The following is a 48,954-nucleotide window of genomic DNA, read 5'->3' as shown; positions in this document are numbered from 1 at the left end:
ACTGCGTTTTGTGCCCGAATCCATTGCACCCTCCTGATAAGAAGCCAGAAGGTGTAAACCTTATTCAGGACGAGACACATTAAACAAAAAGGCCGCATGAAAACCCGAAGGTTGTCATGCGGCCTTTTGTGTTGAAGATGCCCAGTCAGGGCACCTTCAGATCAGCACTTCCTCAAGCCTTGGCTTTTGCCGGACGCTTGTCTTCGACCGTCCATTTTCCACCGTCAAAGAACGCTTTCCAGCCAGTCGGCTTGCCGTCGACTTCGGTCTGAACGTATTGCTCTTTGGTCTTGCGGCTGTAGCGGATCACGGCTGGCAGGCCATCCGGATCCTTCTGCGGCGCTTCGCACAGGAAGTGGTACTTCGGATCGATCTCGTCCTTGTGCGGCAGAATCTCGATCACCAGCGGAGCACGGGTCTCGCGGTTTTTCGGGAACTGACTGGCCGCCAGGAACAGACCGGACGCACCGTCACGCAGGATGTAGGTGTCGTTGACCTTTTCGCATTTCAGCTCAGGCATCTTCACCGGATCCATCTTCGGCGGCGCCGCGTCACCGCTCTTCAGCAGCTTGCGGGTGTTCTTGCACGTCGGGTTGGTGCAACCGAAGAACTTGCCGAAACGGCCGGTCTTGAGCTGCATTTCGCTGCCGCACTTGTCGCACTCCAGGCTCGGACCTTCGTAGCCCTTGATGCGGTAGCTGCCCTCTTCGATCTCGTAGCCGGCGCAATCCGGGTTGTTACCGCAGATGTGCAGCTTGCGCTTCTCGTCGAGCAGGTAGGCGTCCATCGCTGTGCTGCAGATCGGGCAGCGATGCTTGCCGCGCAGTACCAGGGATTCCGACTCGCCCTCGTCGTCCGCCGCGATTTCGTCGCCCGGCACCAGGTTGACGGTCGCCTTGCAGCGTTCTTTCGGCGGCAGGCTGTAGCCCGAGCAGCCGAGGAATACGCCGGTCGATGCAGTACGAATCTGCATCGGACGACCGCAAGTGGTGCACGGAATATCGGTCATTACCGGCTGGTTGGCACGCATGCCGGCTTCCGGATTCTCCGCCACTTCGAGCTTTTTCTTGAAGTCGCCGTAGAACTCGTCAAGCACATTTTTCCAGTCGCGTTCGCCCTGGGCCACGTCATCGAGATTCTCTTCCATGCCGGCGGTGAAGCCGTAGTCCATGAGGTTCGAGAAGCTTTCCGACAGACGCTCGGTGACGATGTCGCCCATCTTTTCTGAATAGAAACGACGGTTGTGCAGGGTCACGTAGCCGCGATCCTGAATGGTCGAGATGATCGCCGCATAGGTCGAAGGACGGCCGATGCCGCGTTTTTCCATTTCCTTCACCAGGCTGGCTTCCGAATAACGGGCCGGCGGCTTGGTGAAGTGCTGGGACGGATCGAGCTTGATCAGCTTCATCACGTCGCCCTGCGCCATGTCTGGCAAAACATCATCGTCGCCAGGCTTGGTGATTTGCGGCAGCACGCGGGTGTAACCGTCGAACTTCAGGATGCGGCCCTTGGCGCGCAGCTCGAAGTCGCCGGCAGCGACGCTGACAGTGGTCGACAGGTATTGCGCCGGCAGCATCTGGCAAGCCAGGAACTGGCGCCAGATCAGCTCATAGAGGCGCTCAGCGTCGCGCTCCATGCCGGCCAGCTTGGCGGGCGTGGTGTTGGCGTCGGAAGGACGAATCGCTTCGTGAGCCTCTTGTGCGCCTTCTTTGCTGCTGTAGACGTTCGGCGACTCCGGCAGGTACTTCTTGCCGAATTCGGTTTCGATGTAATCGCGCGCCATCGCCACGGCATCAGCCGAGAGGTTGGTCGAGTCGGTACGCATATAAGTGATGTAGCCGGCTTCGTACAGACGCTGGGCCATCATCATGGTTTTCTTCACACCGAAGCCCAGGCGGTTGCTCGCGGCCTGTTGCAGTGTGGAGGTGATGAACGGTGCCGACGGCTTGCTGCTGGTCGGTTTGTCTTCACGCTTGACGATGCTGTAGCTGGAGGACTTGAGCTTTTCCAGGGCAGCGGTGGCCTGGGCTTCGTTCAGCGGCTTGAAGGCTTCGCCTTTCTCGCGAGCCACTTCGAAACGCACGGTCGAGCCTTTGGCGGTGCCGAGATCGGCATGCACTTCCCAGTACTCTTCCGGGTTGAACGCACGAATCTCACGCTCACGTTCTACCACCAGTTTCACGGCAACCGATTGCACGCGACCGGCGGACAGGCCACGGGCGATCTTGGCCCACAGCAGCGGCGAGACCATGTAACCCACGACGCGGTCGAGGAAACGACGGGCCTGCTGCGCGTTCACTCGATCGATGTCGAGTTCGCCCGGCTCCGAGAAGGCTTCCTGAATCGCCTTCTTGGTGATTTCGTTGAACACCACGCGCTTGTAGCGGCTGTCGTCACCACCGATGGCTTCGCGCAGGTGCCAGGCAATGGCTTCCCCCTCGCGATCCAAGTCGGTTGCGAGATAGATGGTGTCAGCATCCTTGGCGAGCCGGCGCAGCTCTTCGATGACCTTTTCCTTGCCCGGGAGGATCTCGTACTTGGCTTTCCAGCCATGCTCGGGATCGACACCCATGCGCGAGACCAGCTGCTTGCGCGCCTTCTCTTTCGGCGACAGCGCTGGCGCTTCGCCCGCAGCAGCCTTGCCGCGCTTGGCGGCAGGCTCCTTGCTGGCGCTAGCCGAACCGCTGGTGGGCAGGTCTCGGATATGGCCGATACTCGACTTCACCACGTATTGGTTGCCCAGATACTTGTTGATGGTCTTGGCCTTAGCCGGGGATTCCACAATGACCAGCGATTTGCCCATGGATCAGAAAATTCCTGAATTCTAGAAGTGAAAGGCGGTTGGCGCCTGACGCGGCACCGCTATATATAGTGGCTACAAGGTGAGGTCAAGCGCAGGGTTTTGCGCGCACTCGCCTTACGGCTTCGAAAAAAGGCTCGGTTCGGCTTGCACCAAAGCAAAGCGTGGGACCTGCTCCCCGTCAACCTCGACAGACTCCAGGAACATGCTCAAGGGACGTACCCAGAAGCCGTAATCGCCATACAGGGCTTGGTAAAAGACCACTTCTTCTTCGGTCTCGGAATGCCGCGCGACACTGAATACGCGGTACTGCGGACCTTTGTAATGTTGGTAGAGCCCAGGTTGTATCGGCATGCTTCGGCCCTCACTCAAATTTTTTCAAAATAAAAACAAAAATAAATCCGCAAAAACAAAAACCGGGGCACTTGGCCCCGGCTTCCATCGACGAGACGCTTAAACGCGTTCGAAGACGGTGGAGATGCCTTGGCCGAGGCCAATGCACATGGTGGCCACCCCGAAGGTGCCGCCATTCTGCTTCATCACGTTCAGCAAAGTGCCGGAAATACGGGCACCAGAGCAACCGAACGGGTGACCCAGGGCGATCGCGCCGCCGTGCAGGTTAACCTTCTCATTCATCTTGTCGAGCACTTTCAGGTCTTTCAGCACTGGCAGGGCCTGTGCGGCGAACGCTTCGTTGAGCTCGAAGAAGTCGATATCGTTGATACCCAGGCCGGCACGTTTCAGTGCTTTCTGAGTAGCCGGTACCGGACCATAGCCCATGATGGCCGGGTCCACACCCGCTACCGCCATCGAGCGAATCACCGCCAGAGGCTGGATGCCCAGGTCCTGCGCACGCTGTGCCGACATCACGATCATGCACGAAGCACCATCGGTGATCTGCGACGAAGTACCGGCCGTCACGGTGCCGCCCTTTGGATTGAATGCCGGCTTCAGAGCCGCCAGACTTTCCAGGGTGGTTTCCGGACGAATGGTTTCGTCGTAGTCGAAGGTTTTCAGGAAACCGTTCTCGTCGTAACCCTGCATCGGGATGATTTCGTCCTTGAACTTGCCTTCCACAGTCGCCTTGTGGGCCAACTGGTGGGAACGCACGCCAAAGGCGTCCTGTTGTTCGCGAGTGATGCCGTGCATTTTGCCCAGCATTTCAGCGGTCAGGCCCATCATGCCCGAGGCTTTCGCCGCGTACAGAGACATGTGCGGGTTCGGATCGACACCGTGCATCATGCTCACGTGACCCATATGCTCGACGCCGCCAACCACGAACACGTCACCGTTACCGGTCATAATCGCTTGCGCAGCAGTGTGCAGCGCGCTCATCGACGAGCCGCACAGACGGCTGACGGTCTGGCCGGCCGAGGTGTGAGGGATCTGGGTCATCAGCGACGCCATGCGCGCGATGTTCCAGCCTTGCTCCAGGGTCTGGTTGACGCAGCCCCAGATCACGTCCTCGACTTCAGCAGGATCGACCTTGGTGTTGCGTTCCAGCAGTTTGCTGATCAGGTGCGCCGACATGTCTTCGGCGCGGGTGTTGCGGTGCATGCCGCCCTTGGAGCGGCCCATCGGAGTACGACCGAAGTCGACAATCACGACGTCTCTAGGATTCAAGCTCATAAGTTCACTCTCACTCTAGTTGGGGGCGCTTAACCGAAGAAGCTCTGGCCGTTCTTGGCCATTTCGCGCAGCTTCGCGGTCGGGTGGTACAGCGCGCCCAAATCAGCGTACTGGTCGGCCAGGGCAACGAACTCGGCAACACCGATCGAGTCGATGTAGCGCAGCGCACCGCCACGGAATGGAGGGAAACCAATACCGTAGACCAGACCCATGTCGGCTTCGGCGGCGGTTTCGACGATGCCGTCTTCCAGGCAACGAACGGTTTCCAGGCACAGCGGGATCATCATCCAGTTAATGATGTCTTCGTCAGTGACTTCACGCTGCTCGTAGACGATCGGCTTGAGCACTTCCAGTACCGACGGATCGGCGACTTTCTTCTGCTTGCCTTTCTTGTCGGCCTCGTAGGCATAGAAGCCCTTGCCGTTCTTCTGACCCAGACGCTTGGCTTCGTAAAGCACGTCGATGGCCGAACGACGGTCGTCCTTCATGCGGTCCGGGAAGCCTTCAGCCATCACGTCACGACCGTGGTGACCGGTGTCGATGCCGACCACGTCCATCAGGTACGCCGGGCCCATTGGCCAGCCGAATTTTTCCATGATCTTGTCGATACGGACGAAGTCCACACCGGCGCTGACCAGTTTGGCGAAACCGCCGAAGTACGGGAACAGTACGCGGTTGACCAGGAAGCCCGGGCAGTCGTTGACGACGATCGGGTTCTTGCCCATTTTCTTGGCGTAGGCAACGGTGGTGGCGATGGCCAACTCGCTGGACTTCTCGCCTCGGATCACTTCCACCAGCGGCATCATGTGCACCGGGTTGAAGAAGTGCATGCCGACGAAGTTTTCCGGACGCTTGAGGGCCTTGGCCAGCAGGCTGATGGAAATGGTCGAGGTGTTGGACGCGAGGATGGTGTCCTCTTTGACCTTGTCTTCGACTTCCGCCAGAACGGCTTGCTTGACCTTCGGGTTCTCGACCACGGCTTCAACGACCAGGTCGACGTGACCGAAATCGCCGTAGGACAGGGTCGGACGAATGCCGTTGAGCACTTCAGCCATTTTCGCGGCGGTCATGCGACCTTTATCAACGCGACCGACCAGCAGCTTGGCGGCTTCAGCCAGACCTTGCTCGATGCCGTGCTCGTTGATGTCCTTCATCAGGATCGGCGTACCTTTGGAAGCCGACTGATAGGCGATACCGCCACCCATGATGCCGGCGCCCAGTACGGCAGCCTGCTTCACGTCCTTGGCGATTTCGTCGTAGGCCTTGGCCTTTTTCTTCAGTTCCTGATCGTTCAGGAACAGACCGATCAAGCTCTGCGCGGCAGAGGTCTTGGCCAGCTTCACGAAACCTGCTGCTTCGACTTCCAGCGCCTTGTCACGACCGAAGTTCGCGGCTTTCTGGATGGTCTTGATCGCTTCGACCGGGGCCGGGTAGTTCGGGCCGGCCTGGCCAGCCACGAAACCTTTGGCGGTTTCGAAAGCCATCATTTGTTCAATGGCGTTCAGCTTGAGCTTTTCCAGCTTCGGCTGGCGCTTGGCCTTGTAGTCGAACTCGCCGGAGACGGCGCGCTTGATCAGCTCAAGGGCGGCATCCTGCAGTTTTTCAGGGGCAACCACGGCATCGACGGCGCCGACTTTCAGCGCATCTTCAGGACGGTTTTCCTTGCCGGCGGCAATCCACTCGATGGCGTTGTCGGCCCCGATCAGGCGCGGCAGACGCACGGTACCGCCGAAGCCCGGGTAGATGCCCAGCTTGACTTCCGGCAGACCGATCTTGGCCTTGGTCGACATGACGCGGTAGTCCGCTGCCAGGCACATTTCCAGGCCGCCACCCAGGGCGATGCCGTTGATCGCGGCGACGGTCGGAACGTTGAGGTCTTCGAAATCGCTGAAGATCTTGTTGGCTTCGAGATTGCCAGCAACCAGCTCGGCATCCGGCAGCTTGAAGTTGTCGACAAATTCGGTGATGTCGGCGCCGACGATGAACACGTCCTTGCCACTGCTGACGATCACGCCCTTGATCGAAGCATCTGCCTTGATGGTGTCTACGGCCTGACGCAGTTCGTTCAGGGTAAGACGGTTGAACTTGTTGACGGACTCACCCTTGAGGTCGAATTTCAATTCGACGATGCCACTTTCAAGAGCTTTAACCGTGATGGCTTTACCTTCGTAAATCATCAACTGATCTCCACGATATGGAAGCTGAACAGTACACGTCGGACGCAGGCAAATGGCTCGGCAGGACGTTTTTTCGTCGATGCTGACACTCATCCACCCGGCACACCCGCCAACGCGATAGTCGGGATTCTGTAGGAGCAGTCTGCAATACAAACGCTCAATTCATACGCCCGTTTGATTTGGGTACGCCACCTTCACGGAATTTCCGACAATTGTCAATCGCCCTAAATACGGGTTGAAATGCGACTTTGCGGTCATTTCTGTAGGACGCAGCCCGGCCACACACGCTTGCATGTGAGGGCATTCATAAGATTAATAGTTAGAAAAGTCGCCCTAATTCACCGCAAGCCTTGTTTAACAGGCTACGCTGGCTGGACTACGAAGGAAAACAGGCGCAGATTTGCTGACCGGATGACTCCGGTTCAACGCTAAAAAGAATTTCCGGCCTGCCTGGCCAACCCCGCCCGATGAATCATGTCGGGCTTTTTATTGCGCGTCTGCCAGACGTTTCGCACCGTTGCAGCGCGAAAAGTCCGCAAGTCATGCCAGCGCTTTCAGCGTGGCATCAATCTCCAGCAAAACCGACGCATCGCCCTTCTCGCCCCAATAGAGAGCGATCATCTGCTTGTCCGCCTCGACTTTGAAAACGTTGCCCGGCAATTTCTCGAAATGATTCAGCAGCAATGAATCCTCACAGACTTCCTGCCACTGATTCACCCAAACCCCCGGGGATTTCTGCCAATACGTCCAGCACGCCGACTGCTTGCCACGGCGTGGCCGATGGTATTGCGCGCACGGGTTTGGCGGCTCCTGGCTCAGCCAGTGCGGCCACTCCTGAGGCGCCAGCTGCATCGCCAGCCCGATGCGCCGGGCCTCCGTGCGCAAGGCTATCCGGCCACTCTGTGCACGTGACGGACGCAACCACGCCAGCGGACTCAATACCACCAGCAGGATTGACACCACCAGCCAGACCGTCATATCTCTACTCCCGAATTTGAACGAGCCCATTGCGTCACTTTGGAACCAATGCGCTTGAAACCAGCCATACTTAACAATATTGATCCCTCACGAGGAGCACCTCATGCCCTACCACCATATCCTGGTCGCCGTAGATCTGACCGAAGAGTGCGACCCTGTGATCCACCGCGCCCGAGAGCTGTCGGTGAGCAATGGCGCCAAGCTGTCGCTGGTGCATATCGTCGAACCGATGGCCATGGCCTTCGGCGGTGACGTGCCGATGGATCTGTCACAACTGCAACAACAGCAGTTCGATCAGGCCAAGGAACGCCTCGAACGCCTGAAGCACAAGTACACCGAGCTCGAAGGCGCCAACTGCCACCTGACCTACGGCCAGCCGCGTCAGGAAATCCACCATTTCGCCAAGGAACAGGAATGCGACCTGATCGTGGTCGGCAGCCATGGCCGGCATGGTCTGGCGCTGTTGCTGGGCTCGACTGCCAACGACGTGCTGCACGGCGCACCTTGCGATGTGCTGGCGGTGCATCTGGTCAAGCGCTGATCCCAGACACTTGTGAAAAGCTAAAAAAGCCCGACGCCCATCACTGGACGCCGGGCTTTTTCATGCTTTGAAACAATCAGGCGTCCAGCTCGGCCCAACGCTCCACCAGTGCATCCAGCTCGGCCTGCAACTGCTCCAGAGAAGCAATCACCTTGGCCGTCTCGGCCGGCGGGCGCTGATAGAAGCCGGCCTCAGCCATTTCAGCCTCGACAGCAGCAATCTGCTGCTCTTTAGCGTCGATGTCGCCCGGCAATGCTTCCAGCTCGCGCTGAAGCTTGTAGCTCAGCTTCTTCTTCGCAGCCGGGGCCGCAGCAACTGGCGCGGCAACCGGAGCCGGTTCGGCAGTGACCACCGCCGAGTTCAGGTCGGCCTTGCCGGATTTGCTTTCAGTCACGCCCAACAGGCGCGGCGAGCCGCCCTGTCGGATCCAGTCCTGATAACCACCAACATATTCGCGAACCTTGCCTTCACCTTCGAAGACCAGGGTGCTGGTGACCACGTTGTCGAGGAATGCCCGGTCGTGGCTGACCATCAGCACAGTGCCGTTGAAGGTCAGCAGCACCTCTTCGAGCAACTCGAGAGTTTCCACGTCGAGGTCGTTGGTCGGTTCGTCGAGTACCAGCAGGTTCGCCGGCTTGCTGAACAATTTGGCCAGCAACAGACGCGCACGCTCGCCACCGGACAACGCCTTCACCGGCGTGCGGGCACGCTGCGGGCTGAACAGGAAGTCGCCGAGGTAGCTCAGCACGTGGCGGCTCTGGCCGTCGATATCGATGAAGTCGCGACCTTCGGCGACGTTGTCGATCACGGTCTTTTCCAGATCCAGCTGATGACGCAACTGGTCGAAGTAGGCCACGTCGATCTTGGTGCCCTCTTCCACTTTGCCGCTGGTCGGTTGCAGACCGCTGAGCATCAGCTTCAGCAGGGTGGTCTTGCCGGTACCGTTGGCGCCGAGCAGGCCGATCCGGTCGCCGCGCTGCAGCACCATGGAGAAATCGCGGATCAGGAACGGACCGCCCGGATGCGCGAAGCTCACGTTATCCAGCACCATCACCTGCTTGCCGGACTTCTCCGCTGTTTCGAGCTGGATGTTGGCCTTGCCGGTGCGCTCACGACGCTCGCTGCGCTCCACACGCAATGCTTTCAGGGCACGTACGCGGCCTTCGTTACGGGTGCGGCGGGCCTTGATGCCCTGGCGGATCCACACTTCTTCCTGAGCCAGACGCTTGTCGAACAGCGCGTTGGCAGTTTCTTCGGCGGCCAGTGCGGCTTCTTTATGGACGAGGAAACTGGCGTAGTCGCCGTTCCAGTCGATCAGGCCACCGCGATCCAGTTCGAGGATGCGGGTGGCGAGGTTTTGCAGGAAAGAACGGTCGTGCGTGATGAACAGCACGGCGCCCTGGAAATCCTTCAGCGCTTCTTCAAGCCAGGCAATCGCACCGATGTCCAGGTGGTTGGTAGGCTCGTCGAGCAGCAGCAGATCCGGCTCGGACACCAGCGCCTGCGCCAGCAGCACACGACGACGCCAGCCGCCGGACAGTTCGGCGAGGGTCTTGTCGGCCGGCAGTTGCAGGCGGCTCAGAGTGCTGTCGACCAGGGTCTGCAAGCGCCAGCCATCGCGCGCTTCGAGGTCGTGCTGAACGTGCATCAGCTTGTCCAGATCGGCATCGGTGACGATGTTCTGACTCAGGTGATGGTATTCGGCGAGCAAGGCGCCGACACCGTCGAGACCTTCGGCAACCACGTCGAACACAGTCCGCTCGTCGGCCACCGGCAATTCCTGTGGCAATTCACCGATTTTCAGACCGGGGGCACGCCACACCGAGCCGTCATCAGGCTTCTGGTCGCCCTTGACCAGTTTCATCATGCTGGATTTGCCAGTGCCGTTGCGGCCGATGATGCACACCCGCTCACCACGGGCGATCTGCCAGGACACCTTGTCCAACAACGGCATCGCGCCGAATGCAAGGGACACATCGCTGAATTTGAGCAGGGTCATGAGCTTCTCCAAAAACCGGGCGCGCATTCTACCTGAATCGGGGCCCGAGCAGGCCGGCAATTTCGCCGCTGACGCACTCTGCACAACAATTGTTGCGAACTTGTGCTGCAAGGCCGGCAAAGCTTTCGCCGCCTGCTGGCAAAAGGCTAAGCTACAGACAATTCAGTGCGGGTTTTGGGCCGGCACTTGTCATGATTTCTCTGCCCGGATGTCTCATGCGCAGTCGCCTCTTCAGTGTTTTGTCATGTTTGCTGCTCTCCGCCGCTGCCGTTCAATCCGCCCAGGCGGTGGACCTGTCCACCCAACGCCAGTATTACGATGAAGCCAAGCGCGCCCTGGCGAAGGGCGACACCGGCCCGTATTTCCGTTACAGCCAGGCCCTCGCCGATTATCCGCTAGAGCCGTACCTGGCTTACGACGAGCTGACCGCCCGGCTGAAAACCGCCAGCAACGCGGAGATCGAAAAATTCCTCGCCGAACACGGTGACCTGCCCCAGGCCAACTGGATGAAGTTGCGCTGGCTGCGCTGGCTGGCCGATCGCGGCGACTGGGCGACGTTCGTCAAGTATTACGACCCCAAACTGAATTTCACCGAGCTGGACTGCCTGAACGCGCAGTACCAGATCAGCCACAACAAGAAGGCCGAGGGCTACGCCAACGCCGAGAAGCTGTGGCTGACCGGCAAATCCCAGCCCGCTGCCTGCGATGCGCTGTTCGGCATGTGGGCCGCCGAAGGTCAGTTGACCGAACAGAAACGCTGGGAGCGCGCCAAACTCGCCGCCCAGCACCGCAACTACCCATTGGCCAACAGCCTGGTCAACGGCCTGACCACCCTTGCCCCGCGCGGCCGCCTGCTGGTGGACGTGGCGCAGAAACCGGAACTGCTCAACCAGCCGTCGCGTTTCACGCCGGCCGATGAACCGATGTCCGACGTGGTCAGCCTCGGCCTGCGCCGCCTCGCGCGTCAGGACCCGGACAAGGCCATGGCCCTGCTCGACGGTTATGCCAGCAGCATGCATTTCTCCCGGGATGAAAAAGTCGCGATCGCCCGGGAAATCGGCCTGACCCTCGCCCGCCGCTTCGACAGCCGCGCGCTGGACGTGATGACCAAGTACGACCCGGAACTGCGCGACAACACCGTGTCCGAATGGCGCCTGCGACTGCTGCTGCGCCTGGCGCGCTGGGACGACGCCTACCAGTTGACCCGCCGCCTGCCGCAGGATCTGGCTACCACCAACCGCTGGCGCTACTGGCAGGCCCGCAGTCTGGAACTGGCGCAACCGCAAAACCCGGAAGCGCAGACGCTGTACAAGAACCTGTCGCGGGAACGTGATTTCTACGGTTTCCTCGCCGCCGACCGCTCGCAATCGCCGTACTCGCTGAACAACAAGCCGCTGGTGCTCAGTCAGGCGCTGATCAACAAGGTGCGCAACACCCCTGGCGTGCGCCGTGCGCTGGAGTTCCACGCCCGTGGGCAGATCGTCGACGGTCGCCGTGAGTGGTATCACGTCAGCCGGCACTTCAGCCGCGACGAAATGGTCGCCCAGGCCAAACTGGCCTACGACCTGAAATGGTACTTCCCGGCCATCCGCACCATCAGTCAGGCGCAGTACTGGGATGATCTGGACATCCGTTTCCCGATGGCCCACCGTGACACCCTCGTGCGCGAAGCCAAGGTGCGCGGCCTGCATTCGAGCTGGGTGTTCGCCATCACCCGTCAGGAAAGTGCGTTCATGGACGACGCCCGTTCCAGCGTCGGCGCCAGCGGCCTGATGCAACTGATGCCCGGCACCGCCAAGGAAACCGCGCGCAAATTCAGCATTCCATTGGCCTCGCCACAGCAGGTGCTCGATCCGGATAAAAACATCCAGCTCGGCGCCGCTTACCTGAGCCAGGTGCACAGCCAGTTCAACGGCAACCGCGTGCTCGCCTCCGCCGCGTACAACGCCGGCCCCGGCCGCGTGCGCCAGTGGCTGCGTGGCGCCGATCACCTGAGCTTCGACGTCTGGGTGGAAAGCATCCCGTTCGACGAAACCCGCCAGTACGTGCAGAACGTGCTGTCCTACTCGGTGATCTACGGCCAGAAACTCAACTCGCCGCAACCACTGGTGGATTGGCATGAGCGGTATTTCGACGATCAGTGATCGGGGCGTGTTTCGCCGATAGATCGACGTAAACAAAAATGCCCGCATCGAGAGATGCGGGCATTTTTTATGGCGTTCTACCAGGTCGGTTACTTAGTCGGTTACTTGGTCGGTCGAAGCCTGATGACCATCACTGAACTGCAACGCCGCCAACCGCGCATACAACGGATTACTCGCAATCAACTCCTTATGCGTGCCGATCGCAACCAGTTTGCCCTGATCCATCACCGCGATCCGGTCGGCGTTTTTCACCGTGGCCAACCGGTGGGCGATGACCAGTGTGGTGCGGTTTTGCATCAGGCTCGGCAGCGCTTGCTGGATCAGATGTTCGCTTTGGGCGTCGAGGGCGCTGGTGGCTTCGTCGAGCAGCAGGATCGGCGCGTCGACCAGCAGCGCCCGGGCGATCGCCAGTCGCTGGCGTTGTCCGCCTGACAGGCCAAGGCCGCCGTCGCCCAGGTGGGTCTGGTAGCCCTCGGGCATCTGTTCGATGAAGTCGTGGGCATAAGCGATTTTCGCAGCTTCTTGCACCTGCTCCAGCGTGGCGGTCGGGCAGCCATAGCGGATGTTCTCTTCGACACTACCGAAAAACAGCGCCGGAGTTTGCGAGACCAGCGCGAAGCAGCGACGCAGATCCAGAGGATCGAGGCTCGTCAGTGGCACGCCATCGATCAGGATCCGTCCTTCCCGGGGATCGTAGAAACGCAGCAGCAAGTCATACACCGTGGATTTGCCCGCGCCGGACGGCCCCACGAGCGCGAGGGTTTCGCCGGCGTTGATCGTCAGACTCAAGCCATCGACGGCGAGACTTTCGGGACGCGAAGGGTAGGAAAAACGCACATCCTGCAATTCCAGCTCGCCTTTGACTCGCTCCGGCAGCGTCACCAATCCAGTGGTCGGTGGCTGGATGATGTTCTCCGAACGCAGCAATTCGGCGATGCGTTCGGCGGCGCCGGCCGCTCGCTGCAACTCGCCTATCACTTCGCTCAACGTACCAAACGCACTGCCGACGATCAGGCTGTAGAACACGAACGCCGCCAGTTCACCGGCGGAAATCCGCCCGGCAATCACGTCCATGCCGCCGACCCACAACATCACCGCGACGGCGCCGAGCACCAGAACGATCACCAGCGTAATCAGCCAGGCCCGTTGGAAAATCCGCTTACGCGCAGTCTCGAACGCCTGCTCGACGGTGCTGGCGAAACGCTGTTCGTCCTGCACCTGATGGTTGTAGGCCTGTACGGTCTTGATCTGGCCGAGGGTTTCCGAGACGTAGCTGCCAATATCGGCGATCCGGTCCTGACTCAGCCGGGAAAGGTTACGCACGCGGCGGCCGAAAATCAGGATCGGCGCAATCACCAGCGGCAGTGCGATCACCACGATGCTGGTGAGTTTGGGGTTGGTAATGAACAGCAACACCACACCGCCGATGACCATCAGCAAATTGCGCAGGAACAGCGACAGCGACGAGCCGATCACCGATTGCAGCAGCGTGGTGTCAGCGGTCAGCCGCGACTGGATTTCCGAACTGCGGTTGTCCTCGTAGAACCCGGGATGCAGGTACACCAGATGGTTGAATACCTGTCGACGGATGTCCGCCACCACGCGCTCACCGATCCACGACACCAGATAAAACCGCGCAAACGTGCCGACCGCCAAACCGAATACCAACAGCATGAACAGGCCTATGGATTGATTGAGCAGGTGCGGCGATTGAGTCATGAACCCTTGATCGACCAGCAGCTTGATGCCCTGCCCCATCGACAGGGTGATGCCGGCCGTGACGATCAGCGCGAGCAGTGCACCGAAGGCCGGCCAGCGATAGGGAGCAAGGAAATGACTGGTCAGGCGCAAGGCCCGGCGGTGGCGCGAGGAAAGCATCGGGATCATTCAGATTCACGTCGTGTGCTGATGGATAGGGCCAGCCTACAGACTCAAATGGGGTGGAACTCTGTAAATCACAATGAGTCAGGTTAACTATGACCGGCGCGACTACCCTCTAGATGCTATTGGTCTAAGGTCCGGGTTGAGACAGACGGTCATTTCTGTTTGAGTGGAGATGCCGTTCCGGACCGACCGCAGGGAGTTGTCACAGCCTGGTCACCTGACGGTTTTAATCTAGGCACACAACCTGATGAGGAGACAGGCCATGTCCTTGCAAAACAGCAGCGAAGACAAGATTGAAGTGATCCGCACCAAGCCCGGCCAACCTCTGGGTTGCTCGATCATCGACGAAAACGGGCGTGAAATTGAGATCACTGAAGACATGATCCAGGAAGCTTGCAGCGAACTGGAGAAGCGATTGGTCAAGCCTGCCGAACAAAAGTGATATCGCCACCGTCTTCCTGACCCGGCCCCTGCAGGCCGGGTTTTTTCTGCCCGCTGTTTATACGGCCACAGCGCCCAGCGCGGTCACGATCTGGCGCAGGGCCGGCGAATCACCGTCGATCCGCACCTTCAAACCTTCGATTTCTCGTCGCGACGGATACTGTTTGCGCAGTAGATCAAACGCGGCACGTTGCTCACCGACACTGCCCAGCAACGTGCGACGGAAATCCGCATCGTCCCGGCGCGGGTCGTACACGCCACGGCACAACATCGCCAGCGCCCAGGCCGGATCGCTGTCGGCATGCAGGGAAACTTCCGACAACCACGGCGCCGGCAGCAGATCACCGAGCTGAATGCTGGCGGGCTCACCGATAAATTCGCAGTACGCCTGATAGATCTGCGCGGTGCCGCGCTGTTTGCCATCGAGGCTGTAACCGGCGATATGCGGCGTTGCCAGTACGCAGAGTTCGGCCAGCGCTACATCGACTTGCGGTTCGGCTTCCCAGACATCGAGCACCGCTTGCAGGTCTTCACGCTCCAGCAGCACTTCGCGCAACGCGGTGTTATCCACCACCGGACCGCGAGCCGCGTTGATCAGCCACGCGCCGGGCTTGAGCTGCTGCAAACGCTGCTCGTCGAACAAATGCCAGGTTGCGCCGTCGCCGCTGCGGGTCAGCGGGGTGTGCAGGCTGATCACGTCGCACTGCGCGATGACCTGCTCCAGGCTGACATAGTCGCCGCCCTCGGCCGCCTGACGTGGCGGATCGCAGACTTTCACGTTCCAGCCAAGACCTTTGAGCACCTTGATCAGACGCCCGCCGACTTCACCGGCACCGATCACACCGTAAGTGCGTTCACGCAAATCGACGCCTTCGATTTCGGCCAGGGTCATCAGGCTGCCGAGCACGTAATCGACCACACCCCGGGCATTGCAGCCGGGTGCGCTGGACCAGGTGATGCCGGCCTCGTTGAAGTAATCGAGATCCAGATGATCGGTGCCGATGGTGCAGGTGCCGACAAAACGCACCTTGCTGCCTTCGAGCAGTGCGCGGTTGACGTTGGTCACCGAGCGCACCAGCAACACATCGGCCTGTTCGACCGTGGCCCGGTCGATGGAACGGCCCGGTACCCGGCGAATCTCGCCGAAACCGGCAAAAAAGGCATCGAGCAGCGGGATATTTTCGTCGGCAACAATCAGCATGGCGGGGCTCCTTGGGCGGATCGGCAGTGTAGGCGCTGGGACTGCGATGAGCCAGCAGGCTTTGATTCTTGATAAGGCGCGGCGATTACAAATACGCAACAGAGGATTTTTCCTGACCATAACGTCAGCGGCGTAGAATGCCCGGCCTTGCGCATCAACCCCTGTGGACGCTTTGCCTGTGAATTCCGTGACTGACCGCCCCGCTGCCGTTTCCCTCAACCGCCCTGCCCGGGTTCGCCTGGAGCTGAAGAATCTGCTCGGCCTGGCCCTGCCGATCATGATCGCGCAACTGGCGACCACCGCCATGGGCTTCGTCGATGCGGTGATGGCCGGGCGCGTCGGGCCCAAGGATCTCGCGGCCGTGGCGCTGGGCAACTCGATCTGGGTGCCGGTGTTCCTGCTGATGACCGGCACCCTGCTGGCCACCACGCCGAAAGTCGCCCAACGCTTCGGCGCCGGCACACACAGCGAAATCGGCCCGATCGTGCGTCAGGCCCTGTGGCTGGCTCTGGTAGTCGGACTGATGGCGACCACCATGCTGTTCAGCGCCGAGCCGATCCTGCACCTGATGAAAGTCGATCCGGAACTGATCGGCCCGTGCATGCAATACCTGCACGGTATCGCCAGCGGCCTGCCAGCGGTGGCCTTCTACCATGTGCTGCGCTGCACCAGTGACGGCCTCGGTCGTACCCGCCCGGCGATGGTATTGGGCCTGTGCGGTCTGGCGCTGAACATTCCGCTGAACTACGTGTTCATTTACGGTCACTTCGGTGTGCCGGCCATGGGCGGCGTCGGTTGCGGCTGGGCCACGGCGATTGTGATGTGGGTGATGGCGCTGGGTCTGGCCGGTTACGAACGCTGGGCGCCGGCCTACAAGTCGAGCGAACTGTTCAGCCGTTTCGACTGGCCGCAATGGGCGGTAATCAAGCGTTTGCTGGCCATCGGTCTGCCGATCGGTGTCGCGGTGTTTGCCGAGTCGAGCATTTTCGCGGTGATCGCGCTGCTGATCGGCAGCCTCGGCGCCACCGTGGTGGCCGGGCACCAGATCGCGCTGAACGTCAGCTCGCTGGTGTTCATGATTCCGTACTCGCTGGGCATGGCCGTGACCGTGCGGGTCGGCCAGGCTCTGGGTCGTGAAGAACCTCGCGAAGCGCGTTTCGCGGCGGGTGTCGGCATGGGCACTGCGCTGGCTTACGCCTGCCTGTCGGCGAGCATGATGCTTCTGATGCGTGAACACATTGCGGCGATCTACACGTCGGATCCGATGGTGATTCACATCGCGGCGATGCTGATCGTGTATTCGGCGCTGTTCCAGTTCTCCGACGCGATCCAGGTCACCGCCGCCGGCGCCCTGCGCGGTTATCAGGACACCCGGGTGACGATGATCCTGACCCTGTTCGCCTATTGGGGCATCGGCCTGCCGGTGGGTTACGCCCTCGGACTGACCGACTGGCTCGGCGAGCCACGCGGCCCGAGCGGCTTGTGGGAAGGCCTGATCGTCGGCCTCAGCTGTGCGGCGCTGATGCTGTCGATCCGCCTGACGCGCAGCGCACGCAAACGCATTCGCATCAGCCGCTCGATGGGCTGATCGGCCATAAAAAAAGACCTGCAGATGCAGGTCTTTTTTTACCTTCCGATCAACCGGACTTCTTGCGAATCCAGTACAGATAGGTCCCGGCCTCTTCGTGCTGCCCCACCAGTTCATGGTCGAGAAACACGCAGAACTTGGGGATGTCGCGACGGGTCGACGGATCGGTGGCGATCACCTTGAGCAGGCCGCCGGGCACCAGGTCACGAATGTGCTGGTGCAGCATCATCACCGGCTCCGGGCAGTTGAGGCCCGTGGCGTCGAGGGTGCCGTCGACCGGCGTATCAATCATTTCACTCATGATTCACTCCTGAAACTGGCCAGCATTGTCGCCCAATGCCGGGTGTTCGGTCACCTGTCGCGCGCTCAGCGGGCTTTGGCTTTCTTCACGTCATGGCGGCGCAAATGGCAGGTCACTTCCTCGCGGTCGTGATACAGCTGTTTGCAGCCGATATCGACTTTGATCCCACGTGCCTTGAAACCGTCGGCGATGCGTTCGAGCAAACGCTTCACTTCGGCGTAACGCTGCTTCATCGGCAGCTTCAGGTTGACCACCGCTTCCCGGCAATGACCCTCGCCGATCCACTCTTCGAGCATCGCGGCGTTGCGCGCCGGCTTCTCGACGATGTCGCAGACCATCCAGTCCACCGGTTGCTTCGGTTTGAAAGTGAAACCGTCAGCCATCAAGTGCTGCACCAGTCCGGTGTCCATCAGGCTCTCGGCCATCGGGCCGTTGTCGATGGCCGTCACCAGCATGCCGCGGTTGACCAGTTGCCAGGTCCAGCCGCCCGGCGCCGCGCCGAGGTCGACGCCGGTCATGTCGCTGTGCAGGCGATCTTCCCACTGATCGCGGGGGATGAAGTGGTGCCAGGCCTCTTCCAGTTTCAGGGTCGAACGGCTCGGCGCCTCGCGCGGGAACTTCAGGCGCGGAATGCCCATCGGCCACATCGCCGAGTTACCGGCATCGGCCAGACCGAGGAACACCTCACGACCGCTTTTGAAGGTCAGCAGCAGACGCGGCTTGCTGGCGTCCTCCACCAGTTTGCCGGCAGCTGTCAGCGCCTTGCGCAGCGGGCTTTCGAACTTCTTGCAGAAGTTCGACAGTTCCTTGCCGTCGTTGGTGTCGACGACTTCCAGCCACAGGCTGCCACAGACCTGGAATTCAGCCATGTGCGCGAGAATCACGCTGATGCGGTCGGTTTCCGGCAAATCTATGAAAAACCCGCGAGCCCATTGGCGCGGGAAGATCAGCTCGGCGAAACGCTGGCCACGCATCAGGCGCTCGGCGCCGTCTTCTTCGGTGCAGACAAACTCGGCGCAAGCGGTGGCCGGTTTGGCCTTGGCGTAGCCGGCCACGTTGAGTTGGGCGGCGAGGTCGGAAATCTCCGAGCAGACTTCGCCTTCGAAGCCTGGCCGGCAATGCATGAATAGGGTGTTCATTCTTACTCCTGGGCAGAGGGCGATCATTCATCCCCTGCGCGATGCCCAGACCCTGCGTTGAAGCAAAGCCTGTCACGAAAACCGGCGCATGATAGCCCATGTCGGAACCTTGGTTCTGTCCATAGAGTCCAGTTATTAGCCAGCTACCTAAAACAGGGCTAGGTTTAAAGCTCTATTCGTCCCCTCTATCCGTAGCCGTGCGGATTCAAAGGAGTGATCGTAATGCCGTCCCTCGATAGTCTGAACACCCTTAAAACCCTCAAGATAGACGACAAGACTTACCACTATTTCAGCCTGCCAGATGCTGCCAAGACCTTGGGCGATCTCGACAAGCTGCCGATGTCGCTGAAAGTCCTGCTGGAAAACCTGCTGCGCTGGGAAGATGAAAAAACCGTCACCGGCGCCGACCTCAAGGCGCTTGCCGCGTGGCTCAAGGAGCGCCGCTCCGACCGGGAAATCCAGTACCGCCCTGCCCGCGTGCTGATGCAGGATTTTACCGGCGTACCGGCCGTGGTCGATCTGGCCGCGATGCGCGCCGCCATGGCCAAGGCCGGCGGTGATCCGCAGCGGATCAACCCGCTGTCGCCGGTGGATCTGGTGATCGACCACTCGGTGATGGTCGACAAATTCGCCAGCGCCAGCGCTTTCGAACAGAACGTCGACATCGAAATGCAGCGCAATGGCGAACGCTACGCCTTCCTGCGCTGGGGTCAGAGCGCTTTCGATAATTTCAGCGTGGTGCCGCCGGGCACCGGGATCTGCCACCAGGTCAACCTCGAATACCTCGGCCGCACCGTGTGGACCAAGGATGAAGACGGTCGCACCTATGCCTTCCCCGACACGCTGGTCGGCACCGACTCCCACACCACCATGATCAACGGCCTCGGCGTACTCGGCTGGGGCGTCGGCGGAATCGAGGCGGAAGCGGCGATGCTCGGGCAACCGGTGTCGATGCTGATTCCGGAAGTAATCGGTTTCAAACTCACCGGCAAGCTCAAGGAAGGCATCACCGCCACCGACCTGGTGCTGACCGTGACCCAGATGCTGCGCAAGAAAGGCGTGGTCGGTAAATTCGTCGAGTTCTATGGCGACGGCCTCGCCGACCTGCCGCTGGCCGACCGCGCGACTATCGCCAACATGGCCCCGGAATACGGCGCGACCTGCGGCTTCTTCCCGGTGGATGACGTGACTCTCGACTACCTGCGCCTGTCCGGCCGTCCGCCCGAAGTGGTGAAACTGGTCGAGGCCTACACCAAGGCTCAGGGCCTGTGGCGCCTGCCCGGTCAGGAACCGGTGTTCACCGACAGCCTGGCGCTGGACATGGGCAGCGTCGAAGCCAGCCTCGCGGGGCCGAAACGCCCGCAGGACCGCGTCTCGCTGCCGAATGTCGGCCAGGCGTTCAGCGACTTCCTCGACTTGCAGTTCAAACCCGTCAGCAAGGACGAAGGGCGTCTGGAAAGCGAAGGCGGCGGTGGCGTGGCGGTGGGCAATGCCGATCTGGTCGGCGAAACGGATTACGAGTACGACGGCCACACCTATCGCCTGAAAAACGGCGCCGTGGTGATTGCCGCAATCACCTCTTGCACCAACACCTCCAACCCGAGCGTGATGATGGCTGCCGGCCTGCTGGCGAAAAAAGCCGTGGAAAAGGGCCTGACCCGCAAGCCGTGGGTGAAGAGTTCGCTGGCGCCGGGTTCGAAAGTCGTCACCGATTACTACAAGGCCGCCGGATTGACGCAGTACCTCGATCAGCTCGGTTTTTCACTCGTCGGTTATGGTTGCACCACCTGCATCGGCAACTCCGGCCCGCTGCCTGAACCGATCGAAAAAGCCATCCAGAAAGCCGACCTGACCGTGGCTTCGGTGCTATCCGGTAACCGCAATTTTGAGGGCCGGGTGCATCCGCTGGTGAAAACCAACTGGCTGGCGTCACCGCCGCTGGTCGTCGCCTACGCCCTGGCCGGCAGTGTGCGCACCGACATCAGCAGCGAACCGCTGGGCAATGACCAGCAGGGCAACCCGGTTTACCTGCGTGACATCTGGCCGAGCAGCAAGGAAATCGCCGACGCGGTGAATCAGGTCAACACCGCGATGTTCCACAAGGAATATGCCGAGGTGTTTGCCGGTGACGAACAGTGGCAAGCCATCGAAGTGCCGCAAGCCGCGACTTACGTCTGGCAGGCGGATTCGACTTACATCCAGCACCCGCCGTTCTTCGATGACATTTCCGGGCCTTTGCCGGTGATCGCCGATGTGAAAGGTGCGCGAGTGCTCGCGTTGTTGGGCGATTCGGTGACCACCGACCACATCTCCCCCGCCGGCAACATCAAGGCGGACAGCCCGGCCGGACGTTACTTGCGCGAGCAAGGCGTCGAGCCACGGGACTTCAACTCCTACGGCTCGCGCCGGGGCAACCACGAAGTGATGATGCGCGGCACGTTTGCCAACATCCGCATTCGCAACGAAATGCTCGGCGGCGAAGAAGGTGGCAACACGATCTACATTCCGACCGGCGAGAAACTGGCGATCTACGACGCGGCCATGCGTTATCAAGCCTCGGGCACGCCGCTGGTGGTGATTGCCGGGCAAGAATACGGCACCGGTTCCAGCCGGGACTGGGCGGCGAAGGGCACCAATCTGCTGGGCGTGAAAGCGGTGATCGCCGAAAGCTTCGAGCGCATCCACCGTTCCAATCTGGTGGGCATGGGCGTATTGCCGTTGCAGTTCAAGCTCGATCAGAACCGCAAAAGCCTGAACCTCACCGGCAAGGAAACCCTGCAGATTCAGGGACTGAGCGGTGTCGAGTTGACGCCACGGATGAACCTGACCCTGCTCATCACCCGTGAAGACGGGCGTCAGGAGAAAATCGAAGTACTGTGCCGCATCGACACCTTGAACGAGGTCGAGTACTTCAAGTCCGGCGGAATCCTGCATTACGTGTTGCGCCAGTTGATCGCCTCGTAAAACCTGCAGATGCAGAAACACCGCCAATCGGCGGTGTTTCTGTTTGGGCACGGCACTTTTCTGCTGGCGAAAAAAAACCCGCCGAAGCGGGTTTTTCCCAAGACCATTATCGACTCCCTGTCGGCAGCGATCCTTGCTAATGGTCGATCATCCGTGATCCTGAAACACTCCCTGTGCTTCAGTTGATGAGGGTAGATTACGCTGTGGATCCAATCGGCAATAGTCGAAATAGCTACCATCGCGTGTAAGACATTCGCCATAGCGGGCCTTCCGAAAACCCTTAGACGTGTCAGGCATCAAGCGCAGAAGCCGCCAATTGCGCGACTTTCAGCTGTCCTTTTGCCGCGGTTTGCTCGTCATCCTCCATGAACCATGCGGCAGACAGTCCGGCGAACGCCAGTACCCATTGCAGAAGGCGTTTTCGCTCGATTCCCGCCGCGTCACAGATCACGTCGACTTGTCGCCGAAAGCGCTCGGGAGCAGTGGCCGTCGGCAATTCCGGGTTGCAGATCAGGTTGGCGTAGTCGTAACCGCGCTCGCCCCGCACCCGCTTGGGATCGATGGCCAGCCAGCCTCGTGGGCCGAAATCGAGGACGTTGTCGTGGTGCATGTCGCCGTGCAGCACCACTACGCCCTGCGGTTCGGCGAGCAAGGTCTGGGCGGCTTGCAGGCATTCGGCGTATTGGCCGCCGTATCGGGTCGCGGCCATTCTTAATGATGCAAACCACGGTGCCAGTTCCACCAACGGCGGTGGCGGCGTCGGTCGCGGTGCGTGCAGCCGCGCCAGCGCTCGGCACATGATCCGCGTGGCCTCGTCGTCTTCACCGTTGAGCGCCATGTGCATCAACGAACGCGGGCCCATGGCCCGCTCCAGCAACAGGCCTTCATCGTGGTGAGCGAGCACACGGGCGGCGCCATCGCCGCTCCACCAGGTCATCAGCAGGTTGCCGTACTTTTCCTCGTCATCCACCGCGACTTTCAGCATCGCTGGTGCATCACCCTGACGCACCGGCAACAGGCGGCTGCCAGGGGTGATGATCGGCTCGCCGTCCGGCGCCAGCGCCCAGCGTTCCAGCCACGGCGTGAACAGGTCGCGATCAGCCACCTTCACGCTCGCGGGCCCGGTCGCTTTCCGTGAGGAAGTGTTCAAGTCGACTCAACTGTTCCTCCCAGCCCCGACTGTCCATGTAGTAGGCCTCTTTCTGGCGCACGTCGGGAATGTGCGCGAAACCTGACTCGGAGACTTTCAGCAATGTGCCGTTCTCGTAGTCCTGCAGTTCGAATTTGACCAGTGTGGTCGGTTCCTGAGAATAGTCGATATTCGGGTTAACCGCGTACGGGTGCCAGCGGAAGGAGAACAGCTGCTGGGGCTCGACTCGCTCCACCAGCACGTTCCAGAGCACATGTTCATAACCGGGGTACGTCACCTGCCCCTGCGTCCATTCGCCCGCGATAAACCGCCGGCCCTCCAGCGCAACGCCGAACCACTGGCCGAACGCCTCGGCATCGACCAGGGCGCGCCAGACATGGGAGCGCGGCGACCTGAGCATGATTTTACGTTCAAAGCTGTTGGGTACTGGTTTCATACATCACCTCCTGTTTTGAACAGTAGGCTTGTATGACCACATGTCCAATCCGAAGTTGTATCAATCCAGTGCAACGGTCGGATCTGATTGAAATATCCGGCAGTATTTCAGGGCGCCGGTTCGTCAGAATGCGCACGGATCTGCGCTGCGAAACTGATAACGTTCGCAGCGAATTGAACGACACAAGGACGTCATCATGCAGCCCTCTCTCCCCGAACGTTACCGTGGCGCCCTCCTCGGCCTGGCCTGCGGCGATGCCGTGGGAACCACCGTCGAATTCCAGCCGCGCGGCAGCTTCCAGCCCCTGACCGACATGGTCGGTGGCGGGCCGTTTCGCCTGAAGCCCGGTCAATGGACCGACGACACCTCGATGGCGTTGTGCCTGGCGGAAAGTCTGCTGAACAAAAACGGCTTCGATGCCGCTGACCAGATGGGCCGCTACCTGAACTGGTGGCAATGGGGTTATCTGAGTTCGACCGGCGAATGTTTCGATATCGGCATGACCGTGAGTCAGGCGCTGGATCGCTATCAACACACCGGAGAGCCGTTTGCCGGCTCCACTGACCCCTACAGCGCCGGCAATGGCTCATTGATGCGCCTGGTGCCCGTGGTTCTGTTTTATTTTCCCGATGCCCGGCAAATCAGGCGATTCGCCGCCGACAGTTCACGCACCACGCACGCGGCCCCCGAGGCCATCGAATGCTGCCGGTTATTTGCCGAACTGCTCTGCAAGGCCCTGGAAGGCGCATCGAAATCGGAACTGCGCACCCTGCCGCCAACAGCCTTCAGTCAGCCCAGGGTGGCGGCGATTGCCCGGGGCGAGTACCTGCACAAGACCGAGCGCGAGATTCGCGGCAGTGGCTACTGCATCGAATCCCTGGAAGCAGCGTTATGGTGCTTCCAGCACACCGACAGTTTTGCCGCGGCCGTCCTGCAAGCGGCGAATCTGGGTGATGACGCAGACACCACGGCTGCCATCGTCGGCCAGTTGGCCGGCGCCCATTATGGTGTGCAGGGAATCCCGTTCGGGTGGCTGGAAAAACTGCATGACGGAGAGGAAATTGCGGCGACTGCCGAACGGTTGCTCAACGCATCGAGGCAGCATAAATCCTGATGGCACCACGAAGTCGCTAAACTGCCCGACACGTTCATTCGTCAAAGCGAGATAACTCATGTCCCCACGCCTGCTTCTGGCCCTGACACCCTTTCTTTTCACTTCTGTTGCTCACGCTGCCGTGGACTGCGCCAATGCCAGCGATCAGGCAACGATGAATCAGTGCGCCGCGCAGGAAAACAAAGCGGCGGACAAGGAGTTGAATGCGGTTTATCAGCAGATCACCGCCCGCTTGAAGGACAACCCTGATGGCAAGAAACTGCTGGTGAGCGCGCAACGGGCGTGGATCGGCTTTCGCGATGCCGAGTGCAAGTTTTCGGCATCCGGCGTGGCAGGCGGGAGTGTTTATCCGTTGATCTACAACAATTGCATCGCCTCGGTGACAAAGACGCGAACCGAGGCGCTCAAGCAATACTTGAAGTGTGAGGAAGGTGACATGAGCTGCCCGGTGCCCGGGGCCTGACTTTTGTAGCGGTTTAGAGGGCCCCTTCGCGAGCAAGCTCGCTCCCACATTTGAACCGCATTTCAAATGTGGGAGCGAGCTTGCTCGCGAAGGCGTCATCCCTGACGCCGCTAATTACCGAACAAAAATCTGCGCCGTAGTAATCGCCATATCCCCACCCGGCAATTTGATGCTGCCGGTCTGTTTCATGGTCTCGGCATCAAAGATCGCCACGTCGTTGAAGGTCCCGGCCAGATAGATCTTGCTCCCGTCCTTATTGAACGAAATACAGTAGTAGGAATGATCCAGCGTCGCCGCCTGGATCAGCTTTTTCTGCTTGATGTCGTACTTGGCCAGACGATTGAGCACGCCGAACATCAGGTTCGGATCCTTCGGCGAGCGCATGCCGCTGAAGTAGATCTCGGTCAGTGGGCCGAAATCGGTGGTTTCGGTCTTGCCGGTTTTCAGATCGACGCTGAACAAGCCGTACAAATATTCAGCGGTGGCCGGATCCTGCTTCTTGTCCTTGAACTTGGCGGCGGTGTACAGCAGCGAGAAATCGTGGCGGTAAGTCTGCTGGTTCCACACGTAAAGCACGTCCGGCGCGCTGTAGTTCGGGCGTTTCCAGTGACGGCTGGGGATCAGCACGTCGAACTTGCCGCTCTTCACATCGACCTTGTACACATCAGCGCCAGCCACATACAGCGTACCGTCATCGCCGCTCTGCATGATCGTCAACTGCCGTGGTGCCGGGAAGCTACGCACTGGTTTAGCGTCCATCCCGGCGTCGGTGGCGTAGACGTCCAGACGCGGTTGTTTGACCTCGTAGCGGTCGTTGAGCATCTGGGTCGGGTTGGCGATGGTGTACAGCTCCTTGCCGTCATGACTGACGGTGAAGGCGAACATCGACCGCGCTTTCTCTCCCGGTTGCTGGGTGATGCTGGCGTGGAACACCTGCTTGCAGCTGTCCAGTTCGACACCGTAGACATCGGCGTAATGGTTGTTCAGCACGTACGCGGTCTTGCGATCCGGCGACAACTGCACGGTGCCGGGGCCAAAGGCGTCAGGCATCTTGCAGGTCTTGTACAGGCTGTCGGTCGCCAGATCGATGACGTGCAGGTTGTTCGGGTAGTTGGTGGTCAACATGTACTCGTGACCGTCTTGCAGCGCGGTATTTTCATCGGCCAGAACCGTGAGCGAACAGGCGCTCAGAACCGCGAGTGCGGCAAGGCCGCAGGCTTTGTTGAGGCTAGGCATGCTGGAATCCTTCTTCTTAGGGATCACTTGTCTTTCGGGAAGACAGTGCCGAGGTTGCGCCAGTTGTCGTTGGACGCCTGGGCATCCTTGTTCCAGTCCGGGTAGGTGCTCATCATGTCCGGCACCTGGGCCGGCCACCAGCACGGATCGGAGCAACCGTAGAGGTCAGCTTCCATCGGCTGGCACAACGACGAGACTCCGCCGAACGCATCGATTTCCCAACCCGGGTCGGTGGTCGAGGCACAGCCGGCGACGGAGCTCATTGCTACCACTTCTTCGATGCGGTTCTCGTCCGCGGCCTGATCCAGCTTCAACGCTTTGTTATTGATTGCCTTGAGATGTTTCATATCAGTGAGCCTTGCGCGGAGTGATGTAGCTGCTGATGAACGCAGGGTTGTTGGCCATGATCCGGGTGTAGACCTCGATGCCGAAGTCGACCCAGTCACGCATCAGTTCGCAATAGTGATAAGTCGGGTGGGCCGGGTCACCGTAGCGGGCGTAGCTCTCGTGGTAGCAACCGCCGGAACACAGGTTGCGGATCTGACAGTCATGGCAACCGGTGTTGGTGCGATCCAGACGTTGGGACAGAAAGTCGTTCAACTCGACCTGTTTAACGCCGCTGTGGACGTTGCCGAAGGTCGGCAGCGACGAGCCGGTGAAGCGATGGCACAGGTTCAGTTCGCCCTTGTGATCGACCGCCAGCATCTTCAATCCGGCACCGCACGGCAGGGCCTTTTTGTGGCCTTCGTGGATGTCGGTGATCAGTTGATGCAGGTTGGAGAAACCGATATTGCGGTGTTCCAGCGCAGCCTCCAGATAACGCCGACCGAGGCGTTTCATGCTGGCGAACACTTCGATCAACTCGTCAGTGGTCAGGTTGAAGCTGCTGATGTCGCCGGAGGTCACCGGGGCAAATCCGACTTCGGCAAACCCCAACTCGTTGAACAGGTGATCCCAGATGGTTTCAACGTCGGTGACGCCCGTGGTCAGGGTCACCCGCGCGCCGACCGGACGGCTGTTGTAGCGCGACAGCAGCATTTCGGCCTTGCGCCGCACCACGTCATAGGTGCCCTGCCCGCCCACGGTGATGCGGTTGCGGTCGTGCACGGTTTTCGGCCCGTCGATGCTCACTGACAAGCCGAAGCGGTGGGCATTCAGGTAGTCCACGGTTTCTTCGGTGAGCAGCGTGGCGTTGGTGGTCATCACGAATTCGACGAACTTGCCGGCCTCGGCAAACCGCTTCTCGCAGTAATCGACCATGTACTCGATCAGCTTGCGATTGCTCAGCGGCTCGCCGCCGAAAAACACCACGGTGAAACGTTCTTCGTCGGGGGATTCACGCAGCAGCATTTCCACCGAAGCGATGGCGGTTTCGACGTCCATCTTCTTGCCGGCGGACGGCTTGTCGAGGTCTTCCTTATAGCAGTAGGTGCAGCTCAGGTTGCAGCCGGTGTTGACGTTGAGCACCACGGTGTTGATCGCGGTGCGCTCGACGCGTTTGACCGCGATGTCCGGCGTCAGCGGCGAGCCGTCGCTGACCAGCTCCAGCGAAATCAGCTCGCGCAGGGTCTCGTTGATTTCCTCGCCGTTGAACCGCGCGCCGAGGCGCTGGATCAGGTCTTCCGAGGAGCAGCCGGGGCCGCGCAATGCATCGATGATGGTGCCGGTCAGTTCATCGCTGGCGAAAAGCGAACTGCTGGGGATGTGGAACAGCATGCGGTCGGCGTCGACGTGCACTTCGTGCAGATTACGTTCGACCAGATTCAAGATAGCGCCCATTGCAAACCTCCTGTGCAAGCCCCGCCTGGCGGGACTTGCGGTCATTCCGAAAAGTGTCTGAATCGCTGTGTCCCAAGACAACTCACGTTTCAACATCAGGGAATGGGTGGATTGTTCCAGCGTTGCACGGTGACGATCAGGTGACCTTCGCCGGTCAGGGATTTCCCTGCGTCGTCGACGGCGGCGATCACCTTGAGGTTGCCGGCATTGTTGGTGGACATCTTGCGTGCCGGATTCGGCCCGGCATCGCCCGGCGTAAAGACGCCCGCGTCGGCCTGCATGGTGCCGGCGAACTTGACGTCCTCGTCCTCTTTGGCGCGCTCGTCGAAGGCTTCGACTTTCCATTGCGCCGGGAACACGCCGATGCGATACGGCTTGCCGTCGGCACCCTTGCCCCAGGCTTCGGCGTCGAAGCGGCCCTGGACTTTCGGCGTCGAACCGCCACCCTCGCCGATCCGTGCCACCGAGAATTCCGGCACCACTTTGACCGAGGCGATCTTGCTGTACACCGACAGGCTCGGGCCTTTCAGGCTGCCGACGCTGACCGCGCGCAGACCTGGCTGGGCATTGGCTGCCGCTTTGACTTTGACCTTGATCCGGTCGGCACTCTGCTCGACCACTTCGACCACATCCACGCCTTTGCCGAAGTTCGGTTTGCCGCTCAGACCGCTGCCGATCAGGGTCACTTCGGTTTCGCTGCCGGCCTTCACATAACCTGGCTGCACCGCCAGCAAGCGCTGCGAACCCTGTTTGGCGGCGATAAAGTCCAGACCGCGCTCATCGTGCTCGGCCTCGAACATCCGGCCCTGCATGGCGTTGCCCTGTGCGGCGAACACCTGACGCATGGTCACGCCATCGACGGTCACGTTGCCGCGCCATTCGTAGCCGCTGTAGAGGATCGCACTGCCGTCGCCGTTGAACGGGCTGCCGTCGGCGTACTGACCTTTGACGGCGACCTTGAAGGTGTCACTGCCATCGGCGGTGACGCTCATGGTGCCGGCCAGTTCACCCTTGCCTGGCAGGTGACCGCTGAAACTCCAGTCGCCGACCAAAGCTTCGGCTTTCGGTGCGGTTTTGACCCAGGACTGCCATGCCGGGTTATCCAGCGGATAACGTTTGGCCAGCAGCGGGACCATTTCCTTGCGGGCGATATCGAACCAGTCACGATCACGGGACATGGCCTGATATTCCAGCGACGGCCATTGACCGAGGTGGAAATTCACCAGACGTTCCCATTCCTGAGCCGGACGCCGTTGCAGGGCGATCCGCGCACCGGAGTGGCAGCGACCGCACATCTGCGCGGTTTTCTCGTCGAACTGCTCGACCGTGTTCAACCGCCGCTCCAGCGCGTAACGCACGCCATCGGTTTCGCTGGGCGCCAGGCCCTGGGTGTCGGCGAGGTATTTGACCAGCGTGCGACGGTCGTCATCGCTGATCTGCAAACCGTGCATGGTCTGCATCCGGGCGATGCTCATCAGCCAGCCTTCCGGGGTCTTGCGCTGGTGGCTGATGCGGCTCAACTGGTCGCCGGCTTCAGGGGTGTGACAGCCCTGGCAGGTTTCCTTGAGGATGGTCTGGGCATCGCGGGCTGCCAGGCTGTACGGCGAATGCAGGGCCACGCAAGCGGCCACGGCCAGCAGGGTGGCGCTCATGCCTGATCGGAGTTTTCTCTTCATCAACGTCGAACCTCGCACGGTGCTTTCTTATTGTTGTGGCTTATCGTTTTTATGGTTTCTGCCGTTCGTGGCGATACACGAACGGAGGCAAGCGAAACGTCTGCCGTGAGCAATACACGGAGCGTGCCAGCTTGCCGATAAGCTTTTCAATCAAGCAGTTACGTGAAGATCAAGGCGAAGTGGTGATGCTGGCGGCGTTCGCCAGCGTCCAATTTCGCGACAGCTGTTGCAGTCTGAGACAAGCATAGTTGTTGCGGCGTCAGCGACATTGCGTCGCGCGACAGATGACCCGGAGCTGACAGCATCCTCCATGAAAAACCTCCAGGAGAGCGACGCCTGCCGAACGCGCACGAAAACAAGCCCCGCCAATGACGGGGCTCTTGTATTGGCTTGTTTACCCGCGCCTAGCGAACGGAGTTGTCCGGGTGAACCTTGTAACGCCCACAGAATTCGCAAACCATCGAGCATTCACCTTGCGTGTCAGCCTTGGCTGCCAATGAACCGGAATCGCGCCGGGCTGCTTGAATTCGACGCTCCCGGTAACACGCATACGTGATCAGCAAACTAAAGGCCAAAGACCAAACGCACAGAATTAAAGCCGTCATGATTTATCCTCGAGCGTGGCAACTGCGAAAGAGGTGGCGATCAAGAAAATACTGCTTGTAGCCATCAAGGCACCTGCCCGAATCGTATCCACATCGGTCAGATCGCCGATCAACAGCGCCGCAAACCCCGTCACCAGAAATCCAGTCCCCACGCCTATCATGAAATTGGTTAGCCATCGAATGGTTAAGTTGTTCATCGACATCCCTGTGAAAACACTGACCCGCCAAATCCATGGCAGAAAAACCCTATACACCAAGCAACTTAGCTCGTACTTCATGCCTCCACCAGTCGGTAAAAACTGTCAGACGCGCGGCTTTTCCTACACCTGAAACGGCCCGATTTTGCTCAAGCCCCGTCACAGCGGCGTTGGCTTTGTAGGACGCGTATCCTGCATCTCAACGGGTGTCGCGTTTTGAGACAAATTCACCCTCATCGCCACTCAAACTCTTCCTCCTTCCGCCCGTGCACCCGGGCTGTACGCCACCTTCGAATATTTGGCACAACCATTGCGAAAGCCCCTCTCGATCCCATCGAACAACAAGAGGTTTCGCCATGCCCCTGCCCTATCTACTCCCTGCCACCTCGGCCTTTATCCAGCGCCCGCCACGCATGCTGATCGGCGGCGACTGGGTCGAAGCCGCCGACGGCCAGACCATGCCGCTGCACAACCCGGCCACCGGTGAAGTGCTGTGTGTGGTGCCTCGCGCCACGCCGGAAGATGTCGACCGCGCGGTGCTCGCTGCCCGGCAAGCCTTCGATGATTCAGCCTGGAGCCGCACCCGCCCGCGTGAGCGGCAGAACCTGCTGTGGAAACTCGCCGACCTGATGCAGCGCGACGCCGAACTGCTGGCGCAACTCGAATGCCTGAACAACGGCAAAAGCGCGGCGGTGGCACAGGTGATGGACGTGCAACTGGCCATCGACTTCCTACGCTACATGGCCGGCTGGGCGACCAAGATCGAAGGTTCCAGCGTCGACGTCTCGTTGCCGCTGATGCCCGGCGATCAGTTCCACAGCTTCATCCGTCGTGAAGCGGTGGGCGTGGTCGGCGCCATCGTCGCCTGGAACTTCCCGTTGCTGCTGGCCTGCTGGAAACTCGGCCCGGCGCTGGCCACCGGTTGCACCGTAGTGCTCAAACCGGCCGACGAAACCCCGCTGACCGCGCTGAAACTGGCGGAACTGGTGCTGGAGGCGGGTTACCCGGAAGGCGTGTTCAACGTAGTCACCGGCACCGGCATCACGGCCGGCTCCGCCCTGACCCACAACCCGCTGGTCGACAAACTGACCTTCACCGGCTCCACTGCCGTCGGCAAGCAAATCGGCAAGATCGCCATGGACTCCATGACCCGCGTCACCTTGGAACTGGGCGGCAAATCACCGACCATCATCATGGCCGACGCCGACCTGAAAACCGCTGCGGCGGGAGCTGCCAGTGCGATTTTCTTCAACCAGGGCCAGGTCTGCTGCGCCGGTTCGCGGCTGTATGTGCAGCGCAAGCATTTCGACAATGTGGTGGCCGACATCAGCGACATCGCCAATGCGATGAAACTCGGCAACGGCCTCGACCCGAGCATCGATATGGGCCCGCTGATTTCCGCGCGCCAGCAGGAGCGGGTCTACAACTACATCGAAATGGGCCGGGAAAGCGGCGCGACCATCGCCTGCGGTGGCGAGCAGTTCGGGCCGGGGTTCTTCGTCAAGCCGACGGTGATTGTCGATGTCGATCAGCGGCATTCGCTGGTTCAGGAAGAGATCTTCGGGCCGGTGCTGGTGGCGATTCCGTTCGATGACGAGACCGATGCACTGCGCATGGCCAATGACAGCCCTTATGGATTGGGCGCGAGCATCTGGTCGAACGACCTGGCGGCGGTGCACCGGATGATTCCGCGGATCAAGTCAGGGTCGGTGTGGGTCAACTGTCACAGTGCGCTGGACCCGGCGCTGCCATTTGGCGGCTACAAGATGTCCGGAGTCGGGCGCGAGATGGGGTATGCGGCGATCGAGCATTACACCGAATTGAAGTCGGTGTTGATCAAGTTGTAATGACTGCGCTTACGGCTCAGGGTTTGAAACCCTGAGCCAACAGCCACCCGCGAACGGCTCGCCCTTGCTCAAGCGTCAATCCCGCCAACACCTGATCCGCCGGCTCATCGCGCAACCGCTGCACCAGCGGAGCCAGCTCGACACCTTGCACATGCCAGATCCCCAGCGGCTGATCCGCCGTAATCACCACCTTGGCCTCATCGACAAACCCGTCACGCAACACCGGCATCCGCTCGATCCGCAACGCGGCAAAATCCGCCACCGCGTGCGCCACTTCAGCGTCCGGCCACTGCCGCCGCGCCTGCCAGAACAGCCGATCGAGCCAGCGCTGTTCATCGGCATAAAAATCCCGGCCGATCCGCGCAAAGCGCAGGAACAACTGCTCCACACGCTGACGGTGAAAACGTTGCGCCAACGACGCCCGCTCGGGTTTGCGCAACAGCGTGTTGATCACCACCGGCGCCTGCAACGCCGAGGACAACGACTGAAAAATCCCGTTGCCGGACAGCGGATCCACTGCCATCGCGGCATCACCGACGCGAATCCAGTTATCGCCGCAGACTTGTGGCGCAAGGATCGCAGTGCTGCTGCGAGCGTGCAGTTGCAACTCCAATTCCTGCCCGCCGGCAAAGAAGGTTTGAGCAAAATCCGAGGCCTGACGCCGCGCACGACAGTAATCGAGCAGCTGTGCCTTGCCCGGTAATTGGGCGCTGGCCACGTCCACCGTCCACTGCCAATAACACTGGCCATCGTCCCGTCGGGCCATCCACGCCCACCCGTCTTCAAGGCTTTCCACGGCGCTGGCGGTCACACCCAGCGCGCCTTGCCAGCGGTTAAGCAGGCTGACCGTCTCCGGCCCGCGCAGACCTTTGCCGGATGCCGGTGCCTGTCGCCCACGGGCTTCCACCAGAAAATCTGCCGTCAGCCTCTGCCCGCCATCAAGTTCTACCTGATGGCCGTCGGCCGAGGACTGAACATTCAGGATTCGCCCTTCAATCACTTCGACCCCGGCCACCCGCAGATCTTCCCGCAAACCGCGATCAAAGGTTGGGCGATCCAGCAGAAACTCGATGTTCTGCGCATGCTGCTGACCGTTCCACGAAACCTGCCTTTGGGACGGCAACGTGGCATTCGCCAAAGCATGATGCAACCCGGCACCGCGCAACGCCTCCAGCACCCGTTGCGAGACGCCTTCGAGCGCCGCAAACCGCCGCCATTCGCTGACCAGCGTCACGGGGTAACCCAGTCGTCGCAGCCCCAATGCGACCGCCGCGCCAGCGGGCCCGGCACCGAGAATCAGGATCGCAGTCATGGGCCGAAACGCCGTTCAGGGCCGCGATAACGAGCGTGCTGTTTCAGCCAGTCGATAACTTCAGTGTTGCTCGCTTGCGGATGCTCCAGCAGATAACCGGCGATGTGACCGCTCAACGCGGCACACCCCAGACTGGCCCCGGACTGCCCCGGATAAGTGCCGCGAACACACGCGGCAAAATCCGCCTGCGCACTGTTGAGCCACGACCATTGCTCATCGGTACAACGGGCATCGCCGGTCACCCGCAACACCTGCGGATAACTCGCCGGAAACACCGCTGCGCCCTGCGCCGGGCTCGATGCACACAGCAACACACCACGGGCCACCGCCGCTGCACACGCTTCGCGCAACAGGCTGCGATCCTGGCGCAGGCCGAGGCTCAGATTGATCAGCCGCACGTCCTGCGCCACCAGCCAGTCAATGGCTGCAGATATCTGCAAGGCACTGGTGACGCCGCGCTGATCGAACACCTGAGCCACGCAGATTTGCGCGGCCGGTGCCCGACGACTGATCGCCTCGATCACCGCGCTGCCATGCCCGAGGGGATCCTCGCGCAAATCCGATTCGGCCAGACCGTCCTCCAGCAACGAGAAACTCCGCCCAGCAATCACCTGCACCCGTTGCGCCGCCGAGTGCCCGCTGTCGACCACACCAATCCGCATCTCAGGCTTCATGCAGCACCGTTTTCGAAATGAGCACACCGTCGAGCAATTCGAAACGCAGGTCGGCATCGGCCAGGGTCGACGGACGATGGCTGATCAAAATCCGCGTGCGCCCGGCAAACAACCGGTCGATGGCTTCGATCACCTCGCGCTCTGTGGCTTCATCGACGGCCGACGTGGCTTCGTCGAGTACCAGAATCAGCGGATCCTGCAACAGCGCCCGGGCAATCGCGATCCGCTGTTTCTGCCCGCCGGACAACTGCTGACCGCGCTCGCCCAATGGGCTGTCGAGGCCTTCGGGCAACGACGCGATCAGGCTGTCGAGTTGCGCCAGCCGTGCGACTTCGGCGATGGCTTCGCGGCTGGCGTCCGGTTCCGCGTAAGCCAGGTTGTCGGCGAGGCTGCCGCGAAACAGCACGATGTCCTGACTGACCACGGCGATGCGTCGGCGCAGTTCGAACAGCTCCAGCTCACGCAGATCCACTTCGCCGAGCAACACCCGCCCGGACTGCGGATCGTGATGCCGTTGCAGCAGGTCGATCAGCGTCGATTTGCCGACGCCGGAGCCGCCGCTCAAGGCGACTTTCAAACCGTAGGGAATCGTCGCCTCGATCCCGCTCAACGTACTCGCTCGGCCCGGGTGGCTGAAGTGCACAGCGTCGAATCGCAGCTCGCCCGAGGTCGGAAACAGTTTCGGCGTGACCGGTGAAAACACCGTGGGCTCTTCGCCGCGCAACTCCATGACTCGCCCCAGGCTGACGGTCATGCGCTGGATCGCCACGTACAACCCCAACAGGCTCTGCACCGGCCCGACCGCCATCCCCAGATAGGTGGAAAACGCGATCAGCGCGCCGAGTTGCCAGGTGCCGTGCACCACCCAATAACCGCCGATCAAAAACGCGCAGGCGCGGGACAACGAGGTCAGCGTGCCGGGCACAGCCTGGGTGAAAAATTCGGTGACTTGCAGGCGCAGCAACTGGTTCATGTAGCCCTGCCCGAGACTTTCGAGACGCCGCGCTTCACGCTGCTGCTGGCCGGCGGACTGGATGAATTTCATCACCGGCAAGGTCTCGACCATGAACGACGACATGTCCGCCGAACGCTCGCGCAACTGACGCACATCGCGCTCGACCTTGCGCCGCATCCAGCGCAGCCACAGCACGTCGAGCGGGATCAGCACCAGCGCCAGCAATGACAGTTTCCACGACAGCGTGAACAGCATCGCAATCGCGACCACCAGGCCAATCACACTCGACACCGCCGAGAACAACGAGTCCACGGCGAAGCGCTGAATTTCCGCCACATCGCCGTCGAGCCGCGACATCAGATCCCCGATCCGCCGCTGCCCGTAGAAGCTCGGCGACAGTTTCTGCAAATGCCGGTAAAGGTCATCACGCAGGGCAAACAGAATCCGCCCTGACAGCCGCGTGTGCAGATAACGGTTGATCCCCGACAACGCCGTGCCGAGCAGTCCCGCGATGATCATCAACACCGCGATCATTACCAGCATCGGGAAATTGCGCGCCAGCAAGCCATCGTCGATCAACAGTTTGACCAGCCACGGCTGCACCAGCACCAGCAGTGACGCGCACACCGATAGGCCGAGCAGGCCGGCAATCGCCAACCGCTGCGGCCGTACAAACCCGTATAGCCAGCGTAATGCCGCTTGCAGCGCCGCAGGGTTCTGGCTGTCGATCAGCCGCACGAACAGGCGCTGCATCACGAGCGCAACTGTTTGAGTTTGCGGTACAGGGTCGCGCGGCTGATGCCGAGGGCGTCGGCCGCAGCCGAGACATTGCCCTGATGGGTGTCGAGGGACTGGCGGATCATCTCCAGTTCGTTTTCGCGAATGCTGCCGGTCTGGGGTTTCTCGGTGGCGGACAGTTCGTCGAGCATGCTGTCGGGCAGATGATCGAGGGTCAGCACGGTTTCACCGGGTTCGCACATGGCCAAAGCGGTGCGCAAGACCATTTCCAGTTGGCGGATGTTGCCCGGCCAGTGATACGCGCCGAGCAGACGATTGAGGTCGTCGTGCAGCACAGCGTTCGGCGCGTCGAGCTTGCCCAGCAGCCGAGTGACCAGCGCGCTGAAGTCATCGCGCTCGCGCAGGGCCGGGAGCATCACGCTGATACCGTTGACCCGATAGAACAGATCCTCGCGAAATTGCTTGTCTTCGACCTGACGTTTGAGGTCGCGGTGGGTGGCGCAGATCAGTGCGACGTCAATGTCCTGTTCTTCCCCGGCACCCAGCGGCGCGACTTTTCGATCCTGCAAAACGCGCAGCAAACGCGCCTGCAAGGCCAGCGGCATGTCGCCGATTTCATCGAGGAACAGTGTGCCGCCGTGGGCCTGTTGCAGGCGCCCGATCATGCCGCCACGGCGCGATCCGGTGAACGCGCCTTCGCGGTAGCCGAACAGTTCCGACTCGATCAGGCCTTCTGGAATCGCCGCGCAGTTCACGGCCACAAAGGGTTTGTCGCTGCGGCTACCGGCCAGGTGCAGGGCGCGGGCGATCACTTCTTTACCGGTGCCGGTTTCGCCAAGCAGCAATACCGGCAATTCATTGGCGAGACCTTGGCGGGCCATGCGCAAGGCGCGGGCGTAACGGGTGTTGTTGCCGGCCAGGGCTTCCAGATCCGGTTGCGCCTTGGCGGCTTTCGCGACGCTGCGTTGTGGGCCACCGAGGTTCACCGAGCGCGCCGGGGCTCGCAGGGTCTTGTAGAAAAATTCGCCCTTGGCGGTTTGCACGCTGCCGACGCCGCCCTGTTGCAGACGGGTCAACAATTGCACGCCATCGACGCCAAGGAACTCTTCGCAACGCCGCCCGACCAGCGCCGAACGTTCGGCCCGCAACAACTGGCAGGCCTGGGCGCTGACCGCCAGAATCTGCCCGCCGAGACTCACCGCCAGCAGCCCTTGCCACGGCGACTCCAGATACTGCCGGCGACTGTGGAAGGCGAGGACGATCTGATCGGGAAAACTGTTGTTGAACACCCGACTCTCGATCTGGCTGACCGCCATGCTCAGCAGCGCGGTGCTGTCGTGAACGCGACCGAGGGGGCCTTCCCGGGTCAGGTCAAGGACGCCAAGAATTTCGCCCTGAGGGCAATGGATCGGCACCGAGGTGCAGGAAAAATCGGTGAGGCGGTCGAGGTAATGTTCGCCGCAATCGATCAGGGTGGGCCGGGCTTCGACCAGCGCCGTGCCGAGGGCGTTGGTACCGCGTGCGGCTTCGCTCCAGCAGGCGCCGAGGGTGATGTCCTGCAAACCGCTGCCCTTGAGCCGGTCGGCACGTCCCTCGACCGCAAGAATGGTGGCGTCGGAATTGGCGAGGATGATCAGGCCTTCCTTGCCCTGACGTTCGGCCAGGTAATCGACGGCCGGTATCGCCGCATCGATCAGCAGGCGATTGCTCGCCAGCAACACATCGAGACTGGCGCTCGACTCCAGTGCCAGCTCATGCTTGCCATTGAAATGCACACCGTGGCTCAGGCTGCGCCGCCACGAAGCATCGATCTCCGCACGCAACACGCCATCCGGGACCTGCCCTTCGAGATGGAGTTTTTCCCGGGCCAGCCGGGCTTCGTGGTGAGACTTGGGATCGGTTGTTTTTATTAGAGTCATCAAGCGCTCCGGAGCGGTCCGCTTTGCGCTTCTTTACTTCAGCGCCCTGACGCCAATGTTTACGTTAACGTCAGGGCGATGGCAAGCACCGTAGGGCGCTTGTGTTCCGGCAGGTGGATTGCCTCAGCGCTGCCACACCTCGCCACTCACGAAAAATGCCCGGGCGTTGTCTTCGAGACTTTCCAGGTGATAGCCGCCTTCCTGCACGATCAGGCATGGCAGGCCCAGGCTGCGGATTCGCTCGCCCAATGCTGCAAAACCTTCACGAGTCACGGCGACTTTGCTTTGCGGGTCCAGCTCATAGATATCGAAGCCCAGCGACAGCACCAGCACCTCGGCACCGAACTCGCGCACCGCCGCCAACGCAACTTCCAGTTGCCCGAGGAAGTCCGCTTCGCTGGAACCATGGGCCATCGGCAGGTTGAGGTTGAAGCCCTCCCCCGCACCGCTGCCACGCTCGTCGGCGAACCCGGCGACGCCCGGATAGAAGTTGGTCGGATCGCCATGCACCGAGACGTAGAGCACGTCATCGCGATCGTAGAAGATTTCCTGGATGCCCTGGCCGTGGTGCATGTCGGTGTCGAGCACCGCGACTTTTTCAAACGTGTCGCGCAATACCTGCGCCGCCACCGCCGCGTTGTTCACATAGCAGAAACCGCCCGCTGCCTCGGCCCGTGCGTGATGCCCCGGCGGACGGCACAAGGCGTAGGCCGCCGGCTCACCGTCGATCAGCGCCTGAGCCCCGGCCACCGCGCTTTGCGCCGACCAGTAAGCCGAGCGCCAGGTCTGCTCGCCGACCGGGCAACTGCCGTCTGCGAGGTAACGCGCAGCCTGGGCGAGGATGCCACGCAAGGCATTCGGCTCGCGGACGAAGATGTTCGACATCACCTCATCGCCCCAGTCTTCGGGGATTTCTTTCCAGCGTGCGTGCGCTTCCTGGAGAAAGGTCAGATACGGCGCGCCATGCACCGCCAGCAACGGCGCGAGACCGGCATCGACGGGCTGCTCGACGCTGAAGCCCAAACCGTGGGCGGCCTGCACCAGTCGTTGCGCACGCTCGGGCACTTCCTGCGGAGTACGCATCTGGCCACGCGAGTAATAGCTACGTGGATGGTGGAGCAATTGTTCGGCATGGAAAAAACTGCGCATGATTCAGATTCCCTGTTCGATTCGACCGGCGCGGGCCAGCACGGCGTTGAGCAATACGTCGGTGCCCTGCTTCACGTCTGCGGGCAACACATCTTCGGCTTCGTTGTGGCTCAGGCCTCCGACGCACGGGATGAACACCATTGCCGTCGGGCAGTAGCGCGCGAGATGTATCGCGTCATGCCCGGCGCCGCTGACAATCGACTGCTGAGCGTAGCCCAGCGCATCCACCGCCTCTTGCACCGCCGCCACGCATTCGGCGTCGAACGGCGTGGCCGGGCTGATCCAGTGCGGAGTGATCGTCAGGTTCAGGCCTCGGCCATCGGCGATGGCCTGCAAGCGGGCGCGGACCTGTTGCTCCATGGCAGCAATCGCTTCGTCGCGGTGATGACGCAGATCGACGGTGAAATTCACCAACCCCGGAATGGTGTTGCGCGACGACTTGTTGATGCTCAACTCGCCGACCGTGGTGAGGCCTTCCGGCGCAAAATCCGTGGCCAGACCTTCAATCGCCTGAATCATCCGCGCCACACCGTACAGCGCGTCTTTGCGCAGCGGCATCGGCGTGGTGCCGGCGTGAGCGGCCATGCCTTCGACACGCACATCGAGCCAGCGGATCGCCTGACCGCCCGTGACCACGCCGATGCTTTTGGCGTTGTCTTCGAGGATCGGGCCTTGCTCGATGTGCGCTTCAAAATACGCGTCCACCGCGCCGCCCAACGGACGCTCACCGGCGTAACCGGTCCGCTGCAAAGCTTCTGCGACGCTGATGCCATCGACATCACGCACCACCAGCGCGGCGTTCAGATCCATGATCCCGGTGAACACTGCCGAGCCGAACATGGCCGGGGTGAAGCGTGCACCTTCTTCGTTGGTCCACACCGCCACTTCCAGCGGTTTGCGGGTCTGGATGTTCAGGTCGTTGAGGCAACGCACCACTTCCAGCCCGGCGAGTACGCCGTAGACGCCATCGAAACGTCCGCCTTCGGGCTGGGTGTCGAGGTGGCTGCCCATCATCACCGGTGCGGCGTCCGGATCGGTGCCGGCGCGGCGGGCGAACAGGTTGCCGATGGCGTCCACACTCAGGGTCATGCCGGCTTCACGGCACCAGTGGGCGAACAGTTCGCGACCGGCCTTGTCTTCGTCGCTCAGCGCCAGACGGCAGCTGCCGCCTCTGGCGGTCGCACCGATTTCGGCCATGGCCATCAGGCTCGCCCACAGGCGTTCGCCATTGATCTTCAACATGAGGTTCTCCTGAAATTCCGGGTTAGGCACGGGCCATTTCCGCGCGATGGGCGCTGGCGTGACGACGGGCAAGGGACAGCACGCAGACCAGCGAAATGCCGGCGATCAGGCTGTAGAACACCGCCATCGGCCACCACTGCCCGGTGAACTTGTGCGCCAGCATCGTGCCGATCAGCGGCGTCAGCCCACCGGCCACCGCGCCGCAGATCTGATAGGCCAGCGAGATCGCGGTGTAGCGCACGCGGGTCTCGAACATGCCGCTGACGTAACCGGCGATCACCGCATAGAACGAGGCCATGCACACCACCGCCAGCGCAATGCCGAGGATGATCAGCGGCGCCTGGGCCGAACTGACCAGTACAAACATCGGATACGGCGAGGCCATCGCCAGCAGCGACACCAGGCACAGGAATCGCGTCGCGCCGATCTTCTCCGCCGTCCACGCGGCCAGCGGTTGAATGCAGAACTGGATGATCGCAACGAAGAACAGGCATTCGAGAATCAGTGAACGCGGCAACGCCAGTTGCTGAGTGGTGTAGGCGATCATGAAGGTGTTGGTGAAATACACCCCGGCGATGCCCAGCGTGTTGGCACCGATGCACAACAACAGCGGCCGCCATGCGGTGCGCAGGACTTCCATCACCGGTGCCTGTTCTTTCTTGATCTGTTTAGTGGCCTGCTCACGGCTGGCGAGGAATTCCGGCGACTCGTTCACGCCCAGTCGGATCGCCAGGCCCACCAGCAGCAACAGCGCACTGGCGAGGAACGGCAGACGCCAGCCCCAACTCATCAGGTCTTCTTCCGGCAAACGGGTCACCGCGCTGAACGCCAGCAGCGACAGGATCAAACCCGCCGGGCTGCCCAGTTGCGCGAACGAAGCGAAGAAATTGCGCCGGCCCTTGGGCGCATGCTCGCCGGCCATCAACACCGCCCCGCCCCACTCGCCACCGACAGCGATGCCCTGGACGATGCGCAGCAGAATCAGCAGCACCGGCGCGGTTGCGCCGATCTGCGCGTAGGTCGGCAACAGACCGATGCACACCGTGACCACGCCCATCATCAGCAGCGTGATGATCAAGGATTTTTTGCGGCCGATACGGTCGCCGATATGGCCAAAAATGATCCCGCCCAACGGCCGGGCAAAGAAGCCCACGGCGAAGGTGCCGAATGCGGCCATGGTGCTGAACAGTGGATCGTCGGAGGGAAAGAACAGCGCGCCGAACACCAGCGCGGCGGCGGTGGCGTAAATGTAAAAGTCGTACCACTCGATCATGGTGCCGATGAAGGCTGCGGCCGCCGCACGGCGCGGCTGGTTCGAAGCGTGGGGCTTCATGGGGTCGGGCTCCTTTGATTGTTTTTTTGGCAGGAGGAAAACGTAAATCCGAGGCGCTCTGGCGGCGCCTGTCGTGGGGTGATTTATCGTCCCGAGGCTATGATTAGTCAATTTTCTATTTATTATTCCGAGTATTACCTCACCTTATAATCGAGAGCCGCCATGGCCGAACGTGATGTGCAACGCCTGCTCAACGACCGCCTCGACTGGAACCTGCTACGCACCTTCCGGGTGATCGGCCAGGAGCTGAGCATCAGCCGCGCCGCTGCGCGTCTGCACCTGACCCAACCGGCGGTGAGCCAGGCGCTCAAGCGTCTGGAGGAACAATTGGGTCGCCAGTTGATCGCCCGACGCGGCCCACGATTTGCCCTCACCGAAGTCGGCGAGCAGATCTTCGAACTGGCCGGCGAGATCTACGGGCAGATGTCCCAGGTCAGCAGCCTGCTGGAGCAACCGGCCGACGAAGTGATCGGCAAGGTGCGGCTGCTGATCATCAGCCGGATCTTTTCCGAGCGTTTCGATGACTTCCTCGCCGACTTTCATCGGCAGTATCCACGGGTAGATCTGGAGGTGGATGTGATGCGCAGTTCGGACATCGTCAGCGCCCTTCAGGAGAAAACCGCGACCCTCGGCCTGAGCCTCAATCGCCGCCCGCAACCGCGTCTGGAACAGCGCCTGTTCCTGCGGCAGCGCTATGCATTTTTCTGCGGCAAGCACCACGCGCTGTTTGGCCGACAAGACATCGGCGAAGGCGATTTGCAGCGGGAGAATTTCGTCAGTTTCACCAGCGACCAGATTGGCGGCATGCTTTCGCCACTGACGATTTTTCGCGATCAGCAAGGCTTCAGCGGACGCATCGTTGCGTCATCGCCAAGCCTGGAAGAAGTGCGGCGACTGGTAATCGCCGGGTTCGGAATCGGTTGCTTGCCGGAGCACGTGGTGGCGGCGGACGTCGAGGCCGGATTGCTCTGGCGCCTGCCGCCCCACGAGGGGATTGCCGATGTCGACATTCATCTGCTGTGGAACCGCGACCAGCGCATGAGCCGCGCCGAAACGCTGTTCATCGAACGTTTGCAGGCCTGTCTGGCGGATCAGTAACCGAGCAGTCGATCCGCGCTGTTGAGCAAAGGCTCACCGGCATTCAGACGGCGGAAGTTCTCGGCGATCTGTTCGGCGATGCAGTCGTGCGAGGCCGCCGAGGCCATGTGCGGGGTGATGGTCACGCCCGGCGTATTCCACAACGGATGGTCGGCGGGCAGCGGCTCCTGTTCGAAGACATCGAGCAATGCACCACGCAGTTTTCCACGGGCCAGTGACTGTTGCAGATCCTCGATGTTCAGATGACCGCCGCGCCCGACGTTGACCAGTGCCGCACCGTTGGCCAAGTGCTCGAACGTCTGGCGATTGAGGATGCCGCGAGTCTCGTGGGTGAGTGGCAACAGGTTGATCAGCAACTCCACGCCGTCGAGGAACGGGTTGAAAGCATCGATGCCGGCGAAAGTCTGCACGCCCGGTAAATCCTTTTTGCTGCGCGCCCAGCCACGTACGTCATAACCGGAACTGGCCAGGTCTTGGGCAATCGCGCTGCCGAGCGAACCGAGCCCCATCACACCGATCCGAAACTCATGGGCCGGGCGTTGCAGCGGTCGCTCCCAATGCTGTTGGCGCTGTTGCTCCAACACTTGATCGAAGCCGCGATGAAAGTGAATCACCGCCCAGCGCACATACTCGGTCATGCCTTGGCGATGGCCGGGATCGACCACCCGGCACACCGGCAGATCCGGGCATGAAGGATCGTGTTCAAGATGATCGATACCGGCAGCGACCGAGTGAATCACTTGTAGATTGGGCAACGCGGCGAGGCTGTCCGGCAGCGGAAACCAGCACGCCGCGATCTGCGCATTCGCCGCCCGGGGATCGTCGGCCAGCACCGCCGAAAGCTGAGGTGCACGGCGGGCAAAGGCTTCCTGCAATTGTTTGAGCAACAGCGTGTCGCGGGACATCAGTGCAACGGTGTTCATGACAGATAGGACTCGCGCTGGGATTCGATCAGGGTCAGTGCGGCCTCCCAGGCCAGGTCGATGATGTTGTCCTGCTCATCGCGGTCGAACTGTTCGGCGGTGTGGGCGCAGACTTCCGGCGAGGGGAAATGCAGCTCGCAGCCACCGGCCAACGCCTGCACTTGGGCCTGGCAGGCACGCTCCAGAAAGTGGATTTCCTGGAATGCCTGGGCCACGCCGGAACCGCCGACCAGCAGGCCGTGATTGCGCAGGATCATCGCCCGGTGCGGGCCGAGGTCAGCGATCAAGCGCTCGCGCTCATCCAGTGACAAGGCGATGCCTTCGTAGGTGTGGTAAGCAAGTTTTCCGTAGAACTTCAGCGCGTGCTGACTGATCGGCAGCAGGCCTTGTTTCTGCGCGGCGACAGCCATGCCGGCGGCGGTGTGGGTGTGGATCACGCAGTTCAGATCCGGCCGCGCCATGTGGATCGCCGAGTGGATCACAAAGCCGGCGGTGTTGACCCGATGCCCAGCATATTCAGGATCGACGATGCGTCCGTCCTGATCGATGCGCACCAGATCGGAAGCACGCATGCGGTCGAAAATCACCCCGTAGCGGTTGATCAGGAAATGATGCTCCGGCCCCGGAATTCGCAGGGTGATGTGGGTGTCGATCAGGTCGGTCATGCGAAAGTGCGCGATCAAGCGGTACAACGCCGCGAGCTCGCAACGGGCTTGCCATTCGATCGGGTCAATGTGGGCGGGCTTACTCACGAATACACCTCTTTGTTGGTATGAAGGACGACCGGGTTGGCCCGCAGACGCGCGAGGCCACACACACCGATCAGAGACAGGGCCGACAGCAGCGTGAAGAACACCGCCAATGGCAGCCACTGCCCGGAGAACTTGCTGGCCAGCAGCGTGCCGATCAGCGGCGTGGTACCGCCGGCCAACGCGCAGCTCAACTGGTAAGCGATGGAGATCCCCGAGTAACGCAGGTGCACCGGGAAGGCTTGGGTCATGTATCCCGCGATCACCGCGTACAGGGCCGAGAGAATCACCACCGCGACGGCGATGCCGAGGGTCATCAACAGAATGTTTTGAGTGCCGACCAGCAGGAACATCGGGTACGGCGTGACCATGCACAGCAACGCAACCAGCATCAGGAATCGCCCTTCGCCAATGCGTTCGGCGAGCAATGCCGATAGCGGTTGCGAGAGCAATTGAATGACGGTCACCAGGAACAGGCAGTCGAGAATGGTCGCCCGCGGGATGCCCTGATATTGGGTGACGTAGGTAATCATGAAAGTATTGGTGAAGAAGAAGCCGGCCGAACCAATGGTGACTGCGGCGGCAGCGAACAGGATCTGCCGCCAGCACTGACGGATCACGTCTTTCACCGGGTATTTGGCGGTTTCGTTGTTGTCCCTGGCCTTGGCGAACTCCGGCGATTCATGCACACCGGAGCGGATCATCAAGCCGACCATCATCAGCACTCCGCTGGCGAGAAACGGCAGGCGCCAGCCCCAGGCGAGGAAGTCTTCCGGCGACAGCGACGTAACCAGACGGAACGCGATCAACGCCAACAGCAAACCCGCCGGGCTGCCGAGCTGGGCGAACGAGGCGTAGAAGGTTCTGCGTTTGGCCGGCGCGTGCTCACTGGCCATCAACACTGCCCCGCCCCACTCGCCACCAACGGAGATGCCCTGGATCAGGCGCAACACGATCAGCCCGATCGGCGCCCAGATGCCGACGCTGGCGTAGCTCGGCAACAGACCGATACCTGCGGTGGCCAGACCCATCAGCGCCATGGTCACCAGCAGCATTTTCTTACGGCCGAGACGATCGCCCAAATGACCGAACACCATCCCGGCCATCGGGCGGGCGATGAAGCCGACGGCGAAACTACCGAACGCAGCGAGCGTGCTGGTCACCGGGTCGCTGCTGGGAAAGAACACTTGCCCGAGCACCAGTGCGGCGGCGGTGGCGTAGATGTAGAAATCGTAGAACTCGATGGTCGTGCCAATGAAGGCAGCGGCCGCGGCGCGACGCGGCTGAGCGGTGGTGTGCATGCAAGAACCCTGTGTATTTATAGTTTTGGGCAGGTGTCGAGGCGGCTGACGGTCGCGCTCTGTGGCGCTTGTGGGCTTTATCGCTTCCGTGACAGGATTAGTCAATTTTCAAAAACTTATCTTTACTATTAGCGTGACTACTACATGACCTCTTCCGCTAATCCCTGGTTCGGCCGGCGTTTTCTAAATGACCGGCTGGACTGGAACCTGCTGCGCACGTATCTGGTGATCGGTCAGGAAGGCAGCATGAGTCGCGCTGCTGCGCGATTGCACATCACGCAGTCGGCGGTCAGCCAGGCGTTGAAACGTCTCGAGGAACAACTGGATTGTGTGTTGATTGCGCGCAGCGGACGGCGCTTTGATCTGACAGAAACCGGGGAAGAAGTCCTGCGGATTGCGGCGGATATCTACGGCGATATTTCCCGTCTGGGCACCGTGGTCGAGAACCGCCATGACGACGTGGTGGGCAAGATCCGCATACTCACTGTGAGTGGCGTGCAGGCGCGGCATTACGACGAGTTTCTTGCGGACTTTCACGAAACTCACCCTAAAATCGAGCTGGAAGTCGAGGTGATGGGCAGCTCGAACATCATCAGTTCATTGCTGCAAAAGACGGCTACGGTGGGAGTGGGATTGTGTCGTCTTCCGCAGCCGAGACTGGAGCAAAGGGTATTGTTTCGTGAGCGTTATGCGTACTTTTGCGGGCAGCGGCATCGCCTGTTCGGACAGCAGAATCTGACGCTGGAACAGCTGGCGGCAGAAAATTTTGTCAGCTTCACTAGCGATCAGCTTGGCGGCAATCTTTCGCCGTTGACGCTGTTTCGTGACCAGCAAGGGTTTACCGGCAAGATCATCGCCTCTTCCACCAGTTTCGAAGAGATTTATCGTCTGATCTGTGCAGGGTTCGGGATTGGCTGTCTGCCGACTCACCTGGTACGACGGGATGTCGAACAGGGCTTGCTGTGGCGCTTACCGCCGGAGGATGGGGTGGTGGATTTCGATATCCAGTTGCTGTGGAATCGCGAGCAGAAGATGACTCAGGCGGAAACGGTGTTCCTCGACAGCTTCCAGCACATGCTCAGCTTGCGTGAGCCTGTGCTGTGAAGCTGTGACCGGGTTACACGTGGGGATAGCCCGGCGCTTTGGTCGGCGCCGCGTATTGCGGCTTGAGGTGACCGTCCTGGTCGAGTAGCCAGGCGTCCATGATCTGCCGCACCACCGGACCTGCGACGCGGCCACCGGCCTCGCCGTTTTCGATCATTACCGAGATTGCGATCTTCGGATGCTCGGCCGGGGCAAAGCCGACGAACAAGGCGTTGTCACGATGGCGCTCTAGGGTTTTCTCGCGGTTGTAGCGCTCGCCCTGTTTGATCGCCACCACCTGCGCCGTACCACTCTTGCCGGCGATGCGGTACTGCGCACCGGCCGCCGCCGCACGGGCAATGCCTCGGGCGTCGTGCATCACCATTTGCATGCCGTGGTTGACCTGCTCCCAGTCACGCGGATCCTTGAGCAGGATGTTCGGCATCGGGTGTTCGTCCACCGGCGCCACACCGTCGACGGTCTTGGCCAGGTGCGGACGGTTCCAGATGCCCTTGTTGGCAATCAGTGCGGTGGCTTGAGCCAATTGCAGCGGCGTGACCTGCATGTAGCCCTGACCGATACCAAGAATCACGGTTTCGCCGGGGAACCAGGCTTGCCGGCGCGTAGCGCGCTTCCAGGCCTGAGACGGCATCAGGCCGGGCGACTCCTCGAACATGTCCAGCGAGACTTTCTCGCCGAGGCCGAACATCGCCATGTAATCGTGCAGGCGATCGATGCCGAGCTTGTGCGCCAGGTCGTAGAAGTAGGTGTCGTTGGAACGCATGATCGCTGCGTCCATGTCCACCCAGCCGTCGCCGCTGTGGTTCCAGTTGCGGTACTTGTGGTCGAAGTCCGGCAGTTGGTAATAGCCCGGATCGAAGACTCGGGTTTGTGGCGTGACGACACCGGCGTCGAGACCAGCGATGGCCACTTCCGGCTTGATCGTCGAACCGGGTGCGTAGAGGCCGCGCAGCACGCGGTTGAACAGCGGGCGGTCGATGGAGTCGCGTAGCGCGGAGTATTCCTTGGAACTGATACCGGTCACGAACAGGTTGGGGTCGAAACTTGGGTTGCTGACCATGGCCAGCACTTCGCCGGTCGAGGGGTCCAGCGCAACGACCGAGCCGCGCCGGTCGCCCAGTGCGGCTTCGGCGGCTTCCTGGAGCTTGATATCGAGGCTGAGGACGATGTTTTGGCCGGGTATCGGATCGGTGTGTTTCAGCACGCGCAGTACGCGGCCCTGAGCATTGGTTTCTACTTCCTCGTAGCCGACGTGGCCGTGCAGCTGTGGCTCGTAGAAGCGTTCGATACCGGTCTTGCCGATGGATTGGGTGCCGCGGTATTCGACGGAATCGAGGGTCTTGGATTCTTTTTCGTTGATGCGGCCCACGTAGCCGATCGAGTGCGCAAAGTGCGCGCCCAGCGGGTAGTTACGAACGAATTGTGGCTCGACATCCAGGCCCGGCAAGCGGAACTCGTTGACTGCCAGCACGGCGATCTGTTCTTCGGTCAGCTCATAGAACAGCGTTACGGGTGTAAACGGGTGGCGCGACTGCTTCATGGCCTTGTCGAAGACTGTGCGGTCTTCGGCGGGCAGGTGCAGGAGGTTGATGACTTCATCCAGCTCCTGGTTGACGTCGGTCGCGCGTTCTCTTGTGATCGTCAGGTTATAACTGGGACGGTTGTCGGCCAGCAATAAGCCGTTGCGATCGTAGATCAGGCCGCGAGTCGGCGGGATCGGCAGGACATGGACGCGATTGTTTTCGGAGATGGTCGAGTGGTAATCGAACTCGACGACTTGCAGGATGTACAGGCGCACAACCAGAGCGCAACTGACAGCGAAGACGAACAAGGCACAGGCGATCAGGCGTTTGTTGACCAGTCGCGTCTCTTTTTCGTGATCCTTGATAGGGATGGGTTCGGGCATTTCTGCAGCCACTCTTTGACAAAAAATGAGCGCCGATCCTTGGGCGTGACATCAGTCCGTTAAAAAACGAGCTGCACCATACCAAAAACCGGGCGGTCATTTCAGAGGGATTTCCCCAATGGTTACGATCGCGACGGCTAGTGAGCCGACGAGGACAGCCGCAAGGCGGCTGAGAATGCTGTAAGAACTTTCCTGCGGGCAAAACAAAACCCCAACTGCTTTCGCAATTGGGGTTTCGGAATTTAATCTTGACGATGACCTA

Annotated in this window: 38 protein-coding genes; 10 read left to right on the top strand and 28 right to left on the bottom strand. The window is 60.9% G+C overall.

Going from position 1 to position 48,954, the window contains the following annotated elements:
* Positions 1 to 172: 172 nt before the first annotated feature.
* From topA to AC1Q9F_RS27955, 5 genes are all read right to left on the bottom strand, one after another.
* Positions 173 to 2,803 carry a type I DNA topoisomerase gene (topA, locus tag AC1Q9F_RS27975; RefSeq protein ID WP_007953057.1) on the bottom strand — a complete coding sequence of 877 codons (2,631 nt, stop codon included), beginning with the start codon at positions 2,801 to 2,803 and terminating at the stop codon, positions 173 to 175.
* Positions 2,804 to 2,917: 114 nt separating this feature from the next.
* Complete coding sequence (locus AC1Q9F_RS27970; RefSeq protein ID WP_007953059.1) at positions 2,918 to 3,154, bottom strand: DUF1653 domain-containing protein; 237 nt, start codon at positions 3,152 to 3,154, stop codon at positions 2,918 to 2,920.
* Between the two features lie 99 nt (positions 3,155 to 3,253).
* Positions 3,254 to 4,429 (bottom strand): acetyl-CoA C-acyltransferase FadA, encoded by a 1,176-nt coding sequence (gene fadA / locus AC1Q9F_RS27965; RefSeq protein WP_007953060.1) that lies wholly within the window; start codon positions 4,427 to 4,429, stop codon positions 3,254 to 3,256.
* Between the two features lie 29 nt (positions 4,430 to 4,458).
* Positions 4,459 to 6,606: a fatty acid oxidation complex subunit alpha FadB gene (gene fadB, locus AC1Q9F_RS27960; protein WP_007953061.1), complete on the bottom strand. Its 2,148-nt coding sequence runs from the start codon at positions 6,604 to 6,606 to the stop codon at positions 4,459 to 4,461.
* A gap of 540 nt (positions 6,607 to 7,146) precedes the next feature.
* Positions 7,147 to 7,584 (bottom strand): hypothetical protein, encoded by a 438-nt coding sequence (locus AC1Q9F_RS27955; RefSeq protein ID WP_492621330.1) that lies wholly within the window; start codon positions 7,582 to 7,584, stop codon positions 7,147 to 7,149.
* Between the two features lie 103 nt (positions 7,585 to 7,687).
* Here AC1Q9F_RS27955 and AC1Q9F_RS27950 point away from each other — a divergent pair, with 103 nt between their 5' ends.
* Positions 7,688 to 8,125 carry a universal stress protein gene (locus AC1Q9F_RS27950; RefSeq protein WP_007953063.1) on the top strand — a complete coding sequence of 146 codons (438 nt, stop codon included), beginning with the start codon at positions 7,688 to 7,690 and terminating at the stop codon, positions 8,123 to 8,125.
* A 76-nt stretch (positions 8,126 to 8,201) separates the two neighbouring features.
* Here AC1Q9F_RS27950 and AC1Q9F_RS27945 read toward each other — a convergent pair whose 3' ends face one another.
* On the bottom strand, positions 8,202 to 10,124 hold the full coding sequence (locus AC1Q9F_RS27945; RefSeq protein WP_011335198.1) for an ATP-binding cassette domain-containing protein: 1,923 nt from the start codon (positions 10,122 to 10,124) through the stop codon (positions 8,202 to 8,204).
* Between the two features lie 215 nt (positions 10,125 to 10,339).
* Here AC1Q9F_RS27945 and AC1Q9F_RS27940 point away from each other — a divergent pair, with 215 nt between their 5' ends.
* Positions 10,340 to 12,268, top strand: a complete 1,929-nt coding sequence (locus AC1Q9F_RS27940) for a transglycosylase SLT domain-containing protein (protein ID WP_007953066.1) — start codon at positions 10,340 to 10,342, stop codon at positions 12,266 to 12,268.
* Between the two features lie 93 nt (positions 12,269 to 12,361).
* Here the strand turns inward: AC1Q9F_RS27940 and AC1Q9F_RS27935 are convergent, their stop codons facing one another.
* Positions 12,362 to 14,155, bottom strand: a complete 1,794-nt coding sequence (locus AC1Q9F_RS27935) for an ABC transporter transmembrane domain-containing protein (RefSeq protein ID WP_492621331.1) — start codon at positions 14,153 to 14,155, stop codon at positions 12,362 to 12,364.
* Between the two features lie 259 nt (positions 14,156 to 14,414).
* Here AC1Q9F_RS27935 and AC1Q9F_RS27930 point away from each other — a divergent pair, with 259 nt between their 5' ends.
* Complete coding sequence (locus AC1Q9F_RS27930) at positions 14,415 to 14,594, top strand: PA1571 family protein (RefSeq protein ID WP_085608203.1); 180 nt, start codon at positions 14,415 to 14,417, stop codon at positions 14,592 to 14,594.
* 57 nt (positions 14,595 to 14,651) lie between these two features.
* Here AC1Q9F_RS27930 and pdxB read toward each other — a convergent pair whose 3' ends face one another.
* Positions 14,652 to 15,794, bottom strand: coding sequence for a 4-phosphoerythronate dehydrogenase PdxB (gene pdxB, locus AC1Q9F_RS27925; protein ID WP_492621332.1), 1,143 nt, complete (start codon positions 15,792 to 15,794; stop codon positions 14,652 to 14,654).
* A 178-nt stretch (positions 15,795 to 15,972) separates the two neighbouring features.
* On the opposite strand from pdxB, the gene AC1Q9F_RS27920 reads away from it, so the two are divergent.
* A complete protein-coding gene (locus AC1Q9F_RS27920) occupies positions 15,973 to 17,382 on the top strand; it encodes an MATE family efflux transporter (protein ID WP_041475594.1) in 1,410 nt (469 codons plus the stop codon).
* A 49-nt stretch (positions 17,383 to 17,431) separates the two neighbouring features.
* Here AC1Q9F_RS27920 and tusA read toward each other — a convergent pair whose 3' ends face one another.
* Both tusA and rlmM read right to left on the bottom strand, forming a co-directional pair.
* On the bottom strand, positions 17,432 to 17,683 hold the full coding sequence (tusA, locus tag AC1Q9F_RS27915; protein ID WP_007953079.1) for a sulfurtransferase TusA: 252 nt from the start codon (positions 17,681 to 17,683) through the stop codon (positions 17,432 to 17,434).
* A gap of 65 nt (positions 17,684 to 17,748) precedes the next feature.
* Positions 17,749 to 18,822, bottom strand: coding sequence for a 23S rRNA (cytidine(2498)-2'-O)-methyltransferase RlmM (rlmM, locus tag AC1Q9F_RS27910; protein WP_492621333.1), 1,074 nt, complete (start codon positions 18,820 to 18,822; stop codon positions 17,749 to 17,751).
* Positions 18,823 to 19,044: 222 nt separating this feature from the next.
* Between rlmM and acnA the strand changes: the two genes are divergently transcribed.
* Positions 19,045 to 21,786 carry an aconitate hydratase AcnA gene (acnA, locus tag AC1Q9F_RS27905; RefSeq protein ID WP_492621334.1) on the top strand — a complete coding sequence of 914 codons (2,742 nt, stop codon included), beginning with the start codon at positions 19,045 to 19,047 and terminating at the stop codon, positions 21,784 to 21,786.
* A gap of 289 nt (positions 21,787 to 22,075) precedes the next feature.
* Here the strand turns inward: acnA and AC1Q9F_RS27900 are convergent, their stop codons facing one another.
* Together AC1Q9F_RS27900 and AC1Q9F_RS27895 are read right to left on the bottom strand one after the other, a co-directional pair.
* Positions 22,076 to 22,891, bottom strand: a complete 816-nt coding sequence (locus AC1Q9F_RS27900; protein ID WP_492621335.1) for an aminoglycoside phosphotransferase family protein — start codon at positions 22,889 to 22,891, stop codon at positions 22,076 to 22,078.
* Entirely contained in the window at positions 22,884 to 23,372 is a 489-nt protein-coding gene (locus tag AC1Q9F_RS27895) for an SRPBCC family protein (protein WP_492621336.1), read from the bottom strand. Before AC1Q9F_RS27895 ends, AC1Q9F_RS27900 begins: the two co-directional genes overlap by 8 nt.
* A 196-nt stretch (positions 23,373 to 23,568) precedes the next feature.
* On the opposite strand from AC1Q9F_RS27895, the gene AC1Q9F_RS27890 reads away from it, so the two are divergent.
* Positions 23,569 to 24,486: an ADP-ribosylglycohydrolase family protein gene (locus AC1Q9F_RS27890; RefSeq protein ID WP_492621337.1), complete on the top strand. Its 918-nt coding sequence runs from the start codon at positions 23,569 to 23,571 to the stop codon at positions 24,484 to 24,486.
* Between the two features lie 58 nt (positions 24,487 to 24,544).
* Entirely contained in the window at positions 24,545 to 24,949 is a 405-nt protein-coding gene (locus tag AC1Q9F_RS27885; RefSeq protein ID WP_064381126.1) for a lysozyme inhibitor LprI family protein, read from the top strand.
* 114 nt (positions 24,950 to 25,063) lie between these two features.
* On the opposite strand, the gene peaD is transcribed toward AC1Q9F_RS27885, so the two are convergent.
* From peaD to AC1Q9F_RS27860, 5 genes are all read right to left on the bottom strand, one after another.
* Positions 25,064 to 26,185 (bottom strand): quinohemoprotein amine dehydrogenase subunit beta, encoded by a 1,122-nt coding sequence (gene peaD / locus AC1Q9F_RS27880; protein WP_207983448.1) that lies wholly within the window; start codon positions 26,183 to 26,185, stop codon positions 25,064 to 25,066.
* 23 nt (positions 26,186 to 26,208) lie between these two features.
* On the bottom strand, positions 26,209 to 26,532 hold the full coding sequence (gene qhpC / locus AC1Q9F_RS27875) for a quinohemoprotein amine dehydrogenase subunit gamma (RefSeq protein ID WP_008016081.1): 324 nt from the start codon (positions 26,530 to 26,532) through the stop codon (positions 26,209 to 26,211).
* 1 nt (position 26,533) lies between these two features.
* A complete protein-coding gene (gene peaB / locus AC1Q9F_RS27870) occupies positions 26,534 to 27,964 on the bottom strand; it encodes a quinohemoprotein amine dehydrogenase maturation protein (RefSeq protein WP_085608195.1) in 1,431 nt (476 codons plus the stop codon).
* A gap of 95 nt (positions 27,965 to 28,059) precedes the next feature.
* The gene (gene peaA, locus AC1Q9F_RS27865; RefSeq protein WP_492621338.1) at positions 28,060 to 29,640 is read right to left on the bottom strand and encodes a quinohemoprotein amine dehydrogenase subunit alpha; all 1,581 of its coding nucleotides are present in this window, start codon (positions 29,638 to 29,640) and stop codon (positions 28,060 to 28,062) included.
* Between the two features lie 601 nt (positions 29,641 to 30,241).
* A complete protein-coding gene (locus AC1Q9F_RS27860) occupies positions 30,242 to 30,442 on the bottom strand; it encodes a hypothetical protein (protein WP_492621339.1) in 201 nt (66 codons plus the stop codon).
* Between the two features lie 356 nt (positions 30,443 to 30,798).
* Here AC1Q9F_RS27860 and AC1Q9F_RS27855 point away from each other — a divergent pair, with 356 nt between their 5' ends.
* On the top strand, positions 30,799 to 32,289 hold the full coding sequence (locus AC1Q9F_RS27855) for an aldehyde dehydrogenase family protein (RefSeq protein WP_492621340.1): 1,491 nt from the start codon (positions 30,799 to 30,801) through the stop codon (positions 32,287 to 32,289).
* A 16-nt stretch (positions 32,290 to 32,305) separates the two neighbouring features.
* Here the strand turns inward: AC1Q9F_RS27855 and qhpG are convergent, their stop codons facing one another.
* The 7 genes from qhpG to AC1Q9F_RS27820 form a co-directional block, all read right to left on the bottom strand.
* A complete protein-coding gene (gene qhpG, locus AC1Q9F_RS27850; protein ID WP_492621341.1) occupies positions 32,306 to 33,601 on the bottom strand; it encodes a flavin-dependent monooxygenase QhpG in 1,296 nt (431 codons plus the stop codon).
* On the bottom strand, positions 33,598 to 34,275 hold the full coding sequence (gene qhpE / locus AC1Q9F_RS27845) for a subtilisin-like serine protease QhpE (protein ID WP_492621342.1): 678 nt from the start codon (positions 34,273 to 34,275) through the stop codon (positions 33,598 to 33,600). The genes qhpG and qhpE overlap by 4 nt, the downstream gene beginning before the upstream one ends.
* Positions 34,265 to 35,983, bottom strand: coding sequence for an ABC transporter ATP-binding protein (locus tag AC1Q9F_RS27840; protein WP_492621343.1), 1,719 nt, complete (start codon positions 35,981 to 35,983; stop codon positions 34,265 to 34,267). Before AC1Q9F_RS27840 ends, qhpE begins: the two co-directional genes overlap by 11 nt.
* Positions 35,983 to 37,887: a sigma-54-dependent Fis family transcriptional regulator gene (locus AC1Q9F_RS27835; protein ID WP_492621344.1), complete on the bottom strand. Its 1,905-nt coding sequence runs from the start codon at positions 37,885 to 37,887 to the stop codon at positions 35,983 to 35,985. The genes AC1Q9F_RS27840 and AC1Q9F_RS27835 overlap by 1 nt, the downstream gene beginning before the upstream one ends.
* 123 nt (positions 37,888 to 38,010) lie before the next feature.
* On the bottom strand, positions 38,011 to 39,036 hold the full coding sequence (locus tag AC1Q9F_RS27830; protein ID WP_492621345.1) for a histone deacetylase family protein: 1,026 nt from the start codon (positions 39,034 to 39,036) through the stop codon (positions 38,011 to 38,013).
* 3 nt (positions 39,037 to 39,039) lie between these two features.
* Positions 39,040 to 40,278 carry a Zn-dependent hydrolase gene (locus tag AC1Q9F_RS27825; RefSeq protein ID WP_492621346.1) on the bottom strand — a complete coding sequence of 413 codons (1,239 nt, stop codon included), beginning with the start codon at positions 40,276 to 40,278 and terminating at the stop codon, positions 39,040 to 39,042.
* Between the two features lie 22 nt (positions 40,279 to 40,300).
* Complete coding sequence (locus AC1Q9F_RS27820; RefSeq protein ID WP_007953111.1) at positions 40,301 to 41,611, bottom strand: MFS transporter; 1,311 nt, start codon at positions 41,609 to 41,611, stop codon at positions 40,301 to 40,303.
* Positions 41,612 to 41,773: 162 nt separating this feature from the next.
* Here AC1Q9F_RS27820 and AC1Q9F_RS27815 point away from each other — a divergent pair, with 162 nt between their 5' ends.
* Complete coding sequence (locus AC1Q9F_RS27815) at positions 41,774 to 42,709, top strand: LysR family transcriptional regulator (protein ID WP_007953119.1); 936 nt, start codon at positions 41,774 to 41,776, stop codon at positions 42,707 to 42,709.
* Here the strand turns inward: AC1Q9F_RS27815 and AC1Q9F_RS27810 are convergent.
* The 3 genes from AC1Q9F_RS27810 to AC1Q9F_RS27800 are packed head-to-tail and all read right to left on the bottom strand — an operon-like array spanning position 42,703 to position 45,682.
* Complete coding sequence (locus tag AC1Q9F_RS27810) at positions 42,703 to 43,632, bottom strand: 2-hydroxyacid dehydrogenase (RefSeq protein WP_492621347.1); 930 nt, start codon at positions 43,630 to 43,632, stop codon at positions 42,703 to 42,705. The two genes, AC1Q9F_RS27815 and AC1Q9F_RS27810, sit on opposite strands and share 7 nt — an antisense overlap.
* Positions 43,629 to 44,384, bottom strand: a complete 756-nt coding sequence (locus AC1Q9F_RS27805; protein ID WP_492621348.1) for a class II aldolase/adducin family protein — start codon at positions 44,382 to 44,384, stop codon at positions 43,629 to 43,631. The genes AC1Q9F_RS27810 and AC1Q9F_RS27805 overlap by 4 nt, the downstream gene beginning before the upstream one ends.
* Positions 44,381 to 45,682, bottom strand: a complete 1,302-nt coding sequence (locus AC1Q9F_RS27800) for an MFS transporter (RefSeq protein WP_492621349.1) — start codon at positions 45,680 to 45,682, stop codon at positions 44,381 to 44,383. Before AC1Q9F_RS27800 ends, AC1Q9F_RS27805 begins: the two co-directional genes overlap by 4 nt.
* 144 nt (positions 45,683 to 45,826) lie before the next feature.
* On the opposite strand from AC1Q9F_RS27800, the gene AC1Q9F_RS27795 reads away from it, so the two are divergent.
* A complete protein-coding gene (locus tag AC1Q9F_RS27795) occupies positions 45,827 to 46,786 on the top strand; it encodes a LysR family transcriptional regulator (protein WP_492621350.1) in 960 nt (319 codons plus the stop codon).
* Between the two features lie 13 nt (positions 46,787 to 46,799).
* On the opposite strand, the gene mrdA is transcribed toward AC1Q9F_RS27795, so the two are convergent.
* Positions 46,800 to 48,692, bottom strand: a complete 1,893-nt coding sequence (gene mrdA, locus AC1Q9F_RS27790; RefSeq protein ID WP_492621351.1) for a penicillin-binding protein 2 — start codon at positions 48,690 to 48,692, stop codon at positions 46,800 to 46,802.
* Positions 48,693 to 48,954: the final 262 nt, after the last annotated feature.

It is taken from the genome of Pseudomonas sp. GW823-FHT04A03, assembly GCF_058796615.1.
Note: the sequence above shows the minus strand (reverse complement) of the source record. Positions and strands in the feature narration are given on the sequence as shown.

Bases quoted from the DNA above. Each gene is read 5' to 3' on its own strand.
- peaA (WP_492621338.1), bottom strand. From the start codon at position 29,640: ATGAAGAGAAAACTCCGATCAGGCATGAGCGCCACCCTGCTGGCCGTG.
- AC1Q9F_RS27795 (WP_492621350.1), top strand. From the start codon at position 45,827: ATGACCTCTTCCGCTAATCCCTGGTTCGGCCGGCGTTTTCTAAATGAC.
- AC1Q9F_RS27950 (WP_007953063.1), top strand. From the start codon at position 7,688: ATGCCCTACCACCATATCCTGGTCGCCGTAGATCTGACCGAAGAGTGC.
- AC1Q9F_RS27825 (WP_492621346.1), bottom strand. From the start codon at position 40,278: ATGTTGAAGATCAATGGCGAACGCCTGTGGGCGAGCCTGATGGCCATG.
- topA (WP_007953057.1), bottom strand. From the start codon at position 2,803: ATGGGCAAATCGCTGGTCATTGTGGAATCCCCGGCTAAGGCCAAGACC.
- AC1Q9F_RS27930 (WP_085608203.1), top strand. From the start codon at position 14,415: ATGTCCTTGCAAAACAGCAGCGAAGACAAGATTGAAGTGATCCGCACC.
- AC1Q9F_RS27810 (WP_492621347.1), bottom strand. From the start codon at position 43,632: ATGAACACCGTTGCACTGATGTCCCGCGACACGCTGTTGCTCAAACAA.
- AC1Q9F_RS27890 (WP_492621337.1), top strand. From the start codon at position 23,569: ATGCAGCCCTCTCTCCCCGAACGTTACCGTGGCGCCCTCCTCGGCCTG.
- AC1Q9F_RS27970 (WP_007953059.1), bottom strand. From the start codon at position 3,154: ATGCCGATACAACCTGGGCTCTACCAACATTACAAAGGTCCGCAGTAC.
- AC1Q9F_RS27830 (WP_492621345.1), bottom strand. From the start codon at position 39,036: ATGCGCAGTTTTTTCCATGCCGAACAATTGCTCCACCATCCACGTAGC.
- peaB (WP_085608195.1), bottom strand. From the start codon at position 27,964: ATGGGCGCTATCTTGAATCTGGTCGAACGTAATCTGCACGAAGTGCAC.
- AC1Q9F_RS27800 (WP_492621349.1), bottom strand. From the start codon at position 45,682: ATGCACACCACCGCTCAGCCGCGTCGCGCCGCGGCCGCTGCCTTCATT.
- AC1Q9F_RS27935 (WP_492621331.1), bottom strand. From the start codon at position 14,155: ATGATCCCGATGCTTTCCTCGCGCCACCGCCGGGCCTTGCGCCTGACC.
- rlmM (WP_492621333.1), bottom strand. From the start codon at position 18,822: ATGAACACCCTATTCATGCATTGCCGGCCAGGCTTCGAAGGCGAAGTC.
- AC1Q9F_RS27885 (WP_064381126.1), top strand. From the start codon at position 24,545: ATGTCCCCACGCCTGCTTCTGGCCCTGACACCCTTTCTTTTCACTTCT.
- AC1Q9F_RS27940 (WP_007953066.1), top strand. From the start codon at position 10,340: ATGCGCAGTCGCCTCTTCAGTGTTTTGTCATGTTTGCTGCTCTCCGCC.
- tusA (WP_007953079.1), bottom strand. From the start codon at position 17,683: ATGAGTGAAATGATTGATACGCCGGTCGACGGCACCCTCGACGCCACG.
- qhpC (WP_008016081.1), bottom strand. From the start codon at position 26,532: ATGAAACATCTCAAGGCAATCAATAACAAAGCGTTGAAGCTGGATCAG.
- AC1Q9F_RS27895 (WP_492621336.1), bottom strand. From the start codon at position 23,372: ATGAAACCAGTACCCAACAGCTTTGAACGTAAAATCATGCTCAGGTCG.
- AC1Q9F_RS27815 (WP_007953119.1), top strand. From the start codon at position 41,774: ATGGCCGAACGTGATGTGCAACGCCTGCTCAACGACCGCCTCGACTGG.
- AC1Q9F_RS27955 (WP_492621330.1), bottom strand. From the start codon at position 7,584: ATGACGGTCTGGCTGGTGGTGTCAATCCTGCTGGTGGTATTGAGTCCG.
- acnA (WP_492621334.1), top strand. From the start codon at position 19,045: ATGCCGTCCCTCGATAGTCTGAACACCCTTAAAACCCTCAAGATAGAC.
- fadB (WP_007953061.1), bottom strand. From the start codon at position 6,606: ATGATTTACGAAGGTAAAGCCATCACGGTTAAAGCTCTTGAAAGTGGC.
- mrdA (WP_492621351.1), bottom strand. From the start codon at position 48,692: ATGCCCGAACCCATCCCTATCAAGGATCACGAAAAAGAGACGCGACTG.
- AC1Q9F_RS27840 (WP_492621343.1), bottom strand. From the start codon at position 35,983: ATGCAGCGCCTGTTCGTGCGGCTGATCGACAGCCAGAACCCTGCGGCG.
- AC1Q9F_RS27855 (WP_492621340.1), top strand. From the start codon at position 30,799: ATGCCCCTGCCCTATCTACTCCCTGCCACCTCGGCCTTTATCCAGCGC.
- AC1Q9F_RS27835 (WP_492621344.1), bottom strand. From the start codon at position 37,887: ATGACTCTAATAAAAACAACCGATCCCAAGTCTCACCACGAAGCCCGG.
- AC1Q9F_RS27945 (WP_011335198.1), bottom strand. From the start codon at position 10,124: ATGACCCTGCTCAAATTCAGCGATGTGTCCCTTGCATTCGGCGCGATG.
- fadA (WP_007953060.1), bottom strand. From the start codon at position 4,429: ATGAGCTTGAATCCTAGAGACGTCGTGATTGTCGACTTCGGTCGTACT.
- qhpE (WP_492621342.1), bottom strand. From the start codon at position 34,275: ATGAAGCCTGAGATGCGGATTGGTGTGGTCGACAGCGGGCACTCGGCG.
- peaD (WP_207983448.1), bottom strand. From the start codon at position 26,185: ATGCCTAGCCTCAACAAAGCCTGCGGCCTTGCCGCACTCGCGGTTCTG.
- pdxB (WP_492621332.1), bottom strand. From the start codon at position 15,794: ATGCTGATTGTTGCCGACGAAAATATCCCGCTGCTCGATGCCTTTTTT.
- AC1Q9F_RS27820 (WP_007953111.1), bottom strand. From the start codon at position 41,611: ATGAAGCCCCACGCTTCGAACCAGCCGCGCCGTGCGGCGGCCGCAGCC.
- qhpG (WP_492621341.1), bottom strand. From the start codon at position 33,601: ATGACTGCGATCCTGATTCTCGGTGCCGGGCCCGCTGGCGCGGCGGTC.
- AC1Q9F_RS27860 (WP_492621339.1), bottom strand. From the start codon at position 30,442: ATGAACAACTTAACCATTCGATGGCTAACCAATTTCATGATAGGCGTG.